The organism is Pseudonocardia ammonioxydans (genome assembly GCF_900115005.1).
Classification (GTDB): Bacteria; Actinomycetota; Actinomycetes; order Mycobacteriales; family Pseudonocardiaceae; genus Pseudonocardia; species Pseudonocardia ammonioxydans.
This window is the reverse complement of the sequence record NZ_FOUY01000049.1, coordinates 1-41,649: the sequence shown is the minus strand read 5'-3', so window position 1 is coordinate 41,649 and position 41,649 is coordinate 1. Positions and strand designations below refer to the sequence as shown.

47 protein-coding genes and 1 pseudogene are annotated in these 41,649 nt (G+C 68.1%); 28 read left to right on the top strand and 20 right to left on the bottom strand.

The annotated features are described in order from the left end of the window. Nucleotides 1–222 (top strand): hypothetical protein (locus BM093_RS36820; RefSeq protein WP_218162983.1); only part of this gene is annotated, 222 nt, incomplete at its 5' end. Nucleotides 223–1,074: 852 nt separating this feature from the next. On the opposite strand, the gene BM093_RS29525 is transcribed toward BM093_RS36820, so the two are convergent. Then, the gene (locus BM093_RS29525; protein ID WP_093354149.1) at nt 1,075–1,593 is read right to left on the bottom strand and encodes a CvpA family protein; all 519 of its coding nucleotides are present in this window, start codon (nt 1,591–1,593) and stop codon (nt 1,075–1,077) included. A gap of 212 nt (nt 1,594–1,805) precedes the next feature. On the opposite strand from BM093_RS29525, the gene BM093_RS36285 reads away from it, so the two are divergent. Beyond that, on the top strand, nt 1,806–1,955 hold the full coding sequence (locus BM093_RS36285; RefSeq protein WP_177238777.1) for a hypothetical protein: 150 nt from the start codon (nt 1,806–1,808) through the stop codon (nt 1,953–1,955). A gap of 77 nt (nt 1,956–2,032) precedes the next feature. Then, nucleotides 2,033–2,578 (top strand): Dps family protein, encoded by a 546-nt coding sequence (locus BM093_RS29520; protein WP_093354144.1) that lies wholly within the window; start codon nt 2,033–2,035, stop codon nt 2,576–2,578. 96 nt (nt 2,579–2,674) lie between these two features. Here the strand turns inward: BM093_RS29520 and BM093_RS29515 are convergent, their stop codons facing one another. Both BM093_RS29515 and BM093_RS29510 read right to left on the bottom strand, forming a co-directional pair. After that, complete coding sequence (locus BM093_RS29515) at nt 2,675–2,998, bottom strand: DUF3040 domain-containing protein (RefSeq protein WP_093354139.1); 324 nt, start codon at nt 2,996–2,998, stop codon at nt 2,675–2,677. Between the two features lie 107 nt (nt 2,999–3,105). Next, nucleotides 3,106–3,813, bottom strand: a complete 708-nt coding sequence (locus BM093_RS29510) for a metal-dependent transcriptional regulator (RefSeq protein ID WP_245773876.1) — start codon at nt 3,811–3,813, stop codon at nt 3,106–3,108. A 94-nt stretch (nt 3,814–3,907) separates the two neighbouring features. On the opposite strand from BM093_RS29510, the gene BM093_RS29505 reads away from it, so the two are divergent. Beyond that, a complete protein-coding gene (locus BM093_RS29505; protein ID WP_093354135.1) occupies nt 3,908–4,408 on the top strand; it encodes a TIGR02611 family protein in 501 nt (166 codons plus the stop codon). A gap of 36 nt (nt 4,409–4,444) precedes the next feature. Here the strand turns inward: BM093_RS29505 and BM093_RS29500 are convergent, their stop codons facing one another. Together BM093_RS29500 and BM093_RS29495 are read right to left on the bottom strand one after the other, a co-directional pair. Further along, nucleotides 4,445–4,978 (bottom strand): TetR/AcrR family transcriptional regulator, encoded by a 534-nt coding sequence (locus BM093_RS29500; RefSeq protein ID WP_093354130.1) that lies wholly within the window; start codon nt 4,976–4,978, stop codon nt 4,445–4,447. Further along, on the bottom strand, nt 4,971–5,300 hold the full coding sequence (locus BM093_RS29495; protein ID WP_093354120.1) for a DMT family transporter: 330 nt from the start codon (nt 5,298–5,300) through the stop codon (nt 4,971–4,973). Before BM093_RS29495 ends, BM093_RS29500 begins: the two co-directional genes overlap by 8 nt. A gap of 128 nt (nt 5,301–5,428) precedes the next feature. On the opposite strand from BM093_RS29495, the gene BM093_RS29490 reads away from it, so the two are divergent. From BM093_RS29490 to BM093_RS29455, 8 genes are all read left to right on the top strand, one after another. Next, nucleotides 5,429–6,328 carry a nicotianamine synthase family protein gene (locus BM093_RS29490; protein ID WP_177238776.1) on the top strand — a complete coding sequence of 300 codons (900 nt, stop codon included), beginning with the start codon at nt 5,429–5,431 and terminating at the stop codon, nt 6,326–6,328. Between the two features lie 38 nt (nt 6,329–6,366). After that, nucleotides 6,367–6,555: a hypothetical protein gene (locus BM093_RS29485; protein WP_093354110.1), complete on the top strand. Its 189-nt coding sequence runs from the start codon at nt 6,367–6,369 to the stop codon at nt 6,553–6,555. Between the two features lie 93 nt (nt 6,556–6,648). Further along, nucleotides 6,649–7,422 carry a response regulator transcription factor gene (locus BM093_RS29480; RefSeq protein WP_093354106.1) on the top strand — a complete coding sequence of 258 codons (774 nt, stop codon included), beginning with the start codon at nt 6,649–6,651 and terminating at the stop codon, nt 7,420–7,422. 15 nt (nt 7,423–7,437) lie between these two features. Further along, the gene (locus BM093_RS29475) at nt 7,438–8,817 is read left to right on the top strand and encodes a sensor histidine kinase (RefSeq protein ID WP_093354101.1); all 1,380 of its coding nucleotides are present in this window, start codon (nt 7,438–7,440) and stop codon (nt 8,815–8,817) included. Nucleotides 8,818–8,825: 8 nt separating this feature from the next. Next, nucleotides 8,826–9,050: a hypothetical protein gene (locus tag BM093_RS29470; RefSeq protein ID WP_143105585.1), complete on the top strand. Its 225-nt coding sequence runs from the start codon at nt 8,826–8,828 to the stop codon at nt 9,048–9,050. 57 nt (nt 9,051–9,107) lie between these two features. Continuing rightward, nucleotides 9,108–9,440, top strand: a complete 333-nt coding sequence (locus tag BM093_RS29465; protein ID WP_093354091.1) for a hypothetical protein — start codon at nt 9,108–9,110, stop codon at nt 9,438–9,440. Nucleotides 9,441–9,551: 111 nt separating this feature from the next. Next, nucleotides 9,552–10,121, top strand: a complete 570-nt coding sequence (locus BM093_RS29460; protein ID WP_093354086.1) for a TIGR03086 family metal-binding protein — start codon at nt 9,552–9,554, stop codon at nt 10,119–10,121. A gap of 220 nt (nt 10,122–10,341) precedes the next feature. After that, entirely contained in the window at nt 10,342–10,731 is a 390-nt protein-coding gene (locus BM093_RS29455) for a hypothetical protein (protein ID WP_093354081.1), read from the top strand. Nucleotides 10,732–10,774: 43 nt separating this feature from the next. Here the strand turns inward: BM093_RS29455 and BM093_RS29450 are convergent, their stop codons facing one another. Together BM093_RS29450 and BM093_RS29445 are read right to left on the bottom strand one after the other, a co-directional pair. After that, nucleotides 10,775–11,134 carry an MmcQ/YjbR family DNA-binding protein gene (locus BM093_RS29450; RefSeq protein WP_093354174.1) on the bottom strand — a complete coding sequence of 120 codons (360 nt, stop codon included), beginning with the start codon at nt 11,132–11,134 and terminating at the stop codon, nt 10,775–10,777. A gap of 81 nt (nt 11,135–11,215) precedes the next feature. Next, nucleotides 11,216–12,100 carry a metal-dependent hydrolase gene (locus BM093_RS29445; RefSeq protein ID WP_093354076.1) on the bottom strand — a complete coding sequence of 295 codons (885 nt, stop codon included), beginning with the start codon at nt 12,098–12,100 and terminating at the stop codon, nt 11,216–11,218. Nucleotides 12,101–12,246: 146 nt separating this feature from the next. Between BM093_RS29445 and BM093_RS29440 the strand changes: the two genes are divergently transcribed. Then, nucleotides 12,247–12,918: a TetR/AcrR family transcriptional regulator gene (locus tag BM093_RS29440; RefSeq protein WP_177238775.1), complete on the top strand. Its 672-nt coding sequence runs from the start codon at nt 12,247–12,249 to the stop codon at nt 12,916–12,918. Between the two features lie 4 nt (nt 12,919–12,922). On the opposite strand, the gene BM093_RS29435 is transcribed toward BM093_RS29440, so the two are convergent. From BM093_RS29435 to BM093_RS29415, 5 genes are all read right to left on the bottom strand, one after another. Continuing rightward, nucleotides 12,923–13,615 (bottom strand): hypothetical protein, encoded by a 693-nt coding sequence (locus BM093_RS29435; protein ID WP_093354068.1) that lies wholly within the window; start codon nt 13,613–13,615, stop codon nt 12,923–12,925. 131 nt (nt 13,616–13,746) lie between these two features. Then, nucleotides 13,747–14,283: a glyoxalase superfamily protein gene (locus BM093_RS29430; RefSeq protein ID WP_093354063.1), complete on the bottom strand. Its 537-nt coding sequence runs from the start codon at nt 14,281–14,283 to the stop codon at nt 13,747–13,749. Nucleotides 14,284–14,606: 323 nt separating this feature from the next. Further along, complete coding sequence (locus tag BM093_RS29425; RefSeq protein ID WP_177238774.1) at nt 14,607–15,446, bottom strand: nucleotidyl transferase AbiEii/AbiGii toxin family protein; 840 nt, start codon at nt 15,444–15,446, stop codon at nt 14,607–14,609. An 80-nt stretch (nt 15,447–15,526) separates the two neighbouring features. Further along, nucleotides 15,527–16,132, bottom strand: a complete 606-nt coding sequence (locus BM093_RS29420; protein ID WP_177238773.1) for a type IV toxin-antitoxin system AbiEi family antitoxin domain-containing protein — start codon at nt 16,130–16,132, stop codon at nt 15,527–15,529. A 565-nt stretch (nt 16,133–16,697) separates the two neighbouring features. Next, on the bottom strand, nt 16,698–17,435 hold the full coding sequence (locus BM093_RS29415; RefSeq protein ID WP_093354049.1) for an HNH endonuclease: 738 nt from the start codon (nt 17,433–17,435) through the stop codon (nt 16,698–16,700). Between the two features lie 252 nt (nt 17,436–17,687). Between BM093_RS29415 and BM093_RS35460 the strand changes: the two genes are divergently transcribed. From BM093_RS35460 to BM093_RS29405, 3 genes are read left to right on the top strand one after another with little or no spacing between them, the layout of a single operon-like run. Continuing rightward, nucleotides 17,688–18,665 carry a hypothetical protein gene (locus BM093_RS35460; RefSeq protein ID WP_143105583.1) on the top strand — a complete coding sequence of 326 codons (978 nt, stop codon included), beginning with the start codon at nt 17,688–17,690 and terminating at the stop codon, nt 18,663–18,665. Then, complete coding sequence (locus tag BM093_RS38445; RefSeq protein WP_425439211.1) at nt 18,626–18,910, top strand: ABC-three component system middle component 6; 285 nt, start codon at nt 18,626–18,628, stop codon at nt 18,908–18,910. The genes BM093_RS35460 and BM093_RS38445 overlap by 40 nt, the downstream gene beginning before the upstream one ends. After that, nucleotides 18,900–20,615: an ABC-three component system protein gene (locus BM093_RS29405; protein ID WP_093354040.1), complete on the top strand. Its 1,716-nt coding sequence runs from the start codon at nt 18,900–18,902 to the stop codon at nt 20,613–20,615. Before BM093_RS38445 ends, BM093_RS29405 begins: the two co-directional genes overlap by 11 nt. On the opposite strand, the gene BM093_RS35455 is transcribed toward BM093_RS29405, so the two are convergent. Together BM093_RS35455 and BM093_RS29400 are read right to left on the bottom strand one after the other, a co-directional pair. Next, nucleotides 20,612–21,433, bottom strand: coding sequence for a hypothetical protein (locus BM093_RS35455; RefSeq protein ID WP_143105582.1), 822 nt, complete (start codon nt 21,431–21,433; stop codon nt 20,612–20,614). The two genes, BM093_RS29405 and BM093_RS35455, sit on opposite strands and share 4 nt — an antisense overlap. Beyond that, nucleotides 21,430–22,257, bottom strand: coding sequence for a sigma factor-like helix-turn-helix DNA-binding protein (locus BM093_RS29400; protein ID WP_093354169.1), 828 nt, complete (start codon nt 22,255–22,257; stop codon nt 21,430–21,432). The genes BM093_RS35455 and BM093_RS29400 overlap by 4 nt, the downstream gene beginning before the upstream one ends. A 123-nt stretch (nt 22,258–22,380) precedes the next feature. On the opposite strand from BM093_RS29400, the gene BM093_RS29395 reads away from it, so the two are divergent. The 7 genes from BM093_RS29395 (at nt 22,381) to BM093_RS29365 (ending at nt 28,548) form a co-directional block, all read left to right on the top strand. Further along, nucleotides 22,381–22,803 (top strand): plasmid replication, integration and excision activator, encoded by a 423-nt coding sequence (locus BM093_RS29395; RefSeq protein WP_093354036.1) that lies wholly within the window; start codon nt 22,381–22,383, stop codon nt 22,801–22,803. Nucleotides 22,804–22,924: 121 nt separating this feature from the next. Beyond that, the gene (locus tag BM093_RS29390) at nt 22,925–23,386 is read left to right on the top strand and encodes a hypothetical protein (protein WP_143105581.1); all 462 of its coding nucleotides are present in this window, start codon (nt 22,925–22,927) and stop codon (nt 23,384–23,386) included. Then, nucleotides 23,383–23,724: a WhiB family transcriptional regulator gene (locus BM093_RS29385; RefSeq protein ID WP_425439210.1), complete on the top strand. Its 342-nt coding sequence runs from the start codon at nt 23,383–23,385 to the stop codon at nt 23,722–23,724. The genes BM093_RS29390 and BM093_RS29385 overlap by 4 nt, the downstream gene beginning before the upstream one ends. Before the next feature lie 157 nt (nt 23,725–23,881). Beyond that, nucleotides 23,882–25,468 carry an FtsK/SpoIIIE domain-containing protein gene (locus tag BM093_RS29380; RefSeq protein ID WP_093354025.1) on the top strand — a complete coding sequence of 529 codons (1,587 nt, stop codon included), beginning with the start codon at nt 23,882–23,884 and terminating at the stop codon, nt 25,466–25,468. A 62-nt stretch (nt 25,469–25,530) separates the two neighbouring features. Continuing rightward, a complete protein-coding gene (locus tag BM093_RS29375; protein WP_093354159.1) occupies nt 25,531–27,126 on the top strand; it encodes a replication initiator in 1,596 nt (531 codons plus the stop codon). Nucleotides 27,127–27,139: 13 nt separating this feature from the next. Next, nucleotides 27,140–27,337, top strand: a complete 198-nt coding sequence (locus BM093_RS29370; RefSeq protein WP_218162982.1) for a helix-turn-helix domain-containing protein — start codon at nt 27,140–27,142, stop codon at nt 27,335–27,337. Further along, on the top strand, nt 27,337–28,548 hold the full coding sequence (locus BM093_RS29365) for a tyrosine-type recombinase/integrase (RefSeq protein WP_093354020.1): 1,212 nt from the start codon (nt 27,337–27,339) through the stop codon (nt 28,546–28,548). The genes BM093_RS29370 and BM093_RS29365 overlap by 1 nt, the downstream gene beginning before the upstream one ends. Nucleotides 28,549–28,942: 394 nt before the next feature. On the opposite strand, the gene BM093_RS29360 is transcribed toward BM093_RS29365, so the two are convergent. The 5 genes and pseudogenes from BM093_RS29360 to BM093_RS29345 form a co-directional block, all read right to left on the bottom strand. Further along, nucleotides 28,943–29,650 carry a M48 family metallopeptidase gene (locus BM093_RS29360; protein WP_093354016.1) on the bottom strand — a complete coding sequence of 236 codons (708 nt, stop codon included), beginning with the start codon at nt 29,648–29,650 and terminating at the stop codon, nt 28,943–28,945. Next, nucleotides 29,647–32,946, bottom strand: coding sequence for a type I restriction endonuclease subunit R (locus BM093_RS29355; RefSeq protein WP_093354011.1), 3,300 nt, complete (start codon nt 32,944–32,946; stop codon nt 29,647–29,649). Before BM093_RS29355 ends, BM093_RS29360 begins: the two co-directional genes overlap by 4 nt. Then, on the bottom strand, nt 32,943–33,443 hold the full coding sequence (locus BM093_RS37640) for a restriction endonuclease subunit S domain-containing protein (RefSeq protein ID WP_245773874.1): 501 nt from the start codon (nt 33,441–33,443) through the stop codon (nt 32,943–32,945). Before BM093_RS37640 ends, BM093_RS29355 begins: the two co-directional genes overlap by 4 nt. 273 nt (nt 33,444–33,716) lie before the next feature. Beyond that, a pseudogene (locus tag BM093_RS38440) lies at nt 33,717–34,160 on the bottom strand (restriction endonuclease subunit S); the annotation flags it as partial. After that, nucleotides 34,153–36,558, bottom strand: coding sequence for an HsdM family class I SAM-dependent methyltransferase (locus tag BM093_RS29345; protein WP_093353995.1), 2,406 nt, complete (start codon nt 36,556–36,558; stop codon nt 34,153–34,155). The pseudogene BM093_RS38440 and the gene BM093_RS29345, both read right to left, overlap by 8 nt. Nucleotides 36,559–37,759: 1,201 nt before the next feature. Here BM093_RS29345 and BM093_RS29340 point away from each other — a divergent pair. The 3 genes from BM093_RS29340 to BM093_RS35450 are packed head-to-tail and all read left to right on the top strand — an operon-like array spanning nt 37,760 to nt 39,659. After that, nucleotides 37,760–38,173: a TIR domain-containing protein gene (locus tag BM093_RS29340; RefSeq protein WP_093353991.1), complete on the top strand. Its 414-nt coding sequence runs from the start codon at nt 37,760–37,762 to the stop codon at nt 38,171–38,173. After that, nucleotides 38,170–39,171, top strand: coding sequence for a caspase family protein (locus BM093_RS29335; protein ID WP_093353987.1), 1,002 nt, complete (start codon nt 38,170–38,172; stop codon nt 39,169–39,171). Before BM093_RS29340 ends, BM093_RS29335 begins: the two co-directional genes overlap by 4 nt. Nucleotides 39,172–39,200: 29 nt before the next feature. Further along, nucleotides 39,201–39,659, top strand: coding sequence for a hypothetical protein (locus tag BM093_RS35450; RefSeq protein ID WP_143105580.1), 459 nt, complete (start codon nt 39,201–39,203; stop codon nt 39,657–39,659). A gap of 160 nt (nt 39,660–39,819) precedes the next feature. Here BM093_RS35450 and BM093_RS29330 read toward each other — a convergent pair whose 3' ends face one another. Then, nucleotides 39,820–40,248, bottom strand: a complete 429-nt coding sequence (locus BM093_RS29330) for an NUDIX hydrolase (protein ID WP_093353982.1) — start codon at nt 40,246–40,248, stop codon at nt 39,820–39,822. A 79-nt stretch (nt 40,249–40,327) separates the two neighbouring features. On the opposite strand from BM093_RS29330, the gene BM093_RS29325 reads away from it, so the two are divergent. Together BM093_RS29325 and BM093_RS29320 are read left to right on the top strand one after the other, a co-directional pair. After that, entirely contained in the window at nt 40,328–41,104 is a 777-nt protein-coding gene (locus BM093_RS29325) for a GntR family transcriptional regulator (RefSeq protein ID WP_218162981.1), read from the top strand. A gap of 111 nt (nt 41,105–41,215) precedes the next feature. Further along, nucleotides 41,216–41,617 carry a hypothetical protein gene (locus BM093_RS29320; RefSeq protein ID WP_177238489.1) on the top strand — a complete coding sequence of 134 codons (402 nt, stop codon included), beginning with the start codon at nt 41,216–41,218 and terminating at the stop codon, nt 41,615–41,617. The last annotated feature ends 32 nt before the right edge of the window (nt 41,618–41,649 follow it).

Genomic DNA, 41,649 nt, shown 5'->3' with positions numbered 1-41,649 from the left:
AGCGTTCGTCCTGAGCCAGGATCAAACTCTCCAACAAAAACCCTGACAAAAACCGGCCACAACACGACGGGGTCGCATCACAGCCGAACAAACAATCTGGCACAAAAACGCCAAACCAAAATAGCTCGACACACTGTTGAGTTCTCAAAGGACACCCGCACCACCATCACCAGCCACCAGACCGGATCCAGAAGGCGGATCGCCTTGACCCCACCACTGTAACCACACCGGATATCTCCGACGCGACCGGGGGCCTGTTGTGGCCAGCGGGCCTGTTGACCGAACCTCAGTGGCTCGTTCTGTCCGGCTCTCTCGCTGACAAGGAATAAGTTACGGCACGGTGTTCGGCCGGGTCAAACCGGGGGGTCGCTCAGGCGAACATCAGGTGTCGTTGCTGGTCAGGTGCTGCGGCACGGACCGGCGCGGAGTTCTCGACCCCCTGTCTCATCGGTTTTCGGACGATCACCGATCCCTGTGACCCCGGGCACTCCGGCCTTCGCGGCGGCGGCACGGCATGGTCTGCTCGGAGGTCGGGCCATCGGCAGGACCCACGAGAACCGGCCATGATCAGCGGTTTTGCCGTCTCGACGGCAGCCCGATCGCCCGCACGAGTCGTCCGGCAGACCGGGCCTCAGGCGGTTCCGTCCGGGGTCGGTACGGCGGCGGCCAGTCGACCTCCCTGGCGTCCTCCGAGACGTCGGCGGCACCGGGCTCCGGCGTACCGGGTTCGGTCGGCGGCCCCACCACAGGTGTTCCGCAGGCCGCGGCCCGGTGCTCGGGGTCGGCGGCCCGGCTGGGTCCACGGATCGAGTGCAGCGATCGGTACGCCCGGTCCGGGAGGCCGCCCGCCGCGCCGGCCCGGGGTGCGCGCCACGGGCGTGGTGCTGTGCGTCCGTCGTGCTGTGTCCGTCGCGGGCGTGTCGGTGGTCCCGTCACCGCATCGAGGGGGTATCCACAGCGCTCCTGACGCGTTGATCCGACGAGTGCTCCTCGCCGGGTCCTGCAGCGCGTCGGGGGCGAATGCGCGTCGCGATCGGGCGAGGGGCACTCCCCATCGGTGCAGAGCCTGCTGGGTCAGGCGGGCGGCCGGGCGGCGTCGACGACGTCGCGGGCAGCCGACGTCGTCGCCGGGAGCAGCGCCCCCACGCCGTCGAGCACCTCGCTCCCGCCACCGAGTGCGTCCACCACCGTGGTGACCGGCGCGAGTGCCTCCGGCCCCACCAGTGCGGGGACGACCCAGGACACCAGCCACATCACCAGCAGTGCGGTCACGGCGCCCGTCACCGCGCCGACCAGCCGGTCCAGGAACGACAGCTTCGCCCGGGCGAGCACCCGGCTGACGAGCCCGCCCAGGAACCCGCCGACCATCGAGCCGAGCAGCAGCCCCGCGATGATGCCGAGCAGCCCCCACAACCAGGCGGAGTCCGGGGTGTCGCCCCATGCGGCGAGGTTCGACCCCCAGGCCGCACCGATTCCCGCCCCGACCACGAGGCCGAGCAGGCTCCCGGCGCGGGCGACCCCACCGAGGCGGCGGAACCCGCCCACGGCGGCGGCGAGCACGACGATGAGTACGAGTACGTCGAGCAGCGTCATGAGACCCCTTCCCCCAGCCCGTGATCCGTCTGTCGCCCTCGACGATCCCCGTCCCACCTGAGATGACGCTGAGCGGAGCTTGCGGAGCGAACATCGGCCCCGCGCGGAGCTCGCGCAGCGAACATCGGCCCCGCGCGGAACTCGCGCAGCGAATCTCGGCCCCGCGCGGAGCTCGCGCACATGAATTCGTCCTCAGCGGGTACGCCCGTGTCATGAGGACGCCGCACGAGCCCCACACCGAGGGCCGACCGGTTCCCACCGAGGAGAGCGACACACCGGTGGACGAGTCACCGGACGGCGACGGTGTCCACCTCGACGAACAGCCGATCGAGCCGGCGGACCCGGAGCCCGCGTCCGGCTGACCGGCGGCCTCCCGGCCGGCCCGTGATCGGCCGTTCCCCGCACGCAGAACGCGACGACGGAAGGACATCCGAGAACCATGGCGACCATCCGCTACACCGTGCCCGGCCTCGGCAACAGCGACGCCGGCCAGATCGTCGGGATGCTGCAGAACCGCCTGCACGCCCTCAACGACCTGCAGCTGACGCTCAAGCACGCGCACTGGAACGTGATCGGCCCGCACTTCATCGCGGTGCACGAGATGCTCGACCCGCAGGTGGACTCCGTCCGCGGGTTCGTCGACGACGTGGCCGAGCGCATCGCCACGCTCGGCGGCTCCCCGGACGGCACCCCGGGCTCGCTGGTGCGCGAGCGCACGTGGGACGACTACTCGATCGGCCGCGACGACGCGATCGCCCACCTGGGCGCGCTCGACCTCGTCTACTCCGGGGTCATAGCCGACCACCGCACCCAGATCGAGAAGCTCGAGACGCTAGACCCGGTCACCCAGGACATGCTGATCAGCCAGGCCGGCGAGCTGGAGCAGTTCCAGTGGTTCCTGCGGGCACACCTGGAGAACTCCGACGGGTCACTCGCCTCGCAGTCCAGCGGTACCGAGAAGGACGCCGCGCGAGCCGCGCGCTGACGGCACGACGGTCCTCGGGCCCGGTCCTGCAGCCGCGGGGCCGGGCCCGTCCGTGTTCGCAGGACGGATCGCGCGTACCGGGGAGAACGGGGCGGGCTACAGCTCTCCGCGGCGACGCGCCCACACGATGCATCCGCCGGGCACCACGACGAGCATGACCACGAACACCACGGTGCTCGCCACCATCGGCGGCAGCGAGGCGACCAGCAGCGCGAACAGCACGGCGGCCGCCATCACCGCGGCCACCACCGGCGGACGCAGCGGAGTGCCGGTGCGCCGCACGGGCGGGTGGTCGATGCCCTCGACGCCCTCGAGCCGGCGCGCGAGACCGGGGTCGTCGCGCAGGGTCGCCGCAGAGATCTCCGCCAGGGCGAGCAGCTCCCGCTCGTCGAGCGGGCGGCCGGGACGGTCCTCCAGCACGGCGTCCTCCTCCTCGCGGCGTCCTGCAGAGGATAGGCAATCCCGGTGTCCGCGGCACCCCCGGCGTCCGCGGTACCGGAGCGCTCCGCCGCTCCGTCCCCCGCCTGTCAGGCGGGCTCCGTCGCCCCCACCCAGAGCGCACGCGCCAGGCTCGGGCCCCACTCCTCCTCGGCCTCGCCGGGTGTCCGGTCGGCGCTGCCGAGGCGGCGCAGCCGCACCACGAACGGGCCGTCGAACGGCTTGCGGGTGAGCAGGTCGAGCCGGTCCCCCAGCCGCACGTCGTGGGCGTCGAGGTAGCGCAGCACCTCCGGGTCGGTGTCGTCGACCCGGACGAGGTCGCCGCCCTCGCCGTACTTGAGCTCGGGCAGCCGGCGGGCCCGGATCTCGGGCATGCTGCCGTCCCGGCCGGGGATCGGGTCGCCGTGCGGGTCGAAACGGGGGTGGCCGAGACGGGTGTCGATCCGGTCGAGCAGCCGGTCGGACACGGCGTGCTCGAGCTCCTCCGCCTCCTCGTGCACCTCGTCCCAGGCCAGGTCGAGCTCGGTGACCAGGAACATCTCTATCAACCGGTGCCGGCGCACGACGGCGAGCGCGGCGAGCCGCCCGGCCGGGGTGAGCGTCATCCCGGCGTAGCGGGCATGGTCGACCAGGCCCGCGTCGACGAGCTTGCGCACCATCCCGGACGCCGAGGGCGACGACACCCGGAGCCGCTCGGCCAGCGCGGAGACCCCCACAGCTCCCTCCCAGCGCTCCGCCAGCAGGAAGATCGTCTTCAGGTAGTTCTCCACGGACTCCGAGTGGCGTTCCGTGCTCATGAGTCCACCGTAGCCCGCCCGCGCCCCGGCCTGGGCCCACACGTCCGGGGGTCCGCGCGTCCATCGGGGCTCGCGCGTTTGGGATTATCGACGCATGAGCGACGGCCGGACCCCGGGCACCTCGCCCGAACACGACCCCGGCCCGCCGCGGGACCGCGCCGCACGTGGGTGGCGCGCCCGCTACGACGGCGCCCGCACCCGGTACCGGCTGTTCCGTGACGGGTTGCGGCACCGGCCGGGCGTCGACCGGTGCTGGCGCTGGGGCATCGGGGTGTTCGGCGGCCTCGTCGTGATCGTCGGGCTCGTCCTCGTCCCCTACCCCGGGCCCGGCTGGCTCATCGTGTTCACCGGGCTGGCCGTGCTGTCCTCGGAGTTCGAGACGGCGCAGCGGGTGCTGCAGTACGCCCGCCGGCACTACGACCGGTGGAACGCGTGGCAGCGGCGCCAGCACGTCGTGGTCCGCCTGCTGCTGCTCGCCGCGACCGGTGCGGTCGTGCTGGTCACTCTGTGGTTGCTCGACGTCCTGGGGCTGGTCGGCGACTGGCTGGGCTGGGACGCGCCGTGGCTGGACTCGCCGCTGGAACCGTTCGCCTGACTACCCGTCGACCCCATCCTACTCGCCGACCCCGTCCTACTCATCGACCCCGTCGACGAGCCGGGTCAGCACCCCGGTGTCGTACGGCGAGCCGAGCGCGGCGGCGAGGCACAGACCGTTGACGGCGGCGACCAGCAGCGGACGGCGATCGGGGGCCTGCGGGAGCAGCCGGACCGCCGCAGCGGCGAGCGCGGTGTCCCAGCGGTGCAGCTCCGCGCGCAGGTCGTCGCGCCGGGCCGCGTGCAGGAAGAGCTCGTACTCGGCGATCGCGGGCAACCGGTCCTGGCGGGCGCAGTCGGCCACCAGGTCGGCGAGGGCGTCCACCGTGCCGACCGCGTCCAGCCGGACGACGTACCGGTCGTTCACCGCGATGAGCGCGGCGACCAGCAGGTCGTCGACCGTGTCGAAGTAGTAGAGCACCGCGCTCGGCGGGACACCCGCCTCCGCGGCGACCGCCCGCTGGGTGACGGCGGCCGCGCCACCGCGCCCGACCAACCGCAGCGTCGCGTCGAGGAGTGCGCGCCGGCGTCGCTCGCCCTTGCGCAGCCGGCCGTCGACCGGTTCAGGCACGGGCCGGCGCCCCTCCCAGCTCCAGCGCCAGCACCCCACCGATGATCAAGAGGATCCCGCCGGCCTGTGTCCAGGTCAGCGACTCCCCCAGGAAGAACACCCCGACCAGCGCCACGATCGCCACCCCGGCCGCCGCCCACACGCCGTAGGCGATTCCGAGGTTCATCCCGCGGGTCAGCGCCTGGGACAGCGAGTAGAACGCGAGCGCGTACCCGGCCACCGTGATCAACGACGGGAGCACCCTGCTGAAGCCGTCCGAGGCCCGCAGCGAGACCGTCGCGGTCACCTCCGCGCCCACCGCGAGCGCGAGCCATCCCCACATGCCGTGTCCTCCTCGGTCGTCCCGGCTGTAGCGACGGTACGCCGATTCCTGAGCGAACGCTCCAGTTGTGAGCCACCACTCGGTCGACTGACACGCGTAACGGTTTTCATTCGCTATTGTGGCCGACCGTGACCACGCAGAGCCACCCTCCGCTCACTGCACCGGACTTCCCCGCACCCCGGCGGAACCACGACGGCCCGGAGACCAGAAGAACGGTCGACCGGTTGATCGCCCTCCGCCACCGGCTCGAGCGGACCGACCTCCGTCCGTGCGACGCCGTCGACGCCGCGTTCGGCGAGCTCGTCGGGCTCTGCTGCCATCCGCCTGCGGGCTGCACCGCACACGTCCTCGACCGGATCGCCCCGCACGCCGACGCGCTGCGCACGCTGGCCTCGACCGGGGAGGGTCACATGGAGGCGCACTGGGCGCGGCGGATCGCCGGCGACGCCGACCCGGACGCTGCACTGGAGCGGTTCCCCTACCTGGGCAACTACCACGACCTGGTCCGCCTGGAGACCGGTGCGCTCGCCGCACTGGGACTTCCCGGACCCCGCCGGGCGGTCGTGCTCGGCTCCGGGCCGCTGCCGCTGACCGGGCTGGTGCTCGCCGAGCGGTACGGCGCCGACGTGCTGCACGTCGACCGCGACCCCACCGCGATCGAGGCCGGGGACGCGGTGGCCGCCGCCGTCGGGATCCCGGCACGCAGCCTGGTCGCCGACCTCGACGGCCCGCTCCCGCCCGAGCTGGTCACCGAGCTGCGTGCCGCGGACCTGGTCCTGGTCGGTGCCCTGGTCGGGACCGACCGCGCCGCGAAGGACGCGATCACCGCCCGGCTGGCCGCCGCGGCACCGGACGCGGTCCTGCTGGTGCGCTCCGCCGCCGGGCTGCGGACCCTGCTCTACCCGGAGGTGACGCCCGCGGACCTGCCGCACCTCGACGTCCTGCTGGAGGTCCACCCGCGCACCGACGTCGTCAACTCGGTGCTGGTGGGGCGGCCCCGGCGGGAGGACCGCGTACCCGTTCGATGACCTGGACGAGGCACCGCCCACGGTGGTCCGATGGGACCGTGTCCGACACGTCCCCCGCCGGAGCCCCGGCCACCGGAGGAGATCCGGCGCCGTCCGCCGACGCCGTCGGGGACCCGGTGTGCTGGCTGGACCGGCTCTGCCCGGACTGCGGGGCGATGCCCTCGCCCGACGAGGACGGCGCGCCGCCGCAGACCTGCTGGCGCTGCGGCGCCGCCGTCCCGTCCTGACGCCACCCACGGTGCTTGCGGTCTCCTGACGATCCGCCGACCGGCGCCCGCCGGTTCGACGCGGCGCCCGGGATCGGGTGGAATCGACCCATCATGGCCGGACCCCAGAACACCCCGCCCGCACGCCGTTCCCGCCCCCGGGTGCTGCTGGTGGACGACGACGTCCGGATCGGCCAGGCACTGGGGCTGGCGCTCGACGACGAGGGGTTCGAGGTCGATGCCGTCCTCACCGGGGAGGAGGCGCTGGAGCGCGCCGGTGACCCGCGGATCGACCTGGTGCTGCTGGACCTGATGCTGCCCGGGATGGACGGGTTCACCGTCTGCCGCAGGCTCCGGGACGCCGGCGATCTCCCGATCATCATGGTGACCGCACGGTCGGACTCCGCCGACGTCATCACGGGGCTGGAGGCCGGCGCCGATGACTACGTCACCAAACCACTGGTCGCGGGCGAGCTCGCGGCCCGGATGCGGGCGCTGCTGCGCCGCCGTCGTCCCGCCCCGGCCGCACCCCGCCGGCTGGTGCTCGGCGACGTCGAGCTGCGCCCCGACGAGGGACTCGCCCTGCGGGCCGGCGACGTGGTGCACCTGACCCGCACCGAGTTCAGGCTGCTCGCCGAGCTGGCTGCGGCGCAGGGCCGGATCGTCACCCGCGACGAGCTGCTCGCGCGGGTGTGGGGCTACGAGTACCACGGCGACACCCGCCTGCTCGACGTCCACGTACGACGGTTGCGGCGCAAGATCGAGACGGACCCGGACCACCCGGCCCTCGTGCTGACCGTCCGCGGCGCCGGCTACAAGATCGACCCCGTGGCGGTGTCGCAGGAGGCGCCGCCCCCGGCGGAACCGGTGACCGGTCCCCGCGGGTGAGCCGGAGCGGGAAGGATGCAGTCCGTGCTGGACCGCATACCGCTGCGCCGGTTCCCGCTGCGTCACCGCGTCGCGGCCGCGTTCGCCCTGGTCAGCCTGGTCGTCACCGGGCTGTTCGCCACGGTCACCTGGAACGTGGCGGCGCTCTATCTGGTCGAGCAGCGCGTCGAGGGCGCGACCCGGCAGGCCGACGGCAACGTCGCGCTGGTCGAGCGGACGCTGGCCGCGAACCCGCGCGGTGAGGGCCTCGACGACCTGCTGACCGGCCTCGCCGGCACCCCGGGCATCACCGTGGCGCTGCACCGTGGCGGCGGCTGGACCACCAGCGGCCGCACCGTCGAGCTCGACGACCTGCCGAGCCCGCTGCTCGACCTGGCCCGCTCCGGCACCCCGGCCCGGCAGCGGGTCCTCGTCGAGGGCGTGCCGAGCCTGGTCATCGCCGTCCCGCTGGACGGCGGGGACATGTTCGTCGAGGTCCTGCCGCTACAGCTGCTGGACACGAACCTGCGGCTCCTCGGCTGGATCCTGACAGTCGGGGTGGCGGCCAGCACCGTGCTCGGGCTCGGCCTCGGGCACTGGGCCGGGATGCGGGCGCTGCTGCCGCTGACGGAGCTGGCCCGCGCGGCCGGCCGGGTCGCCGGCGGTGACCTCAGCGCCCGGCTCCCGGACAGCTCCGACGCCGAGCTCGCCCCGCTGGTCGCGACGTTCAACCGCAACACCGACGCGCTCGAGCAGCGGGTGCGGCGCGACGCCCGGTTCGCCGCCGACGTCAGCCACGAGCTGCGGTCGCCGCTCACCACCCTGATCAACGCGGTGGCGGTGCTGCGCAGGCGGCGCGGGGAGCTGCCACCGACCGCGCAGCAGGCGGTCGACCTGCTCGACGGCGACGTCCACCGGTTCCGCCGGATGGTCGAGGACCTGCTGGAGATCTCGCGCAGCGACACCCTGGAACGGGAACCGTGGGAGCTCGGGGCACTGGTCCGCGGCCTCGTCGCCACCCGCAGCGGTGCGCCCGTGCCCGAGGTCGACGCGCCGGAGCCGGTGACCGTCCCGGTCGACCGGCGGCGCCTCGACCAGGTGCTGGGCAATTTGCTCGACAACGCCGACGCGCACGGCGGCGGCGCGCTGCGGGTCGGGGTGTCGGCCCGCGCGGGCCGCGGCCGGATCGAGGTCGACGACGGCGGCCCCGGCGTCCCACCCGAGCAGCGGACCGCGGTGTTCGAACGGTTCGCCCGCGGGACGCTGGCCGGCAGGCGGGGTGACGGCGACGGCACGGGCCTGGGCCTGTCGCTGGTGTCCGCGCACGTCCGCCGGCACGACGGCGAGGTGTGGATCGAGGAACGGCCGGGCGGCGGGGCCCGCGTCGTGGTGGAACTGCCCGGGGAGGCCGGATGAGACGACGCATGCACAGGGCCGCACCGGCCGGGTCGACGTCATGCGGGCCGGTGGCGCTCGGGATCGTGTCGCTCGGCGCGGCGCTGGTGCTCGGTGGCTGCGGTGTGACGCTGCAGGACGAGCCCGAGCCGCTCGGGCCGACGACCGAGGCGCCGGCACCTGCACCGACGGTGAGCGTGCGGCCGGATGCTCCGTCCGCGCCGCCCTCGCCCGTCGCGGGGGACGACGGTTGAGCCGCCGGTAGTTCTGCGGAGTCGCGCGCCGTCCGCGCATCGGCACCATCGGCGGGCATGAGGATCGCCCGTGTCGCCGTCGTCCTGCTCCTGGTGCCGGCCTGCGGGGTCGCGCTCGGGGCGTGGTTCCTGCTCCGGACCCAGGTGTGGGAGGGCGAGATGCCCGCCGTCGTCGCGTCGACGCATCCGGACCGCATGTACGTCGACCTCGTCGGGCCGCCCCGCCCCGGCATGCTGCCCGGCTCCGGTGTCCTCCCACGGCACCTGCGCGTCGACCTGCTCCCCGGCGCCGAGCAGGGCGACCGGGTGACCTGCCTGGTCCGGCAGACCTACCAGATGAACACGAACCTCGACACCGGCGCACGGACCACGGTGCTGTCCTGCCGGTGACCTCACCGGCGCGGGACAGCCCGTGTCGACCGATGACTTCTCCGCACCGCGCCGGTCCCGACCGGCACAGGCGACGGGGCCCCGTCGCGCCGTCCACCCGAGGAGGCGACCGTGGTCGCGAACCGGACCCCCGCCGACGAGTACCGCGAGATCGCCGGCCGCTTCACCGCCGTCGTCGACGGAGTCCCCGACCGGGCGACGTGGCACCGCCGGTCGCCGGTTCCCGAGTGGACGGCACGCGACGTCGTGGGCCATCTCGTCACCTGGTTCCCCGGGTTCCTCGAGTCGGGGGCGGGCATCGCCCTGGCATCCGGCCCCGGCGTCGAGGAGGACCCGGCCGCCGCCTGGCGCACGCTCGACGACCGCGTCCGGGCGCTGCTCGACGCCCCCGCCGCGGCCGGGGTGACGCTCGACAACCCGCACATCGGCACGATGCCGCTGCCGGTGGCGATCGACCGCTTCTTCACCACCGATGTCTTCATGCACACCTGGGACCTCGCCCGGGCGACCGGGCAGGACGAGACCCTCGACCCGCAGCGGTGCGCGTCCCTGCTCGAGCAGCTCGAACCGCTCGACGAGCTGTTGCGCTCCAGCGGGCAGTTCGGGCCCCGGGTCGAGGTGCCCGACGACGCCGACGCGCAGACCCGGATGCTCGCGTTCATCGGCCGCGACCCGTACTGAACCGGCCGGGCCGCTCCCGGACGCTCCGGGCAGGTGTCGACCCCGTCTCACGGGGTACCGCTCGTGCAGGGTCTCGCCCGGGCGCGCACGGGCGGGACTTCAGGCTCGGCCGCTTCAAACCGTGAGGCGGTCGTGCCGCCCTGTCCACATCCGGGACTCGTCCCCGCCGTCGGCCGCTACGGTCCTCCCGACGGATCGGCGTCGTCGACGGGGGGAACACATGAGCGAGGTGCAGCAGGTCGTCGCGCGGGCACTGCACGACACCCGGGACGGGGGCACCGCGGTGCTCGGCGCCGACAGCGGTGCCCACGGCATCGTGCAGTGGATCTCCTTCGGCGCGGACGGCTACGTGATCGAGGTCCCGGACCCTGCGCTGCACCGGCCCGGACGGTTGCGCCGCCTGCTGGGCCGGTCCGCCCCGGCCGCCCCGGGCCTCGGCGACGAGCAGGTCCGTGCCCTGGAACATCTCGGCTTCGCCCCGGGCGAGCACGGCTACGAGCTCCACGTCGGACCGGCCGAACTCGGGCACGACCAGCTGGTGCACGTGATCACGCAGGCGCTCGGCGCGGTCGGGCTGGACGGCGGCCCGGTCTCGTCCGAGGTCTTCTGACCGGCGGCCGGACCGCCGTCGGTCGTGGAGACATCCCGCGTGGTCAGCCCGGGCCGTTCGGGTGGGCGAGATCGTAGGCACGGGAGATCTTCCGGGGGACGACCATGCGCCAGGCGTCGACGACGAGCTCGCGGGCCTCGGCCGGGTCCAGGGCCGCGAGGTCGGACCGGACCCAGTTGAATCGCATCTCCGACGGCGACGGCATCCGGAACTTGTGCGGCTCGCTCGCGACGAGCGCAGCCCGCTCCTCCTTGGGGAACGCGAAGCCCATCTCGCACTCGTCGAGGGAGAACGCCGCGTAGACGATCTGCGTGACACGGAACCGCAACCGGCCGCGCACGTACGCCTCGTACGACCGCTCCAGCCCGGACCCCAGCGGTCGGACGTCCTCGATCACCGCCATGACCGGCACCCCTCGGTTCCACCCATCGCACTCCACTCCTCCGCTCGCCTACCGACGGTGGACCGTGGCGACGGGCGGAAGTCAGCGCTGGGGCGGGCGGCGCAGCTGCTCGGTCAGCGAGCCCTCGGTACCGAAGAGGATCTCCCGCCACCGCTGTTCCAGCTCCCGGGTGTCGTGCTTGTCGGGGTGGAAGCGCGGGTGGTTGAACACCGGCATCCGGGTCAGGACCCGGCGCATGAACTGGCCGCGTCCGAACATCAGGCGCCAGCCCTCGCGCAGGTCCGCTGGGCGTCGCCAGACCCCTTGCTGGACGAGCAGGTAACCCCACCCGTACAGCGCGGCGACCCCGACCGTGGCCAGCACCAGCGGGACCGCCAGGCGGCGCTCCCGCTCGCTCGTACCGATCACCTCGTAGACGTCGTAGGTGACCGACTTGTGCTCGAGCTCCTCGAGCGCGTGCCAGAGCCAGAGCTCGGTGATGTCGGCGTCCACCCGCTCGCGGAACTCGTCGGTGCTCAGGATGTCCTCGGCCAGCACGGCGGTGAAGTGCTCCATCAACGCGGTGCACGCGAGCTGCAGGCGCGGCGAGGTCCGGTGCAGCACCGTCAGCGCGGCCGCGACCGCCTTCTCCGGCACCTCGACCGGGAACCCGCGCTCCTGGAAGACGCCGTTGAGCCGGTCGTGTTCCCGGCTGTGGATCACTTCCTGGGCGGTGAACCCGGCGACCCGCGCGCGGAGATCCTCGTCGCCCTGCACCCGGTCGCGGAAGTGGACGACCGAGCGGACGAAGAAGTCCTCACCGGGCGGGAAGATCGCCGAGAGCATGGCCAGGAACAGGGTCGCGGTCGCGTTGTCCGCGTAGGCCCACGGGGCCAGCTTCTCAGGGAGCCGGAAGTCCAGCTGGCGGGGCGGGATCCCCACGTCGGCGCCCTGCAGGCGGCGGGGTCGGGGAGCGGAGGTCGTCACCGGAGAGCCCTCTCGGTCGGCGTCGCGTCGGGTGGGACACGGCAGCGCACGGAGCGAACACACTGTACCCCGTACATGTCGTACCCCTTAGTTCGGCAGCATGGGCGGGCCCGGCCGCGGTGTCAACCGGAGGGGATGATGGACGGGTGACGAGGACGGGACGGGGCGCGCCCACCGACGGGCGGGCCCGGCGGTGGGCCGGGCAGCGGGCGGGCCGGCGCGCCGAACTGGTCGCCGCCGCCGTGACCGCCATCGCCGAGCACGGGCCCGAGGCCACCACCGAGCAGATCGCCGCGGCGGCCGGGCTCCCGCGTCCGGCGCTGTACCGGCACTTCGACGGTCTCGACGACCTGCAGGGCGCACTCGCCGAGCACGCCCTGGCGCTGTACGTGGAGGCGCTGGTTCCGGTGTGGAGCCCGCGGGGGACCCCGCGGGAGATGCTCGCCGCCGCGGTCACCGCGCACGTGCGCTGGGTGGCTGCGCACACCGACCTGTACCGCTACATCCTGCGCGCCGCGCGGGTGACGACCGCGGTGACCGACGTACGGCAGGAGATCGCCGACCGGATGACCGCGCTGCTCAGCGTGGAGATCCCGGGTGGCGGGCTCCCCCACGCGGTCGCCGAGCCGCTGGCCGCGGGCGCTGTCGGGCTGGTCGACGCGGCGACCGGACGCTGGCTCGACAGTCCCGACCCGCTGCCGCTCGAGGAGCTCGCGGGCGAGCTCGCCGACTGGGTCTGGGCGGCCCTGGACACGGCGTTCCGCGCCCGGTCGATCGTGATCGACCCCGACCGGCCGCTGGTGGAGACGGACCGGTAGCCGGTTACCGGACGAGGTCGGCGAAGTCCTCGCCCGACCGGAGCCCGGCGACGAGCTGCGTCGTGGCCGCCCGCGGCGACTCGTGACCGGCGAGCCACCGCGACACCTCGCACGCGGCCTCGGCGTAGACGTCCACGTCCGCGTCCGCGGCCTCCAGCCACTCGTCCAGCGAGGCCGGCAGCGGGCCGTCGGGCCGGACCAGGCAGCGGTCGGCCGAGCCGGGGGCAGCGATGTAGCGCCGGTCGTCCCCGGCGACGACGGCGAGCCCCTCGTCGAACCACTGCGGGACCTCGGACCGGGCGCCTCCGAGACGGGTGTGCAGCTCCACGTGCGACATCTCGTGCGCCAGGATCCCCGCGTCGATCCCGCGCGGCGAGAGCATCACGGCGCGGTTGAGTACGGCGACGCCGCGCTCACCTCCGCCGCCGATCCGCTCGTAACAGGCGTCGTCGAAGCACGCGACGACGGTCGGGGAACTCTGCTGATCCCCGTAGAAGTCGGCGACGCGCTGACGTGCCTGCGCCACCAGGTCCGTCAGGTCCCGGACCTGCTCCGGGCCGGCAGCCGCCGTCGTGTGGATGCCGGGAGCAACCTCGCTCATCCCGAAGCACCGCGGGCAGGTCGTCGCGGCGACCGGTGGGAAGGCCGCGACAACGACGACGACCAGTGCGGCGGCCACGCCGAGCAGGACCACCACCAGCCACAACAGGACTCGATCGGGCCGACGGCGTCGTCCACGCGGGCGCGCCTCGGTTGCGCGGGGATCGGGCTGCACCGTCCGTGCCTACCAGGCGGATCAGCCCGATGAACGGCGGTGCCGGGCCCGGGTCAGGTCTGCTCGCAGAACCTCAGGGAGTTCCCGAACGGATCGATCACCGAGAGCGTCGGGCCGCCCGGGGCGTCGACCTCCACGCCGGGGCGCAGCGCGGGATACTTCTTCTGTTCGAGTTCCTTGTGGAGCGCCATCACGTCGGCGACCGGGACCCATACCGAACTCCCCGGTGTCCCGTCGCCGTGGTGCTCCGACAGGTCGAGGCAGGCCTCCCCACGGGAGATGCGAGCGTAGAGCGGCATGTCCGGCTCGAAGCGGTGCTCCCACTCCACGCCGAACCCGAGGTAGTCGAGGTAGAAGGACTGGGCGTCCTCGAACCGCTGAACGCGCAGGACGGGCACCGGCGCACCGAGGCCGGCTGCGTCCGCACCGCTACGGCCGAGCACGGCGGCGGCCGTGTTCCAGTCCCGGTAGCCGAGCTGATGGGCGACCAGCTCCAGGGCTCTGCTGTGGCTGATCGTGATCTGCTGGTCGGCGAGATCCGCGCGCAGTGTGCCTGCTGCGATCTTGGCGTCGTCGGTCGTGAAATCCATCGTCGGCCCGTGTCCCGGTGTCGCTTGCCCAGTGCCCGCGTTACTGGACGAACACCGTGTGGAGGCAGACGGTGACGACCGTGATCGGCGTGTTCACCGTGCCGTAGGGCTGCGGGCGGCAGGCCACGCCGGGCCTGTTGGCGACAGTAGCGCTCGACGGACGACGTCGGCCAGTCCAGCCGGTCGGCGTCGTCCGATCAGCGTCGTCCGGGCACGGGCCGGGTAGCCGGTGGCCTTCGTCCTACGAGGACACTTTCCAACGCAGGATGTGCCGAGCCTCGCTGGAATCGGTGCTGTGCCAGAGCTGGAGAGGCTTTCGTGTCTCACTCGATACGACCACCGTTGAGGTCGGACTCTTCGCGCTCACGCGTCCAGCGGCGCTTCTCGGTGTCCCAGGTGCCGCTGCTGATCCGCCCGTCGAGCACCGGCTCCAGCAGTTGAACGGCCACAGTGTGAGCGGCCGCGAGATCGGTGGGCAGGCCGACCGCGGCAGCGAGCTCCCGGAACGGCGGACTCCACTCGGCCGGTGGCGCGGGCACGGCCTGCGGAAGCGGGTGTGTGCCGCGCGTGGCGAAGGTCCTCTCGATGGCGTCGCGGAGGGCGGCGGCGTCGAGGGACTCGAGGTCGGCGATCAGCACGATGTCGACGAGATCCTTGGTTCGACTGCTGTGACGGTCACCTTCGTAGGTACGGGTATAGGCGTGCAGCTTCTCGGCGATCTGGCGCTCCAGGCGAATCGCCGGCACCTGGACCGGTGCCACGTCGGCGAAGCCGAGCAGGTCCGCCGTCGTGAGGGTGTCGTAGGCGATGATCGGTTCCGCCCGGACAGCAATGTCGAGGGGGAATGTCTCGAACTCTCGCCCGGCCAGCGACACCGAAACCAGGAACCGCTGGCTGCCCTCCAGCCGATCAGCGGGATGTGCCCTGCGCTCGACCGAAAAAATGAAGTAGTCGCCCATGTCATGCTCGGCGGCGTCGAACAGCGTGTCGAGCAGTTCCTCGTCGACCTCACGCCAGTCGAGGTCGACGTCCTTGGTGGTGCGGGCGCCGCTCCGCAGGCGCAGGTCGAGTGCGTAGCCACCCTTGAGCAGCCACCGATCCGGCGCGGTCGCGGCCAACCGCGCGAGCAGCCGGTCGAACGCGACGTGCTTGCGGTTGCGCACCAGCCGGGCGCCATCACCGGCCGCGCCGTGCTTGAGCCGCTGCTCGAGTGCCCGCCGAAACGAGACCGCGTCGGCATACCTCATCGGGTGGCCCCAGCCAGTACGTCATCGAGGAACCGGCGCACTCGCTCCGACCGCTGAGCCGTCGCCTGCCTCAACCGCCGCGGGGTGAGCAGACCTCGCTGCAGCGACTGACGCACGGCGAGCTCGATCTGCTCGGGCTGGGTACCCGCCTGCAGCGCGTCGACGATGCTGCGCGCCGGTGTCGTGGTCGGCAGCCCCCGCACCTGCTGGATCTCGGACGGCGCGGGCGGACTCTCCGCGGTGTGCAGCCGCACACCATGGCGGGCTCGTTGCCCTCGCTTCGCCCGCGGCAGCGATAGATGTACCGCGGCGGGGATCACGTCGGACAGTCCGTGCAGCTCGAGCGCGCTCTCGTGCGAGACGACCGCTCCCGCCTGCCGCAGCGGGAGCCAGGCCGCCATCACGTGTTCGTGCTCGCTGGTCGGAAAGTGCCGCAGCCGGTACAGACCGCGGCGCACCCGCACGTACCGCCCACCCTCCCGGGCGTGGTGAGCCAGCGTGCTGCGATCCATCCCCACCGCCAACGCCTGCGCCGTACTGAAGTACCCCGCCTGTGACTCGGCGACGAGGTAGAGACGCTCGTGGTCGATCGCGTCCGACACAAGTGGCATCGTATCCCACGAACGTCGGACGCAAGCTCGATAGATCGCCCCGTGGAGTCACCCGTGGTGCGAGATCCTGATAACCAGAGTGGAACCAGTTGAAGATCACGGCTCTGCCCGCGACATTTCCGCCGATCAATGGTGGGCCCCGTGGGAATCGAACCCACAACCCGCGGATCTTGGCGCCGTGTAGACGGCTGGGCTTCGAAACCCGGGGTGACCTGGGGATTTCCACCCGCGGACTGCTGGTCTTTCGGGGTCGATTACGGCCCTTGTCACGTCGTTTCGTGCCCCAAAAGCGTCCCACGCGGGGGCTTCTCCCCCACGCGCCCGGCCTGCTGGTGATCTCCTCGCGGCGCGGGTTCATCCCTGCCAGGCCGAGGGGTGGGGTGCAAGGTACGGGTTCCAGCCTTGCGCCCCGCCCCTCGGTCTGGCTGCCGTTTCGGCGCGCCGCGAGGAGGTCACCAGCCCCGCCGCACTCTCCTGCTCTCCGAGCGGTGTCGGGTTCGGGCGGAGCCCGGCCGCCGGAGGCATCTGTAGTCGCTCGTGGAGGACCAAGTCCGGCTCATGGGGAGGCCGGACCCACAAGCTCGACGAGTTGAGCGACGGTGAGCCACGGGCGGTACCGGTGGATCATCCGGTGGCAGTTCGAGCAGAGCAGGGCAAGATCACGTAAGGCTGTTTGCCGGGGTCCAGTCACGCTGAGCGGCTCGCGGTGGTGGCACTCGATGAAATCACGGCCGCGTTCGCCGTACAGAGCCTCGAAGTCGAAGCTGCAGACCTCACAACGTACGACGCCCACTTCGTGCCGTACCTGTGCGATCTTCCGGCGTCGGACTTCTGGGTCTCGCTCGCGGGCGAGGTGCCGGCGCTCGAAGGGACGCCCTTCGGCATAGGTCGTGTCGTCATCTAGATCAGGCAGCATGGGGTTGTCCTGCGCCAGTGACCCGGCCGCACGAATGGCTCGAGCTAGCTCCACCATCTGGTCTGGGTCACCGAGGAACGCTGCGACGACGTCGGCGGTTAGCCTGCCGCCCTTGGTCGGCCGCCCCGGGTACTCGGGATGCAAGGTCGCGATGTCGTGCGTCTTACGCCCGACGCCTTGTGGATTGCGGAAGGTCGGGTCCTGCGCGGCCCGTTGAGGGGACATCCGGCGCAACAGCCCTGACAGCCGCGTGACGCGGTCATCGGTTCGACGGTCGAGCGCGTGCCAGCTGTTGGCAACGACCAGGTCGCAGGCGAGCACGATCTCCTCGTAGCCCCACGGCGTTCGGACGTTCGCGGGCGCAGGCTGCTCTGACACGTCGCGAGGATAGGACGCCCCTCCGACAGTGGGCCGGCGTCCGGCCCGCCCGGCCGCGCCGGGCCGGAGGTGGAGGCGCGAGCCGGGCGGGCCGGTGAAGCCGGCCCGCGCCGCCGGAGGCGGCGCCTTGATCTCATAGAGGCAGAATCGGCAGCGGCACGCAGTGAGGCCACAGGCCAGTCAGCCGTCGACCGTAGATTGACCGACCGCGCCTAGTTGATTAGCTCGGTCATCGATCCTACAGTTGTCCTGGTGACGCGATACGCAGTCGGCGGGCATGAAGACGGGCCGCGAGACCAGCCGCCGACAGCTCGCGAAGCAGCGTGGTTCCGTAGTCACTTCCATGCGATGGCAGCGAACAAGAGTAGCTTCGAATGGCAAGATTTTGTGACTGCACTCATGACTGCGCGCCATCGAGGTGCATTTATGCAGGTGGATCCGACCGGGCGCGGAGACAAGGGCTGCGATGGGTGGGTGGACGACCTCATGCTTGCCTGTTATGGCGCAATCCGCGAAGACCCTGACGACCTCGCAGGAAAGATCCGTGGAGACTTTAATAAGGCCTGCAAGTACTGGCGAGATGAAATGCGCAGCTGGGCTTTCGTTCACAACAACAAGCGCGGATTAGCGGAAGGCGCAATGCGCGAGATTACCCACCTACGTCGAAACAAGAGTGATCATGGCGTCGAGGTTCTCGCGTGGCCACCCGATCTTCTTTGGGACGAGACCGGCGGGCAGCTGAGCAAGCAGCAGCTTATGATCATAATTGGCGCGCCCCCGTCGGACGACCCAGCGAGCATGACGTATATCGGCCGGTGCGTTCAAGCACTGGCTCGACTCCCGATTCCTGACGAAAGCGGCCAGGTTCCGGAAGTCGACTTCGGCAAGGTCGAAGAGAACGAGTTCAGCGATAGTGTCTCAACGCTACTGATTGAGAGCATGAAGTTCACCGACCTCATTAGTCGGTACTTCGTGCGCTCTCCCCCTGGAGAACAAGCACAAGCGGCCGAGAACATTAAACTTCGTTACGACCGACACAGGGCGCGCAACTTTGATTCCGACTTGACATTTCACGCCCTATGCGAGGATCTACGACACGAAGCATTCGGGAATATCGTAGATGCTTCTACCGAGGAACTGCGCGATCAGCGGAGCGCCTGTCTCATGGTCGTCACTCACTTTTTTGAGAAATGCACGATCTTCGAGCCCGCCAAGGCGGGACGGAAATGATACTGCCGACTAAGAATATTCCTACAGATCAGGCACTTCTCGTGATCGCCGGCCAGGTACTCCTTCAACTTGAGCGCCCTGCAACGGTTACAAGCGCCTGGGAACGCTTCTCTCGTTGGCGAGAAGCGAACAACATGCCATCTTTTGTTCCGTTTTGGTGGTTTTCTCTTGCTGTAGACGTTCTCTACGCCATGGGGTCAGTAGAGTACTCTGATGGGCTACTGAGGAGGCAGAATGCTGCATGAGCTAAGTAGCAACCTGCCTGATTTTAAGACTGCACGGTTCGAGCCAGGCGTCAATATTGCTCTGGCGATACGTACACGCTCGACGGCTTCGAAAGACAGCCGTAACGCCGTAGGCAAGAGCAGCATGCTTCGAGTGCTCGACTTTCTATTCGGCTCCGATGCTCGTTCACCGCATGTACTGCGAAACGTCGCCCTAGAGAAGAGCACATACGAGCTGTTGCTCGACCTGGGCGAGAATCGATCCAATGTACGCAGAAGCATCGCAGAGATGAAGTTTGTGGAAGTCAACGATGGGTCTGGACCTGTCTCACTTCCGAACGCCGAATGGCGAGTATTGCTCGGACAGGAGCTATTCGGTCTAACTGGCTCCGAGCTCGAACCCTCATTCCGGTCGCTCTTGTCCTACTATCTTCGCGATGTGGGCTCCGGGGCCTATGCAGGACGACCTATTGAGACTTTCCGAAAGCAAAGAGCCATGGATACACAACGTCCTTTGGCGTACCTGTTTGGCCTGGACCTAGAACTCGTCGCTGCGGCCCGCAACGTAGCTGAAGCGAGCCGCAGCGCTGCTGAGCTTCGGCGAGCAGCCCGGGACCCCATCATGGGCATGACCCTTGGAAGAAGCGCCGAAATAGACGCGGAAGTTCGGACGCTCGATATTCGACGTAGACAGCTAGAGGTCCAAGTCTCGGACTTTCGGGTCGTCGAGCAGTACTCGCAGCACCGGCGCAGGGCCGATGAGCTCAGCCGTGAGATCCGGCTGTTGAACGATGAGATATACACGCAAGAACGACGGATAGCCGATATCCGTGCGTCCCTTGAGGATGAGAATCGCGAGCAGCCCGACCACGACTACGTCACCCGCGTGTTCCAAGAGGTTGGACGTGAACTGCCTCAGTTGGTTGAAAGACGACTGGAGGAGGTCCATGAGTTCCATCAATCCGTAATCCGGAATAGGCGTCGATATCTAGAGAACGAACGCGATACAGCCATCCAACTACGAGACCGAGCAACTAGTCGGCTAGTTGCTGCCGACGAAGAGCGCGCTTCGACTATGCGGTTACTCCAAGAAGGCGGCGCACTAGAAACCTTCCTACAGCTGCAAGAACAGCTTTCAGATGTAAACGGCCGCCTAAGCGAACTGCGACAACGCCAGTCCGTCGTTGATCGGTGGGAGAATTCCAGTCGACACTTGCAGCTAGAAGCTGCAAAGCTCGAGATCGACATTAGTACTGACGTTCAAGAACGCTCAGAAGACCTCGAGAGTATCGCCCGCATCTTCTCGGACTTTGCGTACGAGATCTACGGGAGTGACCGGCCGGCAAGTTTGGTCATAGAGCCATCTAAGTCCGGTTACTCAATTTCTCCCACGATCGGCGGGGACCAAAGTCAAGGCGTTCGAAGCATCGTGATGTTCTGTTTTGACCTGACTTTAGCCGTAGTTGCGAAACGGCGAGGTCGCGGTCCGGACTTCCTGGTACACGACAGTCATCTTTACGACGCAGTTGAAGCCAGACAGGTCGCCTCCGCTCTTCGGCTGGCCAACGAGGTAACTGAGCGGGAAGGCATGCAGTACATCGCGACGCTGAACTCAGACGCACTAGAGCGAGCCCAAGCAGAGGGGATCAACTTCGACTTCCACCAATGTACGGAGCTTACGGACGAGTATGAGTCCGGCGGACTCTTCGGTCTTCGATTTAACTAGATCGTCTGTTCTGGCTCCGCGAAAACCTCTGGAACTGCCACCAACGACTTATCGTCGTGCGGCTTAGCGCGGGGCATCATCACGGCACCTGGATCAGACCTCCGCTCCCAGTCGTGAGCCTGTAGAAGCAGCTCTTGCAACTGTTTCTCGTCGTACAGTGCCACGACAGGCCAACTCGCAGAAAGTACTGCCTCTAGAGGGTCCATGGCGCCATCGGTTCCCATAACTGCCCAATGGATCGACTCAGAAGGAAGCGTCAGCAAGAGGCCACGATAGGCAGCTTTCGGATCTGCTTCGGCAATCCAGTATCCCGATGGACGATTTCTATATCGGCTCTGCTCGTGTTGCAGCTTGGCCAGTATTCGGTAGTGCGCTCTGTCGAATCCATAGCCAGCGCGCAGCCGACTCTGATACAGCTTACGCAATGACGGCCCAATCGCGTCGATACGAGAGTCTGACAGAACTCGCTCATCCGACTGGGCGCCATACCGAATTGGGCTATCTCCGAGGGCGTAGAGGTGAGCTTCTTGCTCTGAGACATGCAAAATACTCACTGTGCTTGACGGGGATTTCCCGGGTTGGAGGCGAAGAGTTTGCGAGGTTGATTCAATCGCTGCAGCAACTGCATCGGGAATCGCCATGTATGGCAGACGTTTGAGGATGCCATCCCCAAGTGTTTCTGCGTACTGGCCCGGATCGACATCAACAGGCACAAAAGGAGTCGCCCCGTCTAGAACAATCACGGCGTTATCGGCGACCAGGACTCGGTCGGCATTAAACTCGCCGCCTGCGAGCTGGGCCGTGATCGCGCGCATCACCAGAAGTGCGGTCCGCTGACCACCGCCGAGTCGGTAATCTTCGGGCCGTCGAGTTCGGAGCGCACAACCAGGCTAAAGTCGCGGTCAGCAATCGTGCGGTGTAGCGATGCAAGGTTGCCGGCGAGGTAATGCAAAACGCCAAGCGATCCGGGGCTGTGAATTCCCGCGATGTGCACCACTACGCGGTCGCCGTCGCGCCGTCGGGACAGATAACCCAGATCGGCGTCAGTCGGCGGAGAGTCACCGAGCGGGGATCCGAGACGCTCCCCCGTCTCGCTGACCACGATCCACCAGCGACCCGCCTCCTTCAAGATGTCCAGCGCAGGGTCGCTGGCAAGCAGGTCAGTGCCAACGGGCGCGGACTTCGGCCCACAGATCACGATGGCGTCGCCCGCGGGCGGGGCACTCTGGTCCGGGGCAATCGTGACCGGTACCGCCGCGAGCGACAGCGTTGCCAGCAGCGTCTCAGCCTCAGCTTGGCTGGTGAGGTCGGTGACGTCGACGTAGGACCGCATCCGGGTGTCGGTGCCCTCACGCAGCGGCACCCCGACCGACACCGGGCCGACCCCGAAGAACACCCGTTCGCGCGCCGGAGCACCGCTGCGGATCTGGGTGACCCGGCCCTTGGTGATCCCGAGCGCGGTCGCGATCTCGGAGTAGGTCATGTCCTGCTCGGCGTGCGCCTGCTCGATGGCCTCGCGCCGCAGACGGGCCAGCTCAGTCGCCCGCTGCTGGTAGAGCGACATCAGAGCCGTCGCCCGACGCCCACGGCTGATCGGGTCCGGGTCGGCGCGTACAGCGTCGAAGTCGTCAGGACCACTCACCACAGCGAGTTTAGGGGGACTTGACAGCTGGCCGTCAACCGGCCACTCTTGCGTTTAGACCCCCTCAACCGGCTCGTAGCCGCCCGGCCGTCGAGTTTAGGGGAATAAACGGAAGGTCCAGTCATGGCGATCAAGAACAAGTTCCCCGTCGCGATGGGCGACGTGTTCCCCCACGGCGCGTTCGTTGTGTCCGACGTCGAGCCGGTGCGTGACTTCGACAAGTCCGCTCCGGGACGTCCGGTGCAGCAGACCGACAAGGAGTCCGGACTGCCGGTGTGGTCGGTGTCGGTCCTGGATGCGGACCCGGAGGCTCGCCGGTCGGACAAGACGGTCACGGTGAAGATCGCGGCCACTCATCAGCCGGTTCCGCCGGAGGCGGCCGCGGGTCTTCCGATCCGCCCGGTCGAGTTCGACGGGCTCACCGTCACGCCGTACGTGCAGGAGACCGGTGGCCGGCCTCGGGTGGCGTTCAGCTTCCGGGCTGCCGGGATGCGCGCTCCCGGCAACCACCGTCCGGTGCCGGCCAAGAACCAGGACGCGGCCTGACCGGCCGTTCTCGGCCCTCCTGCGTAGGTGGAGGGAAGCCCGAAGCAGCCGGGCTTCCCTCCGTGTCTCCCTCACCCGTCGCCCTGCCAGGCACTCAAGTTCGGAAGGACATCGAGCGTAGATGACCCCGCACGTCTCCTTACCTCGCCATGCCCCGATCACCGATCCCGCCGCCACGGTGGTGTCGGTGTCCCGGCTCGTCCAGGCCGGCCTGCGCCGTATCTCCCGGGCCATCATCGGCCTCGCCGCCGCTCCGGCCGGGGACTCGCTCGGGCACGCCGCCCGGGCCCGCAGGCTCGCGGAACTGCACGCGCGACGGGCCCGCTGGTGGGCGGTCCTGGAACGCGACACCGCCCGCCATCTCGACGTGCCGCTCGTATTCGTCGAGGCCGTCGTCATCGCCCGCTGCGATGCCGAGCGTGAGGTCCGGTTCTGGTCCGAGACCGCCGAGGACTGGCAGGCCCGCGCCGATCGGCGCCCGACCTCCGAGGTCGCCGGGGCCATGTCGAACTGGCACGAACTCGGCCTGGACACCCCGCCCGCCCCCGGCCTGCCCGACACCACGATCGGAGTGGCGCGGTGACTACCGGCGCACCGGGGCAGCCGAGCCTGCGGCTGGTCCCCCGCGCCGACACCACCACTCCGTCCGCCTCGCCGCGGTGGCGTGAGGACGCCGCTTGTATTGGCTTGGACACCGAGTTGTTCTTCCCGGTCGGCTACGACGTCGAGTCCACCGAGACCCCGCGCCGGGTGTGTCGGGGCTGCCCGGTCCGCGCCGAGTGCCTGGCCGACGTCCTGGCCGTCGAGGACCCGGCCCGCCGGTTCGGGATCAGCGGCGGCACCACCCCGTCCGAGCGTCGGGTCCTGCACCGCGCCGGGCTCACGTTCTCCACCCCGGCCATCGGGGGTGACGTCGCATGACCGGCGCATCCGGGCGTCCGACTCGCTGCGAGGTCTGCCGGACCCCGCTGCACGAGCGCCCCGACCCGCGTCGTCGTCGCTGCGCCGATCACCTCGACCAGCTCGTCCTGGTCCCGCTGTCCACCGTGCGCCCGGCTCGTCGGAAGGGAGGCCGTCGATGACCACGACCGGAACCCTGTTCTTGCTCGGCGCGGGCGGGGCGGTGCTGCTGTTCCTGCTCCACCGGCTCGGTCAGGTCCTCGGCCGCGTCCTCGAAGCGCTCGCCGCGGTCGCGGTGGTGTTCGTGACGCTGTGGCTGGCCTGCAAGGGCACCGCGATCGCCGTCATCTGGCTGGTCCGGCACTGGCGCACCACTCTCACCACCGCCGGGGTGGGCGTGTGGTGCTGGCTGCTCGGCTGGCCCTCCCTCGCGATCACCGCTGCGACCGCCGGCCTCTCGCTGGGGCTGTGGCGGCTGGCGTCGGTCCCGACGTTCGATCGCCTGGCCGGGCGTCGTCTCCGGGCGTGGTGGCTGCGCTGGGCCCTGTATGCGCCGCGGCTGCCCCGCTGGATGCGCGCCTGCCAGCTCACCGTCCCCGATCCCGCTGCACCGGTCGTGGTCCAGGTGAACCCGCTGGCCCGGACCTCGTCCTCCCCGCCTCCGCAGCGGCCCCGCCGCGACCAGACCCCGCGGGTGCTCGGGGTGCGATCCGGGCCGTCCTGGGACGAGGTCCGGGTCCGGCTGGTGCCCGGTCAGACCCCGGAGTCGTTCGACGAGGCCACCCGCGCCCTGGCGGTCGCCCGCGGCGTGACCCGGTGCCAGGTCCGCGAGCTAGCTCCGAACGTGGTGTCCATCGACTTTCAGCGCCGCAACCTGCTCGCGGGGATCAGCCCGGCGCCTGAGGTCGCCGACCTGGCCGGCGTCGACGGCGCCTCGGTGGATCTGCGCCGAGTGTGGTCCGGGCGCACCGAGTACGGCACGGACTGGCACCAGTCCCTCATCGGTGGCCATACCCTGGTCGCCGGAGCCACCGGGGCGGGCAAGGGCTCGTTGATGTGGGCGCCGCTGCTGTCGATCGCTCCGGCGATCCGGGACGGCCTGGTGCGGGTGAACGGGATCGACCCGAAGGGCATGGAGCTGGCCTACGGCCGCCGGTTGTTCCACCGCTACACCGTGACCAGCCGAGACACCCTCGACATGCTCGACGAGCTCGTCGAGTCGATGGAGGCCCGCAAGCGCGAGCATGCCGGGTCGGTGCGCGCCGTCGCGATCACCCGCGATACCCCGTTGGAGCTGGTCGAGTTCGACGAGATCGGGGCCCTGATCCGCTACGTCGGCGACCGTAAGACCCGCGAGGCCATCACCGAACGCATCGCGCTGCTGACCACCCAGGGCCGTGCGCTGGGCTTCACCGTCCGCGGGTACGTCCAGGAACCGACGAAGGACACCGTCCCGGTCCGGGAGCTGTTCCCGCGCCGGGTGTGTCTGAGGGTGGCGTCGAAGAGCCACGTCGGGATGGTGCTCGGCGAGCACGCGTACGACCGGGGCGCGTGGGCGAACCGCATCGGCGAGTCCGAGGCCGGCGTCGGCTACCTGTTCGGCGAGGGCGTCCGCGAGCCCTTGCGTGTGCGCGCCGCCTGGGTGTCCGACGAGGCGATCAAGGCCCTGGAGAACTACATCGCCGGGACGCTCCCGAGCGCCGTCCCCGCGCCGGTTCTGGCGCTACCTGCTCCCGCCGAGCACGAGGCCGGAGGTGCCGCGTGACCGCCCCGGAGGCGCCCGTCGAGCCGATCGACCAGGACAAGCTGACCCGGGCCCAGAAGGCGATGCTGGCGCTGTCGAACGAGGTCGCGACCCGGCTCGCCGAGGATCACGGCGTCTGCGTGCGCCCGCTCGCGATGCGCCGCATCGACGAGACCACCGGCCGGGTCGACGTCGTCCCCGTGCCCTGCGGCTCGACACGGGAGGACCAGTGCCGCCCGTGCTCGGAGAAGGCCCGACGGCTGCGGATGGTGCAGTGCCGGGAGGGCTGGCACCTCGAGGACGAACCGATCAGCAAGCCCGCCCATCCGTCCGAGGCGCAGAAGGAGCTGATGGCGGTGCGGGCGGACCTGCACGCCGCCTACACCGACGCCCGCACCACGGGCGATGACGAGGAGTGCGAGGAGATCCGCGAGACCGTCTCCGAGATCGACCAGGAGCTTCGTGCGCTCGGTGTCCGCGGACGGCTGGCCCCGCTCGACCCCGGCCCGCAGACCGTGCGGCGCTCGACCCGGCGCCGGCAGGACGCACCGAACCTGCCCCGCCGACCGGTCGAGGACCGCACCGTCGGCCGGGTGTTCGGTGGGAAGTACCGGCCCTCGACGTTCCTCACCCTGACCCTGGACACCTACGGGCGGGTGGACAAGCACGGCGCCGCTCTCGACCCGGAGTCCTACGACTACCGCCGCGCCGCCCGGGACGCGATTCACTTCCCCAAGCTGCTGGACCGGTTCTGGCAGAACATGCGGCGCTGCGTGGGCTGGGACGTGCAGTACTTCGGCACCGTGGAGCCGCAGAAGCGCGGTGCCCCGCACTTCCACGCTGCCATCCGCGGCACCGTCCCGCGATCGGAGCTGCGCGCGATCACCGCTGCGACCTACCACCAGGTGTGGTGGCCCGCCCACGACGAGATCGTCTACCGCGGGGATCGGCTGCCGCGCTGGGACAACCACCACAAGACGTTCGTGGACCCGGACACCCGCGTGCCGCTGCCGACCTGGGACGAGGCCACCGGCCCCGACGCCCTGACCACCCCGGCGCACACGGTGGTGTTCGGGCCGCAGGTCCACGTCAAGGGCATCCTCGGCGGCACCGAAGAGGCCGGCCGCCACATCGGCTACCTGACCAAGTACCTCACCAAGTCCATCGGGCACGCCGCCGGTCTCGACGACACCGCCACCACCCGGCAGCGCGAGCACGCCCGACGCCTGGCCGACGAACTCGCCGTCACCCCGTGCTCGCCGCGGTGCCCGATCTGGCTGATCTACGGCATCGAGCCCAAGGGCGCCCGGCCCGGAACGACACCAGGGCATTGCAAGGGCAAAGCCCACAAGCCCGAGCACCTCGGCATCGCCGGACGCCGGGTCCTGGTCTCGCGGAAGTGGTCGAACAAGTCGCTCTCGGACCACCGGGCAGAGCGGACGGCGTTCGTTCGGCAACTCCTCGACCGCGCCGGGGTGCAACCCGCCTACGCCGTCGACGACGGCCCGTTCGCCTGGGAGACCACCAGGCCCGGGGACAGTGACGTACCACCCCGCGCGGTGCTGCTCCTCCACGCGATCAACCAACGCTCCCGATGGCGCGCCGACTACGACGCCGCCGTCCTCGCGACCAGCGATGCCCCGCCCGACCGTTCGGCAACTCGTGATCACGCAGCCTGACAGGAGATCCGACATGGACGACATGCAGCTCATCGCGCCGCTGTGGACGGTGCAGGACGTCTCGGAATACCTGCGGGTGCCGGTGCAGACGCTCTACTCGTGGCGTCAGACCGGCTACGGGCCTCCGTGCCGCCGGGTGGGCAAGCACCTGCGCTACCGGCCCGTCGACGTCGCTGCGTGGCTCGACGGCCTCGACGACGGGGTGGCGTGATGCCTCGGCCGCCGCTGCCGCTGGGCAGCTACGGGAAGATCACCGCCTGGCAGGATGGTGACAGCTGGATCGCCCGGACCCACTACCGCGACTTCGACGGCAGGACCCGCCAGGTCAAGCGCCGGGGCAAGAGCAAGGCGGCCGCCATCCGGTCCTTGCGTTCGGCCATCGTCGACCGGCAGGCCCCAGTCAAGGAGTCCGAGGTCGTGCCGGACAGCCGGTTCACCAAGGTCGCCGAGCTGTGGCTCGCCGAGGTCCGGGAGGCTGTGGACGCCGGCCGTCGCAGCCCCGGCACGCTCGACATCTACGCCTCGATCTACCGCCGCCACGTCGAACCCGCGCTCGGCGAGATGCGTGTTCGGGAGATGACCACTCCCGTCGTCGACCGCGCCCTGGGCGTCATCAAGAAGCGTTCGGCGTCGCGGGCCCGCACGGCCAAGGTCGTGATCTCCGGCGTCATGAAGCTCGCCGCCCGCCACGGCGCGATCGCCTACAACCCGGTCCGGGAGGTCGCCCGGATCGACTCCGAGCCCCGCCGGCCTCCGCGCTCGCTGACCGCGGCCGAACGCACCGCCTGGCTCGACGCCGTGGGGCAGAGCAAGAAGGCCCGCGACTGGGACCTGCCTGACCTCACCCGAATGATGCTCGCGACCGGCGTCCGGATCGGTGAGGCCCTGGCCATCGGCTGGTCGGAGATCGACCTCGACGAACAGACCGTCGACATCCGCTGGCGTCTCGTCCGCCGTACCGGCGTCGGCCTGCTCCGGCTGCCCTCGACCAAGTCCGGGCGCAAGGGTGAGCGCATGGTCCCGCTGCCGTCGTGGGCCGTCACGATGCTCAAGCGCCGGCGCCTGGCGATCGGCCCAGGCGTGGAGGCCGTGTTCCCTGACTCCCTGGGCGGCTGGCGGGACCCCGCGAACGTCCGCCGTGTCTGGCGCCAGGTCCGCGACGACGCCGAGCTGGACGGGCTGGTCAGTCACACCCTCAGGAAGACGGTGGCGAGCTTCCTCGACGACGCCGACGTGTCCGCGCGGAAGATCAGTGACCAGCTCGGCCACGCGAAGATCAGCATGACTCAGGACCGCTACCTCGGGCGACGGCTCACCGACCGTCAGACCGCCGACGTCCTGGAGGAAATGTTCGCCGAGGACACGAAAACTGTCCCAAAACCGTACTCTGATCTTGACGCGGAGCCGGACTCATCGCCCTGACCTGGTGATTGTGTGGGCCCCCGGGGGATCGAACCCCGAACCCGCGGAGTCAAGATCCATTACTTCGGCAGAGTCTCGATGCCTGCCGTTGCCCCTCGTACGCTGCGCGGACTCGCGAGAGCGCCTCTCGCGGGCGTCGGTTCGTCGTGAGTTTCTGCCGTTCATCTCCGGGGGTACTCCGGGGGCGCTCGCTCCCCCAGCCCGCTGCGAGCCATCCCGTCCACCTGTCGCGAGACCGACCGCGCGGCCTGTCGCGCAGTCGCAGTGCGGGCGATCTTGTACTCCGCTGCCCACATCGACGTGCCCAACAGGAGGCGGAGCGAGAAGGTCAACCTCTAATAACCGGAGTTGTCCGACTCCATCCCTAAGGGGGTGACCAGCGAGCTGCGTCGACTCAGGAACTACATTTCCCAAACCAAAGGCGAGCGCCTTGCTTGGCCAGTTCCTGTTTGCGCTCTTCGCAGTCGGGAATCGCGCGCGCGAGCAGCTGCCAGAATGCGGGGCCGTGGTGAGGCTCACGCAAATGCGCTAGTTCGTGCACCAATACGTAATCAACGAGAATCGGTGACAGCTGGAGGGTCGCCCAGTGAATGCGCACTCGGCCTCCGGCCATCGCGCTTCCCCATTTGTGGCCGAGGTCTGCCACCTCGATGAGCCTGGCATCGACTCGTAGTCGCTCTGCCCATGCCCTGGAACGAGGTCGAAGCCAGGCCTCGCCGCAGCGCTGATACCAGGCGATCAGACTCGCCGCCCCTGTTTCGACGAGGTGCCGAGGAAGGACGAATCGACCGTGCTCCAGGCGGACAGCGCTGCCTACGTCGTCGATCTTCAGTCGATGGCTGCGACCCAGGTACAGAAATCCCTCGCCGTCGACCAACGCCTTAGTTACGGGCTCGCGCAGCAGGGCTTCCTTCTCCGCCAACTTCCCGTAGACCCACTCGCGTTTAGATATCAGGAACTGCTGCAGTTCCTCGGTAGGCACGTCCTCGGCAGCCCTCAGGCGCAGCGAGCCGTCGGCTTCAACTGTGAGCCGAGCCCTACGGCTACTGCCGCCAATCTCCACCGGTACGCGTAAACCGTCAAGTTCCAGGACGGCGGTCATGAGTTCCCTCGCGCACGGAGTCGCTCTCTGATCAAAGACTGGTTGGCCCGCGCGAGCTCCATGAGGCGATCAGCAATAGCTGCCTGTTCGGCGAACGGAAACAAATCGCGTTCGTCCAGCGTGTAGACGATGTCCTTACGGAGCTGGTCCTGGGCGTGCGGGTTGTTCCAGAACCGGACGATCCCCGCGTGCCGGGTCACCTCGACTACGACGCCTTCGGCGAGATGCATGATGTCGACGCGGACCTCCTCCGGCAGGCTAGCGCTGGAGGCGAACTCGCTCTCCAGAAGGCCGTAGAAGCGAGCCACCAGGGGGTCCTCGTGCACTCGCTCGGTGGCCGACTCGTCGGCGACATCACGGAGCAGCACCTCAAGCGCGAGGCTGAGCTGTTCCCACTTCCCAGTAAGCGTCTTCAGGATCTCGTCGAGGCGCTCGGAGAGCTTGGTGTAACGCGCGGGATCTTCGTCGAAGTTCGTCCGAATGTGGAACCGCAGGGCGTGCTCCATCTCCGAGGCCTTCGCCCTATCGGAGGTAAGGCCCTTAACCTTCGCGAGGAAGTCCGGGTCAGTGACCGAGACGGGCGGGATCTTGGTCGCGATGTCGAGCGCCATGACGTGCTCGTCGATCAGCGCACGCACTTTCTCGCCATATAGCGAGGCGTTGAAGTCTCCGAGACCGTCGTCGCGGTAGCGTCGCCACGCGACCCTTTGGATCAAGCCGAGCCGCTTGGCGTCGGCCGTGAATGACAGCGCCTCCGGCCGGGGTAGGATGGTGTCGAGCGTGGTGAGGAACTGTTTGAGCAGCACACCAAACCGGGCCCTAAGGGCGTCCTCCGAAAGCACGTCGACGCAGGCCTCGATGTCCTCATCACGGTCGAACGTTTCGATACCCGCCTGAGCAAAGAGCCCCACCGTCCGGGCGTGTCGGTCACGCAGCTTAGGCACCTCGTCGGTGATCGAGGCCAAAGCCCCAACTGCATCTTCGGCATCCTCGGGCGCGTAAGCCTGCAGCGCCTTCTGGAGGTGGGCGCCAACGCCGAAGTAATCGACAAGGAGGCCGGCGGCCTTGCCCGGGGTGGTCCGGTTGACACGTGCGACGGCTTGGAGCAACTCAGCGTCCTGGATAAAGCGGTCGAGGTAGAGCGCCTGCTCGACCGGGGCGTCAAAGCCGGTCAGTAGCATGGTGCGTACCAACAGGAAGGCAACGGGACTCGCCTGCTCGCCTGGGAGACCTAGCGGCTTCTTGAACTCGGCGATGACCGTGTCCTGGCGGGACTTGTCTGTCCACTGCAGCCAGGTCGGGGCATCATTGTTGCTGCTAGAGATGACCGGGACGAAGTCCAGGATCCGGATGAGATCAAGGTGTGGCAAGGCGCGGACCAGGACCTGCTTGCGCCGATCAAGGACGTCAATATCCAAGCTGCCGTCCTCGGCCCCACGCACGACGTGCTCCGGCAGGCGCTCGATCTGAGCGATGAGGTCATCCCGCGCGGCGAGGAGCGCCTCGCGGTACCGAACCGTGGCCAGGCGGCTGGTAGCTGACAGCTGCGCCTTGAAGCCGCCAGGCATCACCGTCGACACGTAGTGCGAAAGAATCGACTTCGCCTTGGCTGCGATGAGTTTCGGCGCCTCCAGCACCGCGCCGGTCGTGGCGTAGCGCGCCTTTAGTTTCTCGATCTCCTCGGCGGTGTGCTCGGCGAACATGTCCTCGAACAGTTCGTCCAGGTCGCTCCCACCTGCCACCGCTCCCTTGGCCGTGCGTCCCTCGTAGAAGATGGGGACGACGGCGCCGTCGTGCTCCGCCTGACGGATCGTGTATTTGTCGATGAAAGACCCGAAAATGGCGTCGGTGCGCTTCTTGCCCTTGCGCATGATCGGGGTGCCGGTGAAGCCGATCTTGGCGGCGTTCGGCAGCGCTGCCATGAGGTTGGCGTGCAGCGTCGAGGTTTGAGAGCGGTGCGCCTCGTCGACGAGGATCACGACGGTCTCGTCCGTGTTCAAGACACCGAGCGCCTCGTTCTTCTCGTCCGCGGCCATCCGGATCTCACTCGCAGCAGCGGTATCCGTCTCCCGATACTTCTGGATCATGGCGAAGACGAGCACAGGACCCTTCTCCGCCAGAATGGTCCGCAGCTGAGCCGTGCGTCGTGCCCGGACAACGCCCTCACTGGAGAGCTTAGCGGTCTCGGCGAGCTGCTTTTCGAGGTCGGTCCGGTCAGTGATGACCACGACCTTAAAGGCGCGTAGCGCCGGATCCGAGCGCATCGCCCGCACCAGGAACACCATGGTCAAGGACTTACCCGAGCCTTGGGTGTGCCAGATCAACCCGCCACGGCGGTCGCTCTCACCGTCTTGGGCTCGCGTCTTCCCGGTCCGAAGGCGTCTGACCGCCCGGCCGACCGCGCGGAACTGCTGGTAGCGGGCGACGATCTTGATCCGCCGGCCGTTGACCTCCGTGAAGAGGGTGTAGTGCCGGACGAGGTCGAGCAGATTGGACGGCGCTAGCATTCCGGCAACCAGCAGCTCTTGACCCGTCAGCTCCGCCGCGGGTTTGCCGAGCTGTGCTGCCAGCTCGTCACGCGTCTGTGGGAAGGCATCCTTCCACTCCAGGAAGTGCTCCGGTCCAGCGGTGAAGGTCGCAACGCAAGCCTTGTCGCCGTACGTCGAGACGACGAATTGGTTAGTCCAGAACAACTGCTCGTTGCCCTCGGGCAGGCCGAGGTGACGTTGGTTGGCGTAGCGACGTAGCTGGGTGATGCCCTCGGCCATTGGGTCAGTGATGTATGGGCTCTTACACTCGATAACCACGAGCGGGATGCCATTGACAAACAACACGACGTCCGGAGCCACGAACTTCTTGGCCTGGCCGCCGGGCTCATCCACCCGGAATTGGCTGATCGCCAGGAAGTCGTTGTTGGCTGGGTTATCGAAGTCAATTAGCCGGACGCGTTGGGAGCGTCCCTGATCCCAGTCCGGTAGTCCCGCCACGGGCACGCCCTCAAGGAGGCGCTCGGTCATCCGCTGGTTGAGCTCGATTAGCCTGCCTACTTCGGAGCGCGTGAGCGCCGAGACGACCTCGGCCAGGCGCGCATCGTCAAGCCACAGCGAACCATCTGGACCGCGATTGATCTTGAGCAGGGACGCGCGCAGCTGGTATTCGAGGATCGAGCCGCGGAAGGAGTCGCGCTGCGTGACAGCCGGGTCTGATTTCGACCCCTCGACGACTTGCCAACCGAGACCGGACAGCTGGTTTAGGAGAGGCTTCTCGACCTCAAGGTACTCCGGACCCTTGTTCATGACGCAACCTCGGCAGGCACGCTTACGCGGCCAGTCAGGAGATCATCCGCGAGTCCCGCCTTCAGCGCGCGGAGCTTCTTCAACGCCTGCTCCTGCTTAGAAATCTTGGACTCGGCTTCCCTCAAGATCGTTTCGATCTCAATCTGCTCGTCGATTGGAGGGGTCGGAAGCATCAAGGTCTTGAGCGTGTCAGACCGAATCGCGCTCATAATTCCTCCCTGTTCGTCCCGGCGTAGATGGGCCCGAGCCCAGGGGGCATGATTCAATTGCATGCTAGCCAGGTACGGGCGATAGCGAGAACCATCGAACGTCAAGGTCCAGACATGCTTCGACGACAGGGCAAGTCCGATATTCTCGGGAACCAAACATGAGCGCCCGACGGTGCCCATGATGGTGATCATCACGTCAGCCGGTCGGACGCGGTAGCGGGATAGTTCGGCCGCCTTCGCAGGCGTCACGAAGCGCTTGAAATCGGCGACGAATCGATCGACGTGCACGTTATCGATTCCAAGGAGCGGCACTCCCGAGGCAACAAGCTCATGCTTTAGGAGTGCACTACCGAACGGGCCACTGCGCATAGCTGGGTCGACGGATCCGAGGAGCTGACTAATAGGTTCGATCGTCCATCGCCTTGGCAGGGTAATGGACTCATGACCCAGTTCCATCACAGAACTACCTAGTTCCCCAGAATCTGACCGCGCGCCCCGAGAAAGCAGGTGACAGAGAAGACCGACGAACGTAGACCGCAATTTCGATGCCGCTGTCTCGGTCAGTCGGATCTGATTTTCAAGTGCGTCGAGTACGCTCGCCACTCGGTGCTGCCCACTTAAGGATGGCACCCTTATTGGCAACTCGTAGGCGTCGTTTCGATTAAGTCCTGGGACCCCTGTCGAAGAATCGAGGTGCTGGAGGCCAAGCTCCGACATGGCCCAATAGAGCCATCTCATGTCTATATGAGGTGGGGCCTGGACGTAGTATGTCGTATCGATTGGCCAGAAGTCAGTAGGGGACCACGCTATGGCACCGACAGTGCCCTTGCGTCCCACGACAATTCCCGGCCCTTCAACTAGTGCTGCGTTATGCCGCCCAACCTCCCCGTTGGAGCCGAAGACGGGAAAGTCATCGCCGGAACGAGCAGTCGCAGGGAGCGCGGCTCCGTATTCGAGGGTGGCGATGTCCCCGAGTGCTCCTTTGAACCAGTCCTGATCAGACATAGCCAAGCTCCTGCAGCATCCCGGCGAGGGTTGCTGCGGCTGCGTCCCGCTCGGCTTCGAGCGTCGCGAGCGATGTCCGGTACTTGTCCCACCAGGTCTCGAAAGCCGAGATCACCGCCCGACGATGCCGAGTGATGCGGTCCTGTGCCTCGGCGAGGAGATCGTGTTCCATAGCGTCGAGCACGATCCCACGCGCGGACGTGTCAGCGAGAGCGCTACTGGCCGCTGCGAGGCGGTCGGCGAAGGCACCCCTCTCTGCCTTGAGCTGCTTCCTGGTTGCCGTCAGCTTGCTCTTCAACTTCTTGACTTCGGCCGGCGGAACCACCTCTTCGACGGCCTCAGCGTCGTCCTCATCATCCGAGGCAGTAGCAGCAGCCTTGATCGTGCTGTCTAACCTAGCGACCTCGCCTTCAAGCGCGGCGAGCCGATCGAGGTACTCCGGTAGCAGTGCCCGAGCTACCTTGTGGTCGAGCGGGTTGACCTTCGCCTTCTCCTCCGCAAGCGCGTCCAGCACTGTGGCAGCCCAGGCTTCAATGAGGCCACGATAACCATGCGTCGCGAGTGCCTTAAGGTCAGGCAAGCTCTGCCCCCACCATGACGCAACGATGCCGCGGATCGCGAACGGATCCAGCAGGGGCGTAGAGGCCAGCGCGTCTCGGAACGTCGCGATCAGGTCCATACGCAGGTCGACGAGGTCGCCTGGTGACTCCAGCTTGTCGAACCGTAAGCCCTGCTCCTCCCACCAAACATCAATGGCGTCGAGCACAGCGCTCTCTACGGCGACGACGCCAGCATCGGACTCGATCAGTCGACGCAGGTCGCGCCGCTCGGTCACGACGTCGGCAAACTGCAGGTAATCGTCGCTCTTCGGGGCCAAGAGATGCTCTGGCGTCAGGCCATGTGCGGCGAACAGATCCGCTTTGGCGCTGACCTCGGTCTTCGGGATGCCACCGTGCAGATGCGCCCGGACGTCTTGCGGCTCCGGAGGGGACGTCGTGTCGACGTAGCGGCGGATGTTGAGGTTGTCGTCGTTCTCAGCAAGCTGACCGCGGGACACGACGCGCGCGAAGCCAGGGACGTCCTCGAAGGTGCGATAGGCCGAGACAATCTTCTCGATGTGCTCAGGCTCGAGGTAGTTCTGCGCCCGACCTTCCCGGTAGTCCCGGTCCGCGTTGATAAACAGCACCTGGCCCGCACGGTCCTTCGGCTTCGAACCGAGCGGCCGCAGTACGAGGATGCATGCCGGGATGCTCGTCCCGTAGAAGAGCTGGGGGCCGAGGCCGATCACAGCCTCGATGACGTCGTCGCTCAGAAGGCCGCTGCGGATCCTCCCCTCGTCACCACCGCGGAACAGCACGCCGTGCGGCATGACCGTGGTGACGAGGCCACCAGGCCGGGTGACCGCCAGCATGTGCTGGACGAACATCAGGTCGGCCTTCTTGCCCTTCTCCGGGGTGTAGCCGTAGCGGAAGCGCTCGCGGAATGGGATGGCGTCGGCGCTGTAGTTCATCGAGAAAGGCGGGTTCGTGATCACCCGGTCGAAGCGCTGCAGCTCCCCGCCCGCGATGTGCGCCGGGTCTTCAAGCGTGCCGTCGTCGTTGTTACGAAGATCGGCATCCGGGATGCCGTGAAACAGCATGTTCATCTTGGAGATGGCCCAGACGCTGCCGTCCTTCTCCTGGCCGGCGAGGGCGAGGTTACGTCCATCGCCGCCCGCCTCCTCGACGTGCTCCTTGGAGAGGATCAGCATACCGCCCGAGCCGGTGCATGGGTCGTAGACACTCATGCCGGGATGTGGGTCGGCGATCTGCACCATGAGGCGGACGACGTCACGCGGGGTGTAGAATTCGCCGCCCTTCTTGCCAGCCGAGTCGGCGAAATCACGGATCAGGTACTCGTAAGCGGCGCCGAGGAGGTCGGGGAACTCGAAGTCCTGCTGACGGAGCGGCATCTTGTTGAAGTGCATGATGAGCTCGCGCAGCTTCTTGTCGGACATCGACGACTGACCGATCTTGCGGTTGAAGTCGATGTGCTGGAGCACCCCGTCGAGCGACCGGTTCCCGTGCTCCAACTCCTCCAGGGCCTTATTCAGCCCGCTGCCGACCGACTTATGAACATGATCACGGATCTGATCCCAGCGTGCCCGCTGCGGGACGTAGAACGTCCGATAGAACGAGGGCGACTCAGCCCGCTGCTCGGCCTCGGCCTGGCTACGGCCCCGTGCCCGCTGCTCCGAGATGAGCTGCTGCCGCTCCGCCTCGAACTGGTCGGAGGCGTATTTCAGGAACAGCATCCCGAAGATGTACTCCTTGTAGGCCGAGGCCTCCATGGAGCCGCGCAGCACGTCGGCAGCGGCGAACAGGTGCCGCTCCAGCTGTGGCAAGGTCAAGCGAGGCATCTGGCAGCTCGTCCTTCCTGGTACACGTCAGCCCTCGCCCCAGAGACCGAGCCGGTCTAGGCGGAGCTCTCCCCGCAACCTTAGGCACCGCGCTCCTAACGCGAACTAGGCTCATCAGCCGCCTGCGCGTCGACCGCAGCACGCGCTTCGTCCCGTAAGCGGTCGCAAGGTGCTCGGTGGTTCACCGGGTGCCGCGTCGTGCCCGCTGAGCTGGGCGTTCGTGCTGCGGCGTCATTGGGCGTGCTGAGCGATCATCGGAAGTCCGCTCCGGGTTTGCTCCGGCTGACCAGCCCACCCGAGGGGTTCGTGTGGCATCCCGTCGACCTGGCAACGCCCGACCGCGCGGCGGCCCGGGGGCGGCCCTCCACGCAACCGCCAGCCGAGCTCGCCGAGGTCCGCCCCCGGGACGTCGTGTGGTAGCCCTCCGGGAGGTCGACGGGATGCCACACCCCGGCCATCCCGGAGACCAGCCCGCCCGGCGAGGGCATCGCGGTTGATGTCGTTGACCCCCAGACACTGACACGGCTCCCCGACGAGCGGCGGAACGTAGATCGGCGCGGCTCAGGAGTCCGGGGCGGTCTGTAGCCGTCCGGCCGGTTGCCCACCGCTTGTCACTCAGATAGACAATCATCGCGCCCAGCCGCCAAACCGCCCAACCGGGCTCTGGGTGCCTACTCCCCTGACATCGGCCACTAACCGCGCCGAATCAAGATCAACATCATTGGGCTGGTCACACACGGCCCAGAGACGGCCCCGACGGCCCGGAGACGGCCCAGGAACGGCGCCCCGCTCCCCAACGCACCTCGGCCGCGTTCCGAGTGCCATCCCGTCGACCTGGCACAGCCCGACCGCGCGGCCGTCCGTGGGCAGCCCTCGACGCACGCCGGCGGCCGACTCCGCGGAGCTCTGCCCACGGGCGGCCGTGTGGTAGCCCTCCGGGACGTCGCCGGGGTGGCACGGCCCCCCATCCCGGAGATCAGCTCGCCCGGCGAGGGCAAGCTTCTTCTCACGGCTCCCGCGCGAGCCGTCGACCGCGGCGCGTGAGCCGCTGGTCTGGCGCCAAACGCCCGTGACCGGCCGATTGCCCGCTCAGCGCGACGGGTCGACCACTGGTCGTAGTCGACTGGCGCCGACGGGTGAGAGATCTCCACGCTGGAGTGGCAGGTACCACCCGCTCCCCGCACAGAGAGAGGCGACGGCCGTGAGTGATCCGCGCGCGTTCCTCAGTTTCGACGCAGACAACAACCAGCACGAGAAGACCCTCTTCGCTGGACAGTGCCACAGCAGCTCGCCGACTCCGTTCACTGTGCAGGACTGGTCGTCGAAGGAGCCCCTTCCCCAGGCTCAGTGGGAAGAGCTGATCAAGCAAAAGATCAACACGACAAATATGCTGATCGTGTTGGTGGGTCGATCCATGGGTTCGGCGACCGGCGTACACAAGGAAATCGCGATGGCAGCAAGCCAGAACGTTCCGATCTTCGGTGTGTACGTCAACGGAGCCGGGCCACATTCGACCCTGCCGCCCGGTCTCCAGCGAAACCGGACGATGACATGGAACTGGAACGACATCGGCGCCGCAGTGAAGCAGATGATGACTGAGGGCAAGAACGGGTGAAGAAGCGGGCCCTATGTGTCGGCATTGACGCGTACCCGGGTAGCCCCCTGACCGGATGTGTTAACGATGCGTCTGCAATAGCGGAGGTACTCCGCAAGAATGAGGATGGATCGCCCAACTTCACAGTGGAAACACTCCTGGGCCAGTCGGCAGCAGATGATATCAGCCGGCCGACGCTAAGGTCCGCACTTGCTCGGCTCTTCGATAATAGTAGAGACAAGACTCTCCTCTTCTACTTCGCTGGGCATGGCGCTAAAACGCCGTGGGGTACGGAACTGGTCACGCAGGATGCCGTGAGGGACTCCCTAGGCGTTTCCGTTAACGACATCCTAGTCCTCGCCAATAGCAGCGCGGCCCTTAGTATTACGATCATCCTCGATTGCTGCTTCTCTGGCGACCTCGGCAATCTGACTGGCCTACAAGAGGAGTCGACGAGCGAGCAGTTTCGAATCGGCCGCGCGATTCTCCGCGATGGTGTGACCATCCTCGCGGCTAGCAGTCCGACAGAAACGTCCGACGAGAATGACGGCCATGGACTATTCACTCGGATCTTGATCGATGGTCTCGAAGGTGGCGCCTCGGACCACCTGGGCGCAATTACCACGCTCGGGCTCTTCGGGCATGCCGCGTCGTCGTTCGATGCGTGGCAGCAAACGCCAGTGCTGAAGACCAACGTCACAACTCCGACAGTGCTCCGCACCGGCCCACCATGGCTAGACCCAAACCTGCTGCGAGACTTGCCGAAGCATTTCCCGACCGAGGCACACCAATTGCAACTAACTCCGGCCCATGAAGGCGACGGTCGGCCGCTTCCAGCCGGTACGACAGGGAGCCCGGAACAGCAACAGTTCGACTACCTCGGACGACTTAGAAATGCAAATCTTGTAACGTCCGACGGGAAGCGAGACCATTACTGGCTCGCAATGGAAAGTGGCTGCGTTTACCTAACCCCTCTGGGTCGCTACTTCTGGCGTCTTGCAGCTAAGGGTGTACTTTGACCACAGTAGGGATCACGGGCCATCAGGACTTGACAGACGAGACGGTCGATCTTGTGCGAGCGGAAATCGCTCACGCGTTATCTCGAATTTCAGGGAAGATCGTGGGCCTAAGCAGTCTCGCAGCAGGTGCGGATCAAGTCTTCGCAGATCAGGTGCTGGCAGTTGGCGGCGATCTCTACGTCATCCAACCGTGCCGCGACTATATCGAGACCTTTACTGAGCGAGATTCGCGAGAGCACTTTACGAGACTCGTCAAGCTGGCAACTGCCGTTGAGGTCCTTCCATTCATTAGGCCGTCTGAAGATGCGTTCTTGGCAGCTGGATTCGAGATCGCACGGCGTGTCGATCGACTTTTCGCTGTATGGGATGGCAAGCCGTCCCGCGGCCGTGGTGGAACGGGCGATATCGTCAACTACGCTGACAGCTCCGCCAAGGGAAGTGCAGTCACCATAGTTTGGCCAAGCGGGTCGGCCCGTTCCAGCAAATGACGATCGCGAGTCGGTTCCGCCATGACGGCGTCGGCGCCGCGCAGGGAACGGCCGGAGGCCGCACGCGCTGCGCGGCGCCGCAGGCGCCGCCTTGATACCGAATGGAGACTATAAACACGGCGCGCTCTGTCGCCGCGCTCTGTCGCCGTCCGGGCGCTGGTCAGGAGGCTACGAGCTGCACGCCGTCGTGGGCACGGGAGGACGGGGTGTCGCTGAGGGCGTCGAGCACGCGGACGGCGTAGGCGGGGTCCATGTGCTCGTGGACCTCGTCGGGGGTGAGCCATTCGACGTGGCGGGACTCGTCAGTGCTCGTGGGCTCACCGCCGGTCGGCCGGCAGCGGAACACGAGGGCGACGATGCCGCGGGGCAGGTTCTTGTAGGCGCCGGTCAGCCGCTCGACCTCGACGGCGATGCCGGTCTCCTCCGCTACCTCGCGACGCACGCCCTGCTCGAACGTCTCCCCCAGCTCCAGAACACCGCCGGGCGGCTCCCAGTGGGAATTGTCGCGACGCTGAATGACCAGGATTCGACCGTCGTCGCGCACGACAATTCCGGCCACGCTGACCGAATGCTTGGGTGCGTCAGCCATATCGGCGCCTTTCCCGGTTGCCTGCTCGGAAGCTTGCTCGGATATGCTAGCGCCTCGTCTGGACGACTGGAGGAGTGGCGTGCAGCTCGGGGACATCAACCGGCAGGACGGCCGGCCGCCGTCGCGACAGATCGCGGATCATCTGCGCTCTGCGATCGACCGTGGCGACCTGCTCCCCGGTGATCGACTGCCGTCCGAGGCGGAGCTGACCCGGCACTACTCCGTGGCCCGGATGACCGCCCGGCAGGCGATCCAGGAGTTGCGCTCCGAGGGCCGTGTCGTGGCCGAGCACGGGCGCGGGGTGTTCGTGCGGATGCCTGCCCCGGTGCGCCGGCTGGCCTCCGATCGGTTCGCGCGCAAGCATCGTGAGGCCGGGCAGGCCGCGTTCCTCGCTGAGGCGGAGAAGGCTGGCGTCCACCCGGCAGTCGACCAGATCGAGATCGACCGGTCCGCTCCCCCGGCCGATGTCCGGGAGCGCCTGCGCCTGGCTGAGGACGACCAGGTTGCGGTCCGCTCGCGCCGCTACCTCGCCGACGACCGGCCGATCGAGGTCGCCACGTCCTTCCTGCCCCTACCCCTTGCCGAGGGCACAGCGATTATGGAAGCCGACACCGGCCCGGGCGGCATCTACGCACGACTGGAGGACGCAGGACACGTGCTCGACCACTTCGTCGAGGAGGTCACCGCGCGGATGCCCACCGCAGACGAGCGACGCCGGCTGGAACTCGCCGACGGGGTCCCCGTGCTGGTCGTCGTGCGCACCGCCTATGACACCGCCGGTGTCCCGGTCGAGGTCTGTGACACCGTCAAGGCCGCCCCCGCGTACGTGCTCGAGTACGACATCCCTGCCCGCTGACCAGCGAAACCCAGAGCCAGACAGACTTACCGTTGCAACTCGTCTAGACGTCCTCTACTCTCGATGGCACTCCCCTAGACGTCCAGTCATGGGGTTCGAGAGGAGGCAACGATGAGGGATCTTCCGGTGGTGCTCGACGGCTTCAAGCTCACGGTGGTCGAGCCACCCGCACCCAAGACCCGGCAGGACGCGAACGGTGCCGACGTGCCGGTGACCGATCGGGACGGGGTGACGCAGTTCGTGGTGTCGCTGTTCGCGAAGCTCCAGGTCCAGGCGGGCCAGCGGGCCCCGAAGGGCGAGGAGATCAAGGTGACCCTGACCGCCGACCCGGGCGAGGGGTTCCCGGAGGACACGCGGGTACAGCTGATCGACGCGAAGATCAACCCGTACTCGATCGAGTCCCCGGACGGGCGCACGGTGTCGGGGATCGCGTTCAAGGCGATGGGGCTCAAGCACGCCACCCCGGCCCCGATGCCGCCGCGGCGGGGCAAGGACGACGGGGGCGAGTCGTGACCGGCCGCCCGGACTTCCTGCCCTCGTCCACC

Bases quoted from the DNA above. Each gene is read 5' to 3' on its own strand.
- BM093_RS29525 (WP_093354149.1), bottom strand. From the start codon at position 1,593: ATGACGCTGCTCGACGTACTCGTACTCATCGTCGTGCTCGCCGCCGCC.
- BM093_RS36285 (WP_177238777.1), top strand. From the start codon at position 1,806: ATGAGGACGCCGCACGAGCCCCACACCGAGGGCCGACCGGTTCCCACC.
- BM093_RS29520 (WP_093354144.1), top strand. From the start codon at position 2,033: ATGGCGACCATCCGCTACACCGTGCCCGGCCTCGGCAACAGCGACGCC.
- BM093_RS29510 (WP_245773876.1), bottom strand. From the start codon at position 3,813: ATGAGCACGGAACGCCACTCGGAGTCCGTGGAGAACTACCTGAAGACG.
- BM093_RS29505 (WP_093354135.1), top strand. From the start codon at position 3,908: ATGAGCGACGGCCGGACCCCGGGCACCTCGCCCGAACACGACCCCGGC.
- BM093_RS29495 (WP_093354120.1), bottom strand. From the start codon at position 5,300: ATGTGGGGATGGCTCGCGCTCGCGGTGGGCGCGGAGGTGACCGCGACG.
- BM093_RS29480 (WP_093354106.1), top strand. From the start codon at position 6,649: ATGGCCGGACCCCAGAACACCCCGCCCGCACGCCGTTCCCGCCCCCGG.
- BM093_RS29475 (WP_093354101.1), top strand. From the start codon at position 7,438: ATGCAGTCCGTGCTGGACCGCATACCGCTGCGCCGGTTCCCGCTGCGT.
- BM093_RS29470 (WP_143105585.1), top strand. From the start codon at position 8,826: ATGCACAGGGCCGCACCGGCCGGGTCGACGTCATGCGGGCCGGTGGCG.
- BM093_RS29465 (WP_093354091.1), top strand. From the start codon at position 9,108: ATGAGGATCGCCCGTGTCGCCGTCGTCCTGCTCCTGGTGCCGGCCTGC.
- BM093_RS29455 (WP_093354081.1), top strand. From the start codon at position 10,342: ATGAGCGAGGTGCAGCAGGTCGTCGCGCGGGCACTGCACGACACCCGG.
- BM093_RS29450 (WP_093354174.1), bottom strand. From the start codon at position 11,134: ATGGCGGTGATCGAGGACGTCCGACCGCTGGGGTCCGGGCTGGAGCGG.
- BM093_RS29430 (WP_093354063.1), bottom strand. From the start codon at position 14,283: ATGGATTTCACGACCGACGACGCCAAGATCGCAGCAGGCACACTGCGC.
- BM093_RS38445 (WP_425439211.1), top strand. From the start codon at position 18,626: ATGCACGATCTTCGAGCCCGCCAAGGCGGGACGGAAATGATACTGCCG.
- BM093_RS29405 (WP_093354040.1), top strand. From the start codon at position 18,900: ATGCTGCATGAGCTAAGTAGCAACCTGCCTGATTTTAAGACTGCACGG.
- BM093_RS29395 (WP_093354036.1), top strand. From the start codon at position 22,381: ATGGCGATCAAGAACAAGTTCCCCGTCGCGATGGGCGACGTGTTCCCC.
- BM093_RS29390 (WP_143105581.1), top strand. From the start codon at position 22,925: ATGACCCCGCACGTCTCCTTACCTCGCCATGCCCCGATCACCGATCCC.
- BM093_RS29380 (WP_093354025.1), top strand. From the start codon at position 23,882: ATGACCACGACCGGAACCCTGTTCTTGCTCGGCGCGGGCGGGGCGGTG.
- BM093_RS29375 (WP_093354159.1), top strand. From the start codon at position 25,531: ATGCTGGCGCTGTCGAACGAGGTCGCGACCCGGCTCGCCGAGGATCAC.
- BM093_RS29370 (WP_218162982.1), top strand. From the start codon at position 27,140: ATGGACGACATGCAGCTCATCGCGCCGCTGTGGACGGTGCAGGACGTC.
- BM093_RS29365 (WP_093354020.1), top strand. From the start codon at position 27,337: ATGCCTCGGCCGCCGCTGCCGCTGGGCAGCTACGGGAAGATCACCGCC.
- BM093_RS29360 (WP_093354016.1), bottom strand. From the start codon at position 29,650: ATGACCGCCGTCCTGGAACTTGACGGTTTACGCGTACCGGTGGAGATT.
- BM093_RS29355 (WP_093354011.1), bottom strand. From the start codon at position 32,946: ATGAACAAGGGTCCGGAGTACCTTGAGGTCGAGAAGCCTCTCCTAAAC.
- BM093_RS29345 (WP_093353995.1), bottom strand. From the start codon at position 36,558: ATGCCTCGCTTGACCTTGCCACAGCTGGAGCGGCACCTGTTCGCCGCT.
- BM093_RS29330 (WP_093353982.1), bottom strand. From the start codon at position 40,248: ATGGCTGACGCACCCAAGCATTCGGTCAGCGTGGCCGGAATTGTCGTG.
- BM093_RS29320 (WP_177238489.1), top strand. From the start codon at position 41,216: ATGAGGGATCTTCCGGTGGTGCTCGACGGCTTCAAGCTCACGGTGGTC.